Below are 56138 nucleotides of genomic sequence, written 5' to 3'. Positions count from 1 at the left end.
GCCGTCGAACAGCACCTGGCCCTGCGAAGGCACGAGCAGGCCCGACATGATGTTCAGCATGGTGGACTTGCCGCAGCCCGAGGGCCCGAGCAGCGCATAGGCGCCGCCGTCGTCGAAGGTCATCTTCAGCGGCAGCAGCGCGTAGTCGCTGTCCTGCCGCGGGTTGGGCTGGTAGGAATGCGCGAGGTCGAGTTCTATGCGTGCCATGCTCAGCCCCTCCGGTTGCGCGCGGGCGCCAGCGCCAGGGCGCCGTCGGCGCCGAAGACATAGACCTGCGCCGGGTTCAGGTACAGCGTCAGCGCGCTGCCCAGCGCGATGTAGTGCACGCCGGTGACCTGCGCCACCAGCTCGCCCCAGGGCGTGTCGGCATGCACGAAGGTGTCGGAGCCCGAGATCTCGGCCAGTTCGACCCGGCCGGGCACAGCCACATCACCCGGCTGCTCCTGCAGGCGCAGCGCGCTGGCGCGCAGGCCCATGGTGAGCGCGCCGCCCTGCAGCTCGCCCGGCAGGGCCAGCGGCAGCAGTGCGCCGTCGGGCAGACGCAAACCGCCCGCCACGGCCTGCGCGGCCAGCAGGTTCATCGGCGGATCGCTGAAGGCCCGCGCCACGCGCAGCGAGTTCGGCGCGTGGAAGACCTCGGCCGTGGGCCCGTACTGCAGCAGCTCGCCGGCATCGAGCACGGCCGTGTAGCCGCCCAGCAGCAGGGCCTCGCCCGGCTCGGTGGTGGCGTAGACCACGGTGGAGTCGCCCGCCGCGAACAGCTGCGAAAGCTCTTCGCGCAGCTCCTCGCGCAGCTTGTAGTCGAGGTTGACCAGGGGCTCATCGAGCAGCATCAGCGGCGCGCCCTTGGCCAGCGCGCGCGCCAGCGCCACGCGCTGCTGCTGGCCGCCCGACAGCTCGGCCGGGTAGCGGTCGAGGAACATCTCGATGTGCAGCCGCCCGGCGAGTTCGCGCACGCGCTGCTCCAGGTTTTTTTCGCCGCGCAGCTTGAGCGGCGACGCGATGTTGTCGGCCACCGTGAGCGAGGGGTAGTTGATGAACTGCTGGTAGACCATGGCCACGTTGCGCTCGCGCACCGGCATGCCCGTCACGTCCCGGCCGTCGACGCGCACCCGGCCGGTGCTGGGCGCATCGAGCCCCGCCATAATGCGCATCAGGCTGGTCTTGCCGGCCTGCGTGGCGCCCAGCAGCACGGTCACGGCGCCGCTGTGCAGCGCCATGTCCATGCCGTGCAGCCACGTCTCGGCCCCCACCCGCTTGCCAATTCCTTCGAGCACCAGTTCCACTGCAGGCCTTTTCTGCGCGCCGTCCGCAGCGCGCGGCATTCCGGAAAACCGCCCCCACACAGCGCACTCGAAAGGGCGAGATGCTGCATTCTTTGTTCTCTTTTGATCGGAACTAATCGATATATTCCCTAGTTCCTATTCTTTTTTATTCGTTTAGGTGTTTCCGCCTGATGCCCCGGGGGCAAATACGCTATAACCGGGCACAGCCATCTGCCTCTCCCATGGAATTGCTGTGAACACCAATCCCCGCCAACTGCAACTCGTCGAAGAAGTCCGCGCCCGCCAGTCCACCTCGGTCGAGCAATTGGCCGAAAGCCTGGGCGTGACGCTGCAAACGATCCGGCGCGACATCCAGAAGCTGGCCGATGCAGGCTTGCTGGTGCGTTTCCACGGCGGCGTGCGCGTGCCCAGCGCGACCGTGGAAAACCTGGCCCACCCGCAGCGCCAGGTGCTGCATGCCGAAGGCAAGACGCGCATTGCGCGCGCCGTGGCCGAGGCCATTCCCAACGGCTGCTCGCTGATCCTGAACATCGGCACCACCACCGAGGCCGTGGCCCAGGCCCTGCTCAAGCACCGCGGCCTGCGCGTGATCACCAACAACCTCAACGTGGCCGCCATTCTCAGCAGCAATGCCGACTGCGAAGTCATCGTGGCCGGCGGCGTGGTGCGCACGCGCGACCGCGGCATCGTGGGCGAGGCGGCCGTGGACTTCATCCGCCAGTTCAAGGTGGACATCGCGCTGATCGGCATCTCGGCCATCGAGCCCGACGGCACGCTGCGCGACTTCGACCTGCGCGAGGTCAAGGTGGCGCAGACCATCATCGGCCAGTCGCGCGAGGTCTGGCTGGCCGCCGACCACAGCAAGTTCCGCCGCCAGGCCATGGTGGAGCTGGCGCGCCTGAACCAGATCGACCGCCTGTTTACCGATGCGCCACCGCCCGCGCCTTTCGATGCGCTGCTGCGCGACGCCGAGGTGCAGTGCACGATTGCCCAGTAGGGCTCGGCCCCATGAGCGCAAGCGACATGCAGATCCGCGCGGCGCGCACCGGCGATGCCGCCGGCATTGCCGCACTGCTGCAGGCCATGGGCGGGTTCAAGGCCTATGAAAACCGCACGCCCGCGCAGAACACCGAGGCCGTGCGGACCTTGCTGGCCGGCGCCGAGGCAGCGCCCGAACGCAGCCTGCTGCTGGTGGCCGAGGACGCGCAGCAGCGCCTGATCGGCTACTGCGCCGTGCACTGGCTGCCCGTGGCCGTGCTGCAGGCCTGGGAAGGCTATGTCAGCGAGCTGTTCGTGGCCGGGCAGGCACGCGGCGCCGGTGCCGGGAGCCTGCTGCTCAACGCGGCCACCGAAGCCGCGCGCCAGCGTGGCTGCAGCCGCATCTGGCTGGTGAACAACCGCGAGCGCCCGTCCTATGTGCGGGGCTTTTATTCACAGCAGGGCTGGGCCGAGCAAGCCGAGATGGCGCGCTTCGTCCTGCCGCTGAACACCTGACAAGATCCATGACCACCTATCTGCTCGCCCTGGACCAGGGCACTTCCAGTTCCCGCAGCATTGTCTTCGACGCCCAGGGCCGCCTCGTGGCCTCGGCCCAGATGGAGCTGCCGCAGATCTACCCGCGCCCGGGCTGGGTGGAGCACGACCCGCGCGAGATCTGGCGCACCCAGCTGGCCACGGCCAGGCAAGCGCTGGCCAAGGCGGGCCTGGCGGCACGCGACATCCGCGCCGTGGGCATCACCAACCAGCGCGAGACCACCGTGGTCTGGAACCGCAAGACCGGCGCCCCCATCCACCACGCCATCGTCTGGCAGGACCGCCGCGCCGAACCCATCTGCTCGGCGCTGCGCGACGCCGGCATGGCCGACACCATCCAGCAAAAGACCGGCCTGCTGATCGACGCCTATTTCTCGGGCAGCAAGCTGCAATGGATGCTGGACCATGTGGCCGGTGCGCGCGAGGCCGCCGAGCGCGGCGAGCTGGCCTTCGGCACCGTGGACAGCTGGCTGGTCTGGCAGCTCACGGGCGGCAAGCGCCACGTGACGGACGTGTCCAACGCCAGCCGCACCATGCTGTTCAATGTCCACACCAACCAGTGGGACGACGAGCTGCTGGCAGCACTCAACATCCCCCGCAGCCTGCTGCCCGAGGTGCTGCCGTCCGCAGCTGATTTCGGCAGGACCGATGCCGAGGTGCTGGGCGGCGAGATCGCCATCGGCGGCGTGGCCGGAGACCAGCAGGCCGCGCTGTTCGGCCAGGGGTGCTTCGGCGCCGGCATGGCCAAGAACACCTACGGCACGGGCTGCTTCATGCTCATGCACACGGGCGGCCGGTTCCAGACCTCGACCAACGGCCTGCTCACCACGGCGGCGGCACAGCCCGATGCCAGGGCCCGGTACGCACTCGAAGGCAGCGTCTTCGTGGGCGGCGCCGTGGTGCAGTGGCTGCGCGACGGCCTGCGCGCCATCGAGCACAGCGGCCAGGTGCAGCAGTTGGCCGAGAGCGTGCCCGATTCGGGCGGCGTGATGATGGTGCCGGCCTTCACGGGCCTGGGCGCGCCCTACTGGAAGCCCGATGCCCGCGGCACCATCACGGGCCTGACGCGCGGCACCACGCTGGCGCACATCGCGCGGGCCGCGCTGGAATCCATCGCCTACCAGAGCGCCGCGCTGCTGCTGGCCATGAGCCGCGACGCGGTGGCCAGCGGCGGCACGCCGGTCAGCGAGCTGCGCGTGGACGGCGGTGCCTGCGTGAACAACCTGCTCATGCAGTTCCAGGCCGACCTGCTGGGCATTCCCGTGGTGCGCCCCGCCTGCGTGGAAACCACGGCGCTGGGCGCCGCCTATCTGGCCGGCCTGGCCACCGGCATCTATGGCAGTACCGACGAGCTGTCGGCGCTGTGGAAGGCCGAGCGCCGCTTCGTTCCCACGCTGGGCCAGGACCGCGCGCACGCGCTCATGCAGCGCTGGGAACAGGCGGTGCGCCAGACCACGGCCGAATGAAAAGCGGTACCAGACCCACAAAACCATAGCTGCCGGCGCTTGTTGCATGGACGCCAGCGACCAAAAAGACCTTTGGCGGCAGCAAGGCCCGCCATAAAAAAAGCGGGATGCGCCACCAGCACGCATCCCGCTTTGACGTCCCGGCGCTGCCGGGACGGCTGCGCTTATTCCTCGTCGGCCAGCAGCAGCTTGTAGATCACGGCGCCCAGAATGGCACCGGCAATCGGCGCGGCCCAGAACAGCCACAGCTGCTCCAGCGCGATATGCGGGCCGAACAGTGCCGGGCCCGTGCTGCGCGCAGGGTTGACCGAGGTGTTGGTCACGGGAATCGAGATCAGGTGGATCAGCGTCAGGCACAGGCCTATGGCCAGGCCGCCGAAGCCCGCGGCCGCGCGCCTGGCCGTCGCGCCCAGGATCACGATCAGGAACACGGCAGTGAGCACGACTTCCGTCAGCAGCGCCGCGGTCAGCGAATACTTGCCCGGCGAATGCTCGCCATAGCCGTTGGTGGCGAGGTCGGTGATATTGGCGTCGGCCTTGCCCGTGGCGATCAGGTACAGGATCCAGGCCGCCACAATGGCGCCAAAAACCTGGGCAATGATGTAGCCCGGCAGTTCGGAGGCCTTCATGCGCCCGCCCACGGCCAGGCCCACGGACACCGCCGGATTGAAATGCCCTCCGGAGACCGGGCCCAGCGCATAGGCGCCGGTCAGCACGGTCAGGCCGAAGGCCAGCGACACGCCCAGCAGGCCGATGCCCACGTTGGGAAAGGCCGCGGCCAGCACGGCGCTGCCGCAGCCGCCGAAGGTCAGCCAGAAGGTTCCGAGAAATTCCGCCGACCATTTCTTCAGATTGGACGCCATGATGCAGCTCTCCGCAGATGGAACAAAAAACAGGCCGCTCCTGGATACCGGAGCTGGCGGCATCTTAAGAACCGCAGATGTCAGCTCGCAAGGCGCAAATGTGAACAATGTTCGGCGCCCGGGCCTTCGCCGGCTCCTCTGGTCGCTGCCGGCGCTGCTGCTGGCCGCCTGCGCGGCGCCGCCTGCGGACCGGACAGGCGGGAAAGCGCTGGATGCCTGCCTGCAGACGCTGGGCGAGATCCGCTGGCCGCACGACACGCAGTACGCGGGCACCACGGTGGGCGGGCTGTCCTCCATCGACTACGACGCGCGCAGCGGCCTGTACTACCTGGCCAGCGACGACCGCTCGTCCTTCGACCCGGCGCGCCTGTACACGGCGCGCATCCGCTATGACGCGAGCGGCATGCTCGAGGTGGTGCTGCAGGACCGCATCTGGCTGCTTAACGCCCGCCAGCAGCGCTTTGCCGGCATCCGTGCGCCCGAGCCCGGCACGGCCGTACCCGACCCCGAGGTCCTGCGCCTGCTGCCCAATCTGTCAAATGGCCAGGGGCAAACCATGCTGTGGAGCAGCGAAGGCGACTTCAGGCGCGGCTTCGGGCCGCAGCTGGTCGAGGCCGCCACCGACGGCAGCTGGCTGCGCGAATGGCCGCTGCCGCCGCAACTGGCCTTGCCCGCCCCGGCAGACCGCGCCACGCAAGGCCCGCGCAGCAATTTCACGCTCGAAGGCATGAGCCTGAGCGCCGACGGCAAGACCCTGTGGCTGTCCATGGAGGGCGCGCTCAGGCAGGACGGCCCCATGCCGGGCCCGGGCCGCGCCGGCGCGCCGGTACGCATCACCGCCTATGACATGGCAACGCGCCAGCCTCTGCGCCAGCTGGCCTATGTACCCGATGCCCTGCCCGAGCACCTGGGGCTGCTGTCGCGCCATGCGGTCAACGGCGTCAGCGACATCCTGGCCGACGGCCCCGACCACATGCTGGTGCTGGAGCGCTCCTATGCCCCCGCGCGCGGCTTCGGTGCGCGCATCTACCGCATCCGCACGGACCGCGCAGCCGGCACGGACACCTTGCCCCTGCAGCAGTTGACGCCCGACAACCACCGCCCCGTGGACAAGGCGCTGCTGCTGGACCTGAGCCAGGCCGGCCTCAGGAGCGTGGACAACCTCGAAGGCATGAGCTGGGGGCCGCCGCTGCCGGATGGACGCAGGGTGCTGCTGCTGGTCAGCGACAACAACTTCAATCCCGCCGAGGTCACGCAATTCGTCGCGCTGCGCGAACGTGCCGGCGGCTGCGGCCGGGGTTTATAGTCCCCGTCGAACCCTATTCCTGCCTTCGCACGACCATGACCACTTCCAGCACCTCGCCCTCCACCCTTCCTCCTGTTGCCTTCATCGGCGGCGGCAACATGGCCAGCGCCATCATCGGCGGCCTGCTCCGCCAGGGCATGCCGGCCTCGGACATCATCGTGGTCGAACCCTATGAAGCGGCCCGCGAGGCCCTGCAGGCCAATTTCGGCATCGCCGCCCTGACCGAAGCCGGCCCCGCGCTGCAACGCGCCGCGCTGGTGGTCTGGGCCGTCAAGCCCCAGACCTTCAAGGATGCCGCTGCCGCTGCGGCCGCCCACACGCGCCACGCCCTGCACCTGAGCGTGGCGGCGGGCATCACCACCGACAGCATTGCCGCCTGGCTGGGCACGGCCCGCCTGGTGCGCGCCATGCCCAACACCCCGGCCCTCGTGGGCAAGGGCATGACCGGCCTGTATGCGCGCCCCGAGGTCGACGCCGACGGCAAGGCGCTGATCGCCCGCGTCATGGGCAGCACCGGCCAGCTGCTGTGGGTGGACCAGGAACAGAAGCTCGATGCCGTGACCGCCATCTCGGGTTCGGGTCCGGCCTATGTGTTCCTGTTCCTCGAAGCCATGACCCGGGCCGGCGTGGACATGGGCCTGACGGCCGAGCAGGCCCACCAGCTGGCCGTGGCCACCTTCCAGGGCGGCGCGGAACTGGCCGCGCGCTCGGATGAAAGCCCCGAGGTCCTTCGCCAGCGCGTGACCAGCAAGGGGGGCACCACCCATGCAGCCATCACCCATATGCAGGAGCAGCAGGTGCCCGAGCACTTCATCGCCGCCATGCGCAAGGCCGAGGCCCGGGCTCAGGAGCTGGCCGCCGAGTTCGGCCGCTGAGCGGCTCCCCGGAGCGACTAATCGCATCTCCCAGAGGGACGGCATTTTCGCTGCAGGGCGGCGCGGCCGGCGCAGGCCCTTGCTGGATGTCTCCGGTTCAGGCCAGGTGGAGTGGGCGCCGCGCCGAAATTCGGCAAAACGCCATCACCGATGGAGCTTCAGCGCAGCGCAAACCCCAGCGCCACGCCGGCAAAGATGGCAGCGCCTATCCAGTGGCTCTTGCTGAAGGCGACAAAGCAGCCTTCGCGCGTACGGTGACGGATCAGGGTGAAATGCCACAGCATCTGCGCCGCAGCCACCGCCATGCCCGTCCAGAATGGCCAGCCCAGGCGATAGGGCGCCAGCGCCCAGGCCGTGAGCAGCCAGCACAGCGCGAAAAAGCCCATCACGCCGGCCACGTCGAAGCGGCCCAGCGTGATGGCCGAGGTCTTCATGCCGATCTTGAGGTCGTCGTCGCGGTCCACCATCGCGTATTCGGTGTCATAGGCCAGCACCAGGAACATATTGGCCAGCCACAGCGTCCAGGCCGTGGCAGGTACTTCGCCGGTCACGGCCGCGAACGCGATCACGATGCCGAAGTTGAAGGCAATGCCCAGAAAGGCCTGGGGCATGGCAAAAAAGCGCTTGGTGAACGGATAGAGGATGGTGAACAGCACGGCAGGCACCGACCAGGCCACGGCTTCCCAGCGCGTGGACAACACCAGGCCGAACGCGACCAGCGTGAGCACCAGCCCCACCATGGCCGCTTCCCTGACCGAGATCTGGCCGCTGGTGACGGGGCGCTGGGTGGTGCGCTTCACATGCCGGTCGAAATCGCGGTCGGCAATGTCGTTGATGGTGCAGCCGGCGCTGCGCATCAGCACCGTGCCCAGCACGAAGACCGCCAGCAGATGCCAGCCCGGAAAGCCCCGGCCGGCCACCCACAGGGCCGACAGCGTGGGCCAGACCAGCACCAGCCAGCCGGCCGGGCGGTCGAAGCGGATCAGATCCAGGTAGAGCGACAGCTTGGAGCGCTGCGTGGCGGGAAAGGAAGCAGGCATGGCGGAAACAACCGGAACAGGCCGGAGACAGGGCCCCGGCGGCAATCATCAGAAGACGCATCGCAAGCAGGGGGCGGGCGGCAGATGCCGCGCCCTCTGCATGCAGCGTCACACCGGCGATTGTGCCCTGCCCGGCAGCGAACCGCCTGGGCCGCCCCCATGTTCTGCGCGGTCTGCCGCCCATAGAACCAAAGCCGTCCAGCCGCCCCCCAGCGCCAGGCCGGCCAGCACATCGCTGGCATAGTGGGCGGACAGCAATACCCGGCTCAGCGCGGTGCCCAGCGCCAGAACCGCCGCGGCGGCCAGCACCGGGCCCTGCCAGCCCGGCGGCAGGCGGCGTGCCGCCAGCCAGGCCAGCATGCCGAAGATGGCCGCAGTTCCCGCACTATGGCCGCTGGGAAAGCTGAAGCCGCTCTCATGCACCAGCCCGCCCAGCGGGCGTGCCCTCTCCATCCAGCCCTTGGTGCAGCGCACCCACAGTCCGGTGCCGGCCACGGCCGCCACCCAGGCCAGCAGCTGCAGGCCCTGGCGCTGCCATAGCAACCATAGCGCCACGGCCACTCCCAGCAGCCCCATGGCGCGCAGGTCGCCTAGCAGGGTCCAGCCTCTGGCCAAGGACTCCCATGCCGACGGCAGCCCCCCGGTCAACGCGCGCTGCACCGCCAGGTCCAGCGCCGCCAGGCCATGCGGCGCGGACGACGCATGCGACTGATGGATGCCGGCCGCCAGCAGGCCGAAAACCGCTGCAGCCAGCCCTGCCGCCCACAGCAGGCGACCGCCGGGCAGGCGGTACGGGGCCGTCCGGTCATGCCACAGCCATGCCGGCTTTTGGCGCATGCGCAGGTACAGCAGGCCGGCCACGGCCAGCAGCAACAGCAGCTGCAACCAGAGCGCATGCCGGTCCAGCCAGTGGGCCATGGAGACCAAGGGTGCAGCCGCAGCAAGCACGCGTTTTTCCTTTCCGAATCAGGACAAAAAACAAAAGCCCTGGCGGGCTTCATGAAAGATACCTGCCAGGGCTTGAAGAAGGTTGAAGGCGCCGCAGGCGGCGCTTCTCATCAGTCTTCCAGCAGCGAGCGCAGCATCCAGGCCGTCTGCTCGTGCACGGTCAGGCGCTGGGTCAGCAGATCGGCCGTGGGCTCGTCGTTGGCCTTGTCGGCCAGCGGAAAGAGCTGGCGCGCGGTGCGTGCCACGGCTTCATGGCCCTGCACCAGGATGCGCACCATCTCCATGGCCTTGGGCGGCTCGGGCGGCACATCGGGCAGGCTGGTGAGCTTGCCGAATTGCGCATACGAGCCCGGCGCGTGGTGGCCCAGCGCGCGGATACGCTCGGCCACCGGGTCGACCGCATTCCACAGCTCCGTGTACTGCCCCATGAACATGGTGTGCAGCGTGTTGAACATGGGGCCCGTGACGTTCCAGTGGAAGTTGTGCGTGGTCAGGTACAGCGTATAGGTGTCGGCCAGCAGGGCCGACAGGCCCTTGGCGATGGCGGCGCGGTCCTCGTCGCTGATGCCGATATTGATGCCGGCGCCGTGCGGCGCTGCAGCCTCCTGCTTGCGCTTGTCCGATTTGTCCTTGCCTGCTTGCTTGGCCATGGTGTCACCTTTCATGGGTTAACGGGAATCGGGATCCATCCGGTCGGGCTCCGCCCGCGGAGCCGGCCGCGTGCCGCTGCAATCACTCCGAGAGGCGCTGCACGCCCGGCAGCGGGCAGGCATAGACGGCGTTGCGCAGCGCGGCAATCGCTTCGTAGCGCGTGAAGCTGCGGCGCCAGGCCAGCACCACGCGGCGCGAGGGCGGGGCAATGCCGTCTTCGGCATGGATGGGCAGATAGCGGATATGGGGTTCGTCGGTCTTGCGGCGGCGCTCGGTGCTGGCCAGTGCATCCTCGGGCACGGAAAGGCGCGGCACCAGGGTCACGCCCATGCCGGCGGCCACCATGTGCTTGATGGTCTCCAGCGACGAGCCTTCGAAGGTGCGGCGTATGCCTTCGGCGTTGCTCGCATAGCGCGCGAATTCGGGGCAGACCTCCAGCACATGGTCGCGGAAGCAGTGGCCCGCGCCCAGCAGCAGCATGGTCTCGTTCTTGAGGTCGGTGGTGGACAGGCTTTCCTTCTGCGCCAGCGGATGGCCGCTGGGCACGGCGGCCATGAAGGGTTCGTCGTACAGCGGTGCCAGCGCCAGGCCCGTATCGGGGAAGGGCTCGGCCATGATGGCGCAGTCGATCTCGCCCATGCGCAGCATCTCCAGCAGCTTGATGGTGAAGTTCTCCTGCAGCATCAGCGGCATCTGGGGCGTCATGCGGATGGAATTGCGCACCAGCTCCGGCAACAGGTAGGGGCCGATGGTGTAGATCACGCCCAGCGTCAGCACGCCGGACAGCGGGTCCTTGCCGCGCTTGGCGATTTCCTTGATCTCGTTGGCCTGCTCGAGCACGCTTTGCGCCTGGCGCACGATCTCCTCGCCCAGCGAGGTGACGGAAACCTCTCCGGCGCTGCGCTCGAAAAGCTTGACATCCAGTTCTTCTTCCAGCTTCTTGATGGCAACGGACAACGTGGGCTGGGAGACATAGCAGGCTTCGGCGGCACGCCCGAAGTGCTTTTCTCGCGCAACGGCCACGATGTACTTCAGTTCGGTGAGGGTCATGGAGATTGTTGTTTTATCCGTCAGACAGGCCCGCCCTTGCAAATCGGCGAATTGCCAGCTAGCCCGCCTGTAATAGTCAAAAAAATGAACAGATACGCGCTGATTCAATCACAGATTTTTCACGCGTCAACTACGAAAACATGATTAGCGCAAAACGGCCCAGGCGGAAAGCTTATGTCTTGCCGGCCTTCTTGTGCATATGTCCTCAAAAAAATTCCGGCCGATGCACTGCCGCCTCCTGCCCGGACCGCATCCCGGCAGGCTTCAGGCCTTCAGGTATTCCGCCTTTCCGCCCAGCCAGCGGCTCACATGGCGGGCCGCCAGCGCAGGATATCGCTCCAGCATGCGCGGCGCCAGCTCGCGTGCCCAGTCCAGCAGCAGCACATCCTGCTCCAGGTCGGCAAAGCGCAGCATGGGCGCGCCCGACTGGCGCGAACCCAGGAATTCGCCGGGACCGCGGATCTCCAGGTCGCGCCGTGCGATCTCGAAGCCGTCATTGGTCTCCGCCATGGCGCGCAGGCGCTCCTTGCCGGTGTCCGACAACCGGCCGTTGTCGTTGACCGAATACAGCAGCACGCAGGCCGAAGCCGCCGCGCCGCGCCCCACGCGGCCGCGCAACTGGTGCAGCTGGGACAGGCCGAAACGCTCCGAATGCTCGATGACCATGAGCGAGGCATTGGGCACATCCACGCCCACCTCGATCACCGTGGTCGACACCAGCACGCCCATGACGCCGGCGGAGAACAGCTCCATCACGGCCTTTTTCTCGGCCGTGGGCATGCGCGAATGCAGCAGCCCCACCATGACGCCGGGCAGCATCTCGCTCAGGTATTCATGCGTGGCCGTGGCATTGGACAGGTCCAGCGCCTCGCTTTCCTCGATCAGCGGGCAGACCCAGTAGACCTGCCGCCCGCTGGCGACCTGGGCGCCTATGCGCTCGATCACCTCGTCCTTGCGGCTATCCGAAATCAGCTTGGTGACGATGGGCGTGCGCCCGGGCGGCAGCTCGTCGATGGTGGAAACGTCCAGGTCGGCGTAGTAGCTCATGGCCAGCGTGCGCGGAATCGGCGTGGCGCTCATCATCAAGAGATGCGGCTCCATTCCAGTGGCAGCCAGCTTCTGCCGCAAGGCCAGCCGCTGGGCCACGCCGAAGCGGTGCTGCTCGTCGATCACGGCCAGCGCCAGGTTTCTGAACTGCACCTGCTCCTGGATCACGGCGTGGGTGCCCACGACCAGCGCGGCCTCGCCGCTTTCGACCAGGGCCAGCATCTCGGCACGCTCTTTCTTCTTCTGCGCACCCGCCAGCCAGGCCACGCGCTTGCCCAGGGGCGCGAGCAAGGGCTCGAGCCAGCCGACCAGCTTGCCGAAATGCTGCTCGGCCAGGATTTCGGTGGGCGCCATCAGCGCGCACTGCCAGCCTGCCGCGATGCAGGCCACGGCCGACAGCGCCGCCACCACGGTCTTGCCCGAGCCCACATCGCCCTGCAGCAGCCGGTGCATGGGAATGCTGCGCTCCATGTCGGCGCGGATTTCGCCGACCACGCGCTGCTGGGCCCCGGTCAGGCCGAACGGCAGCTGGCCCAGAAACTGTTGCGTGAGTTCGTCATGGGCCGCCCGCAGCACCGGTGCCTTCAGGCGCGCACGCTCGCGCTTGGCTTCGTATTGCGACAGCTGCTGGGCCAACAGCTCCTCGGCCTTGAGCCGCTGCCAGGCCGGGTGGCTATGGTCTTCGAGCGTGGCCAGGGCTACATCGGGCGCAGGGTGATGCAAAAAGGTGAGCGCACTGCGCAGTTCATACAAAGGCTGCAGGCCATTTGAGCCATAGTGCTGTGCCACCGGAGGCAGCTCGCCGGGTGGCAGGGTCTCGGACAGGTCCGCGCGCAGCAGCGCCGTGGCGATGGCCCGGCGCAGATAGGGCTGGGGCAGGCTGGCCACCGTGGGATAGACGGGCGTGAGGGCCGTGGGCAGCTCGCCGCCTGCGGCGCGAAAGGCCGGATGCATCATCTGCCGGCCCCAGAAGCCACCCTTGACCTCGCCGCGGATGCGCAGCCGCGCGCCCACGGCCATGGCCTTCTGCTGCGAGGGGTAGAAGCTGAAGAAGGTCAGCACGCAGCTGCCCGTTCCATCCTCCACCGTCACCTTGAGCATGCGCCGGGGCCGCAGCTGCACCTCGCTGTGCGTGACCGTGGCCTCGATCTGCACGGTATCGCCGTCGCGTGCGTTCTTGAGCGGCGTGATGCGCGTCTCGTCCTCATAGCGCAGCGGCAGATGCAGGGTCAGGTCGATGTCGCGCCGCAAGCCCAGCTTGAGCAAGGCCTGCTGGGCCGGGCTGAGGGCCTTTTTCGCTTCGCCGGGCTTCGGCTTGACTTCATCGGTCTTGGCAGGCTTGCGTGCACTCTTCTTGTCGGAAGCCCTGCCGCCCCTGGCCTTGGCACCGGCAGAAGCGCCTGCCCCCATGCCACCGGCCTCATCCAGAGAAGGAGCCGGTGCGGGAGATGCGGCGAAGGAGTGGTTGGACATGCGTACGGAATTCCTGGCTGGGCCTCTCGGCCGGGCCATCGAGATGGCCGCGGCACACAGGGGCCTCACGGATGCAAGTGCAATAGTGTATGAATATACAGCTCTTGCCATGCCATTGCCTGGATCAAGCTTCCCGCCACGGCGCCAATGCCCATGATGCGCATGGCCAGCCGGCAATGACCGTGGCGATTTGCGACAATGGCGGGCTTGTGTTTATTGAACTTGGAACGGGCCCGGTACGGCCCTCAAGCCCTGCATGTCTTCCAGCACCCGTGTTTTCTCGCTCAGCGATTTCGACTTTGAACTGCCCGAATCCCTGATTGCCCAGCATCCCACCGCCGTGCGCAGCGCCTCGCGCCTGCTCGACGGCCGCCAGCTCCCCCCCACCGACCGCATCTTCCGCGAACTGCCCGACCAGCTGCAGGCCGGCGACCTGCTGGTGTTCAACGACACCAAGGTGCTCAAGGCCCGGATCTTCGGCGAGAAGGCCAGCGGCGGCAAGCTGGAACTGCTGGTGGAGCGCGTGCTCACGGGCAACGAGGTCGTGGCCCATATGCGGGTGAGCAAAAAGCCCCTGCCCGGTGCCAGAATCCATCTGTGCGGCGGCCTCCGGAATGGCGGCTTCGACGCCGAACTGCTGGGCCGCTGGCCGGATGCAGACGGCCCGCTGTTCCATCTGGCACTGACCGGTGCGCATGGCGAGACGCCGTACGCGCTGATGGAGAAGTTCGGCCATCTGCCGCTGCCGCCCTATATCGAGCGCCACCAGGACGGCGAAGTCGACCCCGATGAAAAGGAAGACAGCGAACGCTACCAGACCGTGTTCGCCGCCCAGCCCGGTGCCGTGGCCGCCCCGACGGCCGCCCTGCACTTCGACGAAACCGTGCTCGCGGCCCTGCAGGCCAGGGGCGTGGAGCGTGCCAGCGTCACCCTGCATGTGGGCGCCGGAACTTTCCAGCCCGTGAAGACGGAGAACCTCGCCGAGCATCAGATGCACAGCGAGTGGTACGACATACCGCTGCCCACGCTGGCCGCCCTGGAGCGCTGCCGCCAGCGCGGCGGCCGCGTCGTGGCCGTGGGCACCACCACCGTGCGCACGCTGGAATCCTGGGCCCAATACGGCAACATCACGGGCGACACCAGCATCTTCATCACGCCCGGCTTCGAGTTTCAGGTCGTCGACATGCTGGTGACCAACTTCCACCTGCCCAAGAGCACGCTCATGATGCTGGTCAGCGCCTTCTCGGGCTACGATCACATCATGGCGCTGTACCGCCATGCGATCGCCCAGCACTACCGCTTCTTCAGCTATGGGGATTCGATGCTGCTGGAGCGCAGGCGTTCTACTCTTTAAGTGTCGCTTTTTTGACTTTGTACATTTCCTCCCTCATTGTCCCATACGGTTCTGATGCGATAATTCTTGGTTATTTTATTTGACAAAAGTTACCATGGACCGCAAGTCAGTAACACTCTTGACCCGTCACGGAGTCATCTCCCAAATCAAGAGCGAATGGAGGCTTATTGCTTCTTGCACCATTTTTGCTCTGGCTATATCCGTGGCGTCCCTTTTCATAATAGAGCCACGCTATGAGATAAAAGCCTATATCGATAAACCATATGGCAATGAAATTTCAGAACTGAATATAGGTCGAAGTGCTGCCACTGGATTGCAGCAATACACACCAGAGCAAATTTTCGCATATTTTACACGCCGTCTTACCACAGACGAAGCTGCCCAACGTTTTTTTCTGGAAACGTATTTACCCCAACAAGAGTCTCTCCCAGAGACAGAGGCAGGGAAACAAGCTTTATACAATAGCTTTCGAAAGAGTGTAATATCCATTTCCCCTCCGCCACTCCCTCCAAAGGCAGGATTTCGTGATCTATACAGCATCCAAATCATTGCCCCCACTGGTGAAAAGGCAAAAAAATGGATTCAGGATTTTCTTTCTCAAGTTTCCGATGATGCCCGCCATGCCTTAATCCAAGACATAGAAAAATCTATTTCTCTGCAAATTCAGAATACTGAGCGGGACTTACAAGAAAAGATGAGGACTACGGAGCTGAATCGGCATGACCGGCAGGCTCAGCTTGCAGAAGCTTTGCAGGTTGCGCAAGCAGTCGGACTAAAAGAGCCCCAGATGACCAGCATTCAACCGCCCCGTCAGGACAGTGCCGCCTCTTATATCGATGGCTCGCGCCTCTACGCACGAGGGACGAAGTCACTGCAAGCCGAGCTTGAGGTGTTAAAGCAACGCAAGGATGATGCGCCATTTGTAGAAGGCTTGCGTGCCATACAAGCACAGCTCAATCTTTTGAAAGAGCAAGCTCCTAGCAAAAAGCAGTTCAAGATTTTCCACATTGATGGAGAAATTGTTGAGCCTCTTAAACCCATGTCACCTAAAAAATCATTGATTATTTTCACTGGTTTATTTTTCGGACTCGCTCTGGGTACGCTGGCTGCTTTGATACGCACCGGCATCTTGCAACGTTTCCTATCGGAAGCCGAAAATTCAAATAGATAATTCAAAAAACATAGAATTATCCCATTGCATTATCAATGCAATGGGATAAATTTTTTCGATATCAATTACGGATCTTACGCAAATACCTATTGAGGCAGTACAAAATCAGCAGACGTCGTCACAAAGCCAACAACCGTGACATATAGGCCATCCAGGAATTGCCATAACCAAAGAAGCCTGCGGTCAGTTTGCATATAGCAGCAATTGATGCATCTTTCTACACCTGATTGGTGATAGATTTTAAAGATGCAGACCACAAATAACCTTCTGGATTCCTCAGAACAGGCCATCAGGGGCGAAGAAGCAATTGACCTACTCGACCTGCTCGTCACTCTGGCAGAGCATTGGAAGCTGCTCATCTTAGGGCCTATTGTCGTGGGACTTGGCGCTTTTGCAGCCAGCTTTGCGTTGCCCAAGACTTATGTCAGCACTTCCACGCTGACGGTGGAGCGCCCCGGCTCCGCCCTGTCCGCACCCGTGGTGGCCAGCATGGTTCTGTCTGCAGATGTACTGCAGAAAGTTGCACCGGCGGCGGGCCTGGACAGCGATCTGACAGCTGAAGAAATCCGCAAACGGCTCAGCAAACGCATTTCGGCCACCGTAGGCAAGCAGGACAAGCTGCTCACCTTGGCAACACAAGCCCGAAGCCCTGAAGCCGCCCAGAAGCTCAATACAACGCTGCTGGAAACCCTGTATCCATTAACCCAACCCAAAGGGCTGGAGAAAAAGCAGCTCGAGATACAGCTGACCGGTGAGAAAAAGCGGTTTGCAGAAGCTTCCACCCTGGAACTGCAGACTGCCGCGTTGCTCGCCTCGGGCAAGCCCGTTTCGGAAGCCACCAGCCGCCTTTATGGCGAGTTGCTGGCAGCCAACAGCGCACGCCAAAGAACCATTTCGGAGCTTGAGATGCGCCTGGAAGGCCTGACCTCTGGCGACGTGGTGCAGCAGCCCACCTTGCCCGAGCAGGAAATCAAGCCCAAGAAACCCATGATTGCCATCGGGGCGGCAGTCTTCACAGGCTTTGTGTTGCTGGTCTTTGTCTTTGTGCGCCAGGCCATGCGCAATGCCCAGGAGAGTTCGCCGGAGCAGGCCGAGAAGATCGCCCGCATCCGTCGTGCACTGCCGTTTGGCGCCTGAGCCAGACTGAACCTTAGAAAGCCCGCGCTTGTTGCCGCGAGCTTTTTTATTGCGCGCCAGACTCAACAGCAATCACAGCAACTCAATACCCGTGCTGCTGCCGGAATTCCCTGGCCTTTCCGAAGTGGCCGTTGCCGATGAAGGGCACCGGCGGGCGCAGCGCAGACAGCGGCGAGGGATGGTTGCTCGTCAATACCAGATGGCCCTTGTCGCGGGGAATCAGGGCCCGCTTGGACTGGGCATGCGAGCCCCAGAGCATGAAGACCACGGGTCGCTCGCCTTCGGCCACATGGCGGATCACGGCGTCGGTCAGCACTTCCCAGCCCTTGCCCGAATGGCTGGCGGCCTGGCCCTCTTCCACCGTGAGGCAGGTGTTGAGCAGCAGCACGCCGTTCTTTGCCCATTTAACCAGGCTGCCGCCGGGATTCGGGAAGGGGGGAAAGGGCACGCCCAGGTCACGCTGCATTTCCTTGAAGATGTTCTGCAGCGAAGGCGGCAGGCGCACGCCGGGCGCCACCGAGAATGCCAGGCCTTCGGCCTGTCCGCGCCCATGGTAGGGGTCCTGGCCCAGGATGACCACCCGCACCTCTTCGGGCGGCGTGAGATCCAGCGCGCGCAGCGGCTGGGGCGGAAAGATCACGGCGCCGGCATCCAGGCGCTGCCGCAGAAAGGCCAGCAGACGCTGACCGGCAGGCCCTGCAAAGAATTCATCGATCAACGGTTTCCAGCCCGGCGCCACCGGCCAATCGGCCGGATCGGCCGACATCAGCTGCGTTGCGGCAGGTGTCGAGGAAGGCGAAGGCTGGGAATCGTTGATGGTGTTCATGCGGCAATTTTCGCGCGTTCTGGCAGCAGGATCAGCGAAATAGCCGCGCCAGCGCCTCGCCCGGTTCCTCGGCGCGCATGAAGGCCTCGCCCACGAGGAAGGCGTTGACGCCCGCGTCGCGCAGGGTCTTGACGTCGTCCCGGGTCAGGATGCCCGACTCGGTGACCAGCAGGCGGTCGACGGGCACGCTTTTTTGCAGCTCCAGCGTGGTCTCGATGCGGACCTCGAAGTTGCGAAGATTGCGGTTGTTGATGCCCACCAGCGGCGTCTTGAGCTTCAATGCACGCTCCAGTTCCTGGGCGTCATGCACTTCCACCAGCACGGCCATGTCCAGGCTCATCGCGATCTGCTCCATCTCGGCCATCTGCGCGTCCTCCAGGCAGGCGGCGATCAGCAGCACGCAGTCGGCTCCGATGGCGCGCGACTCGTAGATCTGGTAGGGATCGACCATGAAGTCCTTGCGCAGCACGGGCAGCAGGCAGCTGGCGCGCGCCTGCTTGAGGTAGTCGATGCTGCCCTGGAAGAACTGCTTGTCGGTGAGCACGGATAGGCAAGCGGCGCTGACCTCGCCATCGCCCATGGCATAGCTCTGGGCGATGTCGGCGGGAATGAAGTCGGCGCGGATCACGCCCTTGCTGGGGCTGGCCTTCTTCACCTCGGCGATCACGCCGGCCTGGCCGGCCGCGATCCTGGCGCGCAGCGCGCCCACGAAGTCGCGCGTGAGCACGCGGCTTTCCGCGTCCCGGCGCATGTCCTCCAGGGGCATGCGCTTCTTGGCGGCCGCCACTTCCTGGACCTTGACGTCGCAGATTTTTTTCAGAATGTCAGACATACGGTTTCTTTCTCTTGAATTCTTCAACGGCGTGCAGGCACGCAGCGCTCGCCGCTCTGGCGGATCTCCAGCCGCTGCGCCATCTCGTCCACCAGCGCATCCAGCGCCAGCAGATCCGGCTCGGCACGGCTCATGTGCAGCACCGTGCACAGCACGGCCACGGGCCCCTTGCGCGCATGGCGCAGCTCGATGCGCCAGCCATGCCACTGGCGCGGACGATCCTCGAAGGCCACGCGGCCCAGGCTCCATTCGGCCGCAGGCTCCAGCAGCCACTGTACCGAAGGCTCCAGGCCCGTGCTGCGGATGCGGCGCTGCGCGACCTCGACGACGCAGCCGCGCCCGCCATCCGGGCGCCCCTCGCCCAGGGGCGCGCTGCGCCGCCCGCGCCACCGGCGCAGGCCCAGCCATGCGGCAAGCACGATGGCCGAGGCCACCAAGGCCTCGGCCGGTCCGGCCGACGCCAGGAACGACAGCATGATCACCGTCCCCGTGCCCCAGGCCAGTCCCCGCATTGCATCGCCCCAGGCCGGGCGGCCCAGTTCCACGAATTCGGGCAGCCGCCACTGCGGCTGCGTGCGCACCGCCTGCAGCAGGGGTTCCAGGGCTTGCCGTGCGGGAACCGTCATGGCATCTCGGGGCTGCGACGCCGTGCGCCTTCAGGCACCGGGCTTTTGCAGGTTCTGGGTATACGCCACCAGCTCCTGCAGCTTGGCCAGGGCCGCGCCGCTGTCCAGCGCCTTTTGCGCACGCTCCAGGCCGTCCTCGATGGAGGAGGCCGCATTGGCCGCGTACAGGGCCGCGCCCGCATTCAGGCAGACGATGTCGCGCGCCGGGCCCTGCTCGCCGCCGAGCACGCCCAGCAGCATGGCCTTGGATTCCTCGGGGTTCTCGACCTTGAAGGCACGCGTGCCCACCATGCGCAGGCCGAAGTCCTCGGGATGGATTTCGTATTCGCGCACCACGCCGTCCTTGAGCTCGCCCACCAGCGTGCCCGCGCCCAGGCTGATCTCGTCCAGGCCGTCGCGGCCGTAGACCACGATGGCATGCTCGGCGCCCAGGCGCTGCAGCGCACGCACCTGGATGCCGACCAGGTCCTCGTGGAACACGCCCATGAGGATGTTGGGCGCGCCGGCCGGATTGGTCAGCGGGCCCAGGATGTTGAAGATGGTGCGCACGCCCAGTTCCTTGCGCACGGGCGCCACGTTCTTCATGGCCGGATGGTGGTTGGGCGCGAACATGAAGCCTATGCCCACGTCGCGTATGCAGTCGGCGATGTGGGCGGGGCCGAGGTTGATATTCACGCCCAGCGCCTCCATGGCGTCGGCGCTGCCGCTCTTGCTGCTGACGCTGCGCCCGCCGTGCTTGCTGACCTTGCCGCCCGCCGCCGCGATCACGAAGGTGGAGCAGGTGGAGATGTTGAAGGTGTTGGCGCCGTCGCCGCCCGTGCCCACGATGTCCACCAGATGGGATTTGTCGTGCACGTTGACCTTGTTGGAGAACTCGCGCATCACCTGGGCCGCGGCCGAGATCTCGCCGATGGTCTCCTTCTTCACGCGCAGGCCCGTGAGAATGGCCGCCGTCATCACGGGCGAGAGCTCGCCGCGCATGATCATGCGCATCAGGTGCAGCATCTCGTCGTGGAAGATTTCGCGGTGCTCGATGGTGCGTTGCAGCGCTTCCTGGGGAGTGATCTGGGTCATGGCAATCTCTCTTTATTCAGGAGCAGCTTGCGCGTGAATCTTCTTGGTTTCAGCATGAATCGATGCTGAAGATCAGAAGTATCCAGCGCCAGCCGCTATGTATTCATGAGTATCGGCACCAGGCCTTTCAGGCCTTCTGCTCCAGGAAGTTCCGGAGCATGGCATGGCCGTGCTCGGTCAGGATGCTCTCGGGGTGGAACTGCACGCCCTCGATGGCCAGTTCACGATGGCGCACGCCCTGGATCTCGCCGTCCTCGCTGGTGGCCGTGACTGCAAGGCACTCGGGCAAGGTATGGCGGTCGATCACCAGCGAGTGGTAGCGGTTGACCGTGAATTCCTTGGGCAGCCCGGCGAACACGCCGCGCTGGTCGGTGCTGATCACGCTGGTCTTGCCATGCATCTGCTGGCCCGCGCGGATGATGTCGCCGCCAAAGGCCGCGCCGATGCTCTGGTGGCCCAGGCAGACACCCAGGATGGGCAGCTTGCCCGCGAAGTGCCGGATCGCGGCCACCGAGATGCCGGCCTCGGCCGGCGAGCACGGGCCCGGAGAGATCACCAGGCGCTCCATGCCTTCGCGCGCGATCAGCGCCTGCACCTCGGCCACCGTGGTCTCGTCGTTGAGCACCACGGTCACGTCGGCGCCCAGTTCGCCGAAGTACTGGACGATGTTGTAGGTAAAGCTGTCGTAGTTGTCGATCATCAGGAGCTTCATGCTTGCTCTCCGGCGAGTTGATCGGAGCCCGGCCCGCGCGAACCTGCGCGCAGGCGGACAAATTCGCGGTGCTCGTAGGCGATGCAGGCCTCCATCAGCTGGCGGTAGACGGCCTCCATCACATCGGGCTGGCCGCCCTCCTGCTCGGTGCGCTCGCGCACGCGCTGCACGATGGCCTCGATGCGCGCCTCGTCGCGCACCTGGTTCACATCGCCCTTGATACGCGCGGCCTGCGTCATGTAGCCGATGCGCGTGACCAGCAGCGGCACCAGCACGTCGTCCAGCGCGTTCACCTGGCGGCGCACGTCTTCCATGGTGGTGCAGCGCTGCACCAGATCGATAGCCTTGCTCATTCCAATCCCTCTTCCACCAGTTCCGCGGCGCGCAGCAGGGCGCGGGCCTTGTGCTCGGTTTCCTTCCATTCCAGCTCCGGCACGGAGTCGGCCACCACGCCGGCCGAGGCCTGCACGTAGAGCGTGCCGTCCTTGATCACGCCGGTGCGGATGGCAATCGCCAGATCCATGTCGCCCGCGAAGCTCAGATACCCGCAGGCGCCGCCGTAGATGCCGCGCTTGGTGGGCTCGAGCCGGTCGATGATCTCCATGGCATGCACCTTGGGCGCACCGGTCAGCGTGCCCGCGGGGAAGGTGGCCTTGAACACGTCCATGCTGTCCATGCCGTCCTGCAGGATGCCTTCCACGTTGCTCACGATGTGCATGACGTGGCTGTAGCGCTCCACGGCGAAGGCCTCGGTCACTTTGACCGAGCCGGTCTTCGCGATGCGGCCGATGTCGTTGCGCGCTAGGTCGATCAGCATCACGTGCTCGGCGCGCTCCTTGGGGTCGGCCACCAGTTCCTGCTCGGTGGCCTTGTCGGCCTCGGGCGTGGCGCCGCGCGCCCGCGTTCCGGCCAGCGGGCGGATGGTGATCTTCCGCCCCTCGGGCGTGTTTTCCTGGCGCACCAGGATCTCGGGGCTGGCGCCCACCACATGGAAGTCGCCCAGGTGGTAGAAGTACATGTAGGGGCTGGGATTGAGCGAGCGCAGCGCGCGGTACAGCGACAGCGGCGAGGCCGTGAAGCGCTTGTGGATGCGCTGGCCCACCTGCACCTGCATGAAGTCGCCCGCGGCGATCAGCTCCTTGGCCTGCTGCACGGCGGCCAGATAGTCCTGCTTGTCGAAGCTGCGCTGGGCCGGATGGCTTTCGCCGGCACGGATCTGCGGCGCGCTCACCGAATAGCGCAGCTGGTCCTTGAGCTGGCGCAGCCGCTTCTTGGCGCGCGTATAGGCCTCGGGCTCGCCGGGGTTGGCGTAGACGATGAGGTAGAGCTTGCCCGACAGGTTGTCGATGACGGCCACCTCCTCGCACTGCAGCAGCATGATGTCCGGCGTGCCCAGCGAGTCCGGCGGGCAGGACTTTTCGAGCTTCTTCTCGATGTAGCGCACCGCGTCATAGCCGAAATAGCCGGCCAGGCCGCCGCAAAAGCGCGGCAGCCCGGGGGTGAGCGCGACCTTGAAGCGCTTCTGGTAGGCGGCGATGAAGTCCAGCGGGTTGCCGCCGGCCGTCTCCACCACCTGGCCGTCGGTCACGACCTCGGTGCGGGCCTCGTCGCCGAAGCCGCTGGCACGCACGAAGCTGCGCGCCGGCAGGCCGATGAAGCTGTAGCGGCCGAAGCGCTCGCCGCCCACGACGGATTCCAGCAGGAAGCTGTACTTGCCGTCGCCGTTGGCATGGGCGAGCTTGAGGTAGAGGGAAAGCGGTGTTTCGAGGTCGGCAAAGGCCTCGATCAGCAGCGGGATGCGGTTATAGCCTTGGGCCGCGAGAGATTTGAATTCCAGTTCCGTGATCACGGGACAGCTCCGGGATACATGGCGCATCACTCACCTGCACGAATGCTTTCGGAAAACGCAGGTGACGCTTGCTGTGCTGGTAATGCGCCGGTTCATTCCAATTGGCCCGGGACGGGCCTCGGGTGCACGCCGGGCTCGTGCCGGAGTGCGTTCAGCGGTTCATGTGGGCAGGCTTGCGCCAGGGCCAGGCTCCCCGGTCTCCACAACCTGTAATGAACGTACGGTGAATGAACATGATGCGCGCAAGTGTAGCGCATCCCTGTGGCACCACCCAAGGACCCGCAGCCCCGCTCCCCGGAACAACCCGTATTGCTGCGTGCCGGCCCCGACGCCATCATGCGCCGCACGCAAAACAGCCACGGCCTGCGCAAAACAGTTTCACCGGTCACGCACCGGATGCGGCGCAGGTCCGGCACAAGAATGGAGGAGACAGCATGCCCATCCCCCCCCCCTGCCGCGCTGCCTGGGCGGCCGCCACGCTGGCCGGGCTCCTGGCCGCCGCGGCACCGGCCATGGTCCGGGCCGCCGACAACGCCAACGCGGCCGTGCAGACGCTGCATGGCGTGCGCTACGAGCCGCACGCCGAGGTCGGTGGCCAGAAGCTGCGGCTCAACGGCGCGGGCACCCGCTACAAGGCCGTCTTCAAGGTCTATACCGCCGGCCTGTACCTGGAAAAGCCGGCCCGCAGCCTGCAGGAGATCGCAGCCCTGCCCGGCCCCAAGCGCATGAGCGTGACCATGCTGCGCGACATCGACTCGTCCGAACTGGGCAAGCTGTTTTCGCGCGGCATGGAGGACAACATGGAGCGCGCGGCCTTTTCCAAGCTGGTGCCGGGCGTGCTGCGCATGAGCCAGATCTTCACCGATCACAAGAAGCTGCTGGCCGGCGAGACCTTCACCGTCGACTGGATTCCCCGCCACGGCACGCAGGTCACCGTCAAGGGCCAGCCTCAAGGCGAGCCGTTCAAGGAGCCGGAGTTCTTCCAGGCCCTGCTGGGCATCTGGCTGGGCCCGCATCCGGCCGACGAGCAGCTCAAGAAGGCATTGCTCGGCGAGGCCTCCTGACACGGCAGCGCAGGCCGCCGCGGATCACTCCGCGTTCAGCAGATCGCGGTAATAGCCGGGCAGGGCGAACAGCGCGCCATGCACTTGCGCGTTGTAGTACTGCAGATCGCCCACCCGGCGCTGCTGGAGCCGATCGGCCGCCTGCTGCGCCGTCAGCGCCGTGGGGTCCAGGCTGTCCGAAGCCACGGCCAGCCCCCAGTAGGCCCCATACAAGGGGATGTACAGGCCGTAGCAGCGCACCACCGCAAACTGCGTGCGCAGGCGGCGCGTCAGAGCGGCCACCTGCGGGCCGTGGAATACCGGGCTGCCCAGGTGCAGCACCAGCGCGCCATCCGGCTCCAGCACACGCTTCATGCGCTGCAGCGCGGCCGGCGCATAAAGGCTTTCGGCCGGCGTATCGGGATCGGTCAGGTCCATGAGCACCAGATCAAAGCGCTCCTCGGTACGGTCGACCAGTGCCATGCCGTCGCCGATGCAGATCTGCACGCGCGCATCGTCGAGGGCGCCGCGGTGCACGGCCTGCAGGTGCTGGCGCGCGCACTGCACCACGGCCTCGTCGAGCTCGGCCAGCACCACCCGCTCCAGCCCGTGCTTGAGCAGCTCCTCGGCCGCACCGCCGTCGCCGCCGCCGAGGATCAACGCCTTGCGCGGCGCGGCATGCGCCGTGGCGGCCGGGTGCACCAGCGCCTCGTGATAGAAGAACTCCTCGCCTTCCGAGGTCATGAAGCGCCGGTCCAGGCGCAGCACCTTGCCGAACTGCGGCGTGTGCAGGAGCTCCAGCTGCTGGTAGGCCGTCTGCCGGGTTTCGCAGGCCACGGCCTCGTAGCCGAAGCGCGCATGCGGCGCCAGCTGCTCCATGGCCCATTGCGGCGCAGCATCTGCCGCGGCAGCGGGCACGCATGCCGCCATTTCAGGCGGGCGGGCCGCGGCCAGGCCGATATCGCCGCGCATCAGTTGCTGACGCACCGCGCGGGCCGGCGCGTAGGAGGCAATAACGCCCTCCATCAGGGCCCGGGCCTTGCTGGAGTTGTCGGCCGAGAAGTTGCACACATAGACGTCGATGGTGACGCTGCCGGTCTCGGGCCAGGTATGGATGGCCAGATGCGACTCGGCCAGCAGCACCGTGCCGGTCACGCCTCCGGGCTGCCCGTCATAGGGCGGGAACTTGACCCACTTGTCATCCACCAAGGTCAGGCCCGAAGCCTGCGTCTGCTCGCGGCACAGCCGGGCGATGGCGTCGGCATCGAGCATGTAGCGCTCGTGGCCCGAGCATTGGTAAAGATCGGCGGTCAGGTGCAGTCCGTGCATGTCGCGTGAGTCCTCCTTTGTTCCACGCCGGACCCGGGTCCGGCGCTGACGACACAAAGCCGACGACTCTAGCAAACAGGCCTATCCGCACCTTTTCCTGCCAGAAATGCGGACAAAAATCCCTATCACCCCGCAAGCTGCGCCAGGCTGTCCAGATGCGCCTGCGCCGCCACGGCCGTGATGGGCTGGCCATGGTTGTAGCCGTAGGTCATGAGCACCACGGGGCAGCCTGCGGCCTGGGCGGCCTGGGCATCGTTGCTCGAATCCCCGACCATCAGCGTACGTGCCGGCTGGCTGCCCAGGGCCTCGCAGGTCTTGAGCAAAGGCATGGGATCGGGCTTCTTGCGCTCGAAGGAGTCGCCGCCGAACACCTGATCGAAGAAACCGTCCAGGCCCTTGGCCGCCAGCAGCGGCCGGGTGAAGGACAGCGGCTTGTTGGTCAGGCAGGCCAGGCGCAGCCCGCGTGCCTTGAGCGCCTCCAGGCCTTCGCGCACGCCCGGGTAAACGTCTGCGAACTGGCCGTTGATGGCCAGGTAGTGGTGCTCGTAGCGCTGCCAGGCCCGCGGATACGCACCTTCCACGTCCTGGGCGCCCACATGCGCGAGCACGGAGCGGATCAGGTGTTCTGAGCCCTTGCCCACCATGTGTTCGATGGCCTGTGGTGCGATCGGCGGCAGCTGCAGGTCGGCCAGCATGCGGTTGAGCGCCTCGGCGAAATCGCCCAGCGTGTTCACCATGGTGCCGTCCAGGTCCACCATCACGGCGTCGAGTTCCAGAGCCTGGCTGGAAGCGGGCAGGTTCAGTTGCATGACTATCAATTCAATAGCTATCAGCGCTTGATGGCAGAGCGCCAAGCGCCAAAAACACTAGAAATCCTGCAAGCTCCTGGCCTGCAGGCTCCCGCGCGCAAGGCCCGGTCAACCGGCCAGGTTGGCGCGCATGGCGTTGATCACGGCCTTGTAGTCGGGCCTGCCGAAGATGGCGCTGCCGGCCACGAAGGTGTCGGCGCCGGCATCGGCCACGGCGCGGATATTGCTCTCCTTGATGCCGCCGTCCACTTCCAGGCGGATGTCCTTGCCGCAGGCCTCGATGCGCTTGCGCACGGCCTCGATCTTGCGCAGCGTGCTGTCGATGAAGCTCTGGCCGCCGAAGCCCGGGTTCACGCTCATCAGCAGGATCAGGTCGAGGTCCTCGATCACCCAGTCCAGCACGTCCAGCGGCATGGCGGGATTGAAGGTCAGGCCGGCCTTGCAGCCGTGGGCCTTGATGTTCTGGATGCTGCGGTGCACGTGGGCCGAGGCATCGGGGTGGAAGCTGATGTAGTCGGCCCCCGCCTTGGCGAATGCCGTGGCCAGTTCGTCCACAGGCTGGATCATCAGATGCACGTCGATGGGCACGGGCCGGCCGTCGGGCGTCACGGCATGGGGCTTCAGGGCCTGGCAGACCATGGGGCCGAAGGTCAGGTTCGGCACGTAGTGGTTGTCCATCACGTCGAAGTGGATCCAGTCGGCGCCGGCGGCGATGACATTGCGCACCTCTTCACCCAAACGGGCGAAGTCGGCTGACAGGATGGAGGGGGCAATACGGTAGGTGGGGCTCATGGGGCAGGATTGTCGCAGTTACCATTGCACCATGCCGATGAACGAGTTTCTGGTCCAAGTCCAGCCCGCCTACCTGCCCGAGCAATCGGCGCCGGCCGCTGGCGTCTATGTGTTTTCCTACACCATCACCGTCACCAATGCGGGGGACGTGCCTGCGCAGCTGATCGCGCGGCACTGGATCATCACCAACGAACTGGGCCATGTGGAAGAGGTCAAGGGCCTGGGTGTGGTGGGGCGCCAGCCGCTGCTGCAGCCGGGCGAATCGTTCGAGTACACCAGCGGCTGCCAGCTGCGCACGCCCACCGGCACCATGCAGGGCACGTACCTGTGCGTGAATCATGAAGGTGAAATCTTCAGCTGCGAGATTCCGCTGTTCGTGCTGCAGATGGACGGCTCCGGCGACCTCATGCCCACACCCGAAAAGCGCGTGCTGCATTGATGAGCACCGCCTCCCACCCGATCTTTTCCTTTTCCGGCGGCCGCCACGGCGCACCCCTTACTCACCGCGCATGAAGCGAACCACTCTCGACCTGGAAGGCCTGATCGCCCAGCTCAACCCCGAAGCGGACCTGGCCCAGCGGCATCTGTGGCTCATCCACCTGTTCGAATGGATACGCGCGCCCAAGCCGTCGACCGACCTGGCCGTGGAGCGCGTGCGCACCGTGGTCGAGGCCTTCGAGGCGCGCCCCGAGGCGCGCGCACGGCTGCAGGCCTGGTGGCTCAAGCTGATCTCCACGGTGGACATCACGGCGCTGCTGGCCGACTTCGGTTTTGCGCCGCGCACGGCCATGATGAGCGAGGTGGCCGAGCGCATGCGCTACAAGCTGCTGCCCAGCACGCCCGAGACGGTGGACGCCTCGGAACTCTTCATGCTCGCCCTGCCCGATGAATTCGACGCGCGCTGGCTGCATGCCGTGGACGCCGAGCTGATGCAGCGCATCGCCGCGCTGATCGCGCCCCATGAGGAAAACACCGTCAGCTTCTGGGAAACCAGCCTGCTGGATGCCATCACCTATTGCGCAGGGCAGATCCTGTCCAGCGGCTTTGCGCCCGAGCTGCGCCTGCGCATGAGCGAGAAGGACCGCGAGGAAAAGCCCTTTCATGCGCTGATCCACGATGTGGAGAATCTGCGCGTGGAGGTGCTGCTGCCGCTGCGCACCAACGACCGGCGCGACGCCGCCGCGGCCCGGCTGCGCGAGCGGCTGGATGCGTGCCGCGCTGCCGTGGCCTCGGTCTATTCCTACTTCGAGGCCGAGGGCATTTCCGTGGGTCTGGTGTTCCGCCTGCGCCAGCTGCGCGCGCGCATTCTGCGCGTGAGGCGCCTGCTCGACTGCCTGCTGGCCGCCAACCGAGCCTACGAGACTTCGGAGCTGCTGGCCAACCTGGTCTCCGTGGGCATAGAGCGGCGCAGCGTGCGCGCCCTGCTGTCCACCAATACCTCGCTGCTGGCCGCCAAGGTGGCCGAGCGCAGCGCCGAGACCGGCGAGCACTACATCACGCGCGACGGCTCCGAATACCGCCGCATGCTGGCCAAGGCAGCAGGCGGCGGCCTGGTGATGGCCTTCACCACGCTGGCCAAGTTCGCGCTGTATGCGCTGGGCCTGTCGGTGTTCTGGTCGGGCCTGGCGGCGGGCCTGAACTACGCCATCAGCTTCGTGCTGATCCAGATGCTGCACTTCACGGTGGCCACCAAGCAGCCGGCCATGACGGCGCCCGCCATGGCGGCCAAGCTCAAGGACCTGCAGAACGAGGAATCAATCACCGCGTTCGTGGACGAGGTTGCCCACCTCGTGCGCTCGCAAGTGGCGGCCATCTTCGGCAACGTGCTGGTGGTGGGCCCCGCCGCCCTGCTGCTGTCGCTGGGCTTTGCCCGGCTCGCCGGCCATGCGCCGCTGGACGGGCCCCATGCCGTGGGCGTGCTCAGCTCGCTGAGCCTGCTCGGTCCCTCGGTGCTGTTTGCGGCCTTCACGGGCGTGCTGCTGTTCGTCAGCAGCCTGATCGCCGGCGGCGTGGAAAACTGGTTCGTGCTGCGGCGCATCGATTCCGTGATCCGCTTCAACCCCGCCATCACGCGCGCCCTGGGCAGCACGCGCGCCAACCGCTGGGCGCTGTTCCTGCGCAAGAACATCTCGGGCCTGGCCTCCAATATCTCCCTGGGCCTGATGCTGGGGCTGGTGCCCGCATTCGCCGGCTTTTTCGGCCTCGGCCTGGAGGTGCGCCACGTCACACTGTCCACCGGGCAGATCGGCGTGGCCGCGGCCACGCTGGGCTGGGAGGCGCTGCATACCCACATTTTCTGGTGGGCCGTGGCCATGCTACCCTTTAACGCAGCACTGAATGTTGGCGTGAGCTTCTACCTCGCATTCCGCGTGGCGCTGCGCGCGCACAACGTCAGCGGCGTGGACCGGTCGCGCATTTATGCGGCCATCCGACGGCGCATGTGGCGTTCGCCACTGAGTTTCTTCTGGCCATAGGGCCTGCGCCACACAGCCAGACTTCACGATCCGGGAGCGGTACTTGCCTCCGCCCCCTGGCCCCGATCCCAGGCCTTCCCCCGGCCTGCCGCCGGGCCCGCCCTCAGCGGGATCTGCGCGGCAAACGCCAGGCGTTGCCAGGGACGGGGCAATCTTTGCGGCGGAGCGCCTGCGCGCCGCCGCGCCACGACAGAGCAAAGGAGAGCCTATGAACGACATCCTGAATCTCTGGTCACAGTGGCTGCGCCCCTCGGCGGGGCTCGCAGCCGTGCACTGGGCCATCTTGCTGGCACTGGCCTCGATCGCGGGCTACCTGTGCCAGCGGCACATGGGCATGCCCAAGGTCGTCGGCTATTCGCTCGTGGGCGCGCTGGCCGGCTTCCTGGGCTTTTCGGGCGTGCAATGGCCGCTGCAGGGCGCCGTGCTGTTCCTCGTGGAGCTGGGCGCCTCGGTGGTGCTGTTCGAATGCGGCGGCCGCATCACGCTGCGCTGGTTCCGCCACAACCCCATGGTGCTGGTGCAGAGCATTCTGGAGTCCGCACTCAGCTTCACGGCGGTCTATCTGCTGCTGCGCCTGATCCAGCTGGATGCCAAGATCGCTGCCCCCCTGGCCATCATCGCGATGGCCTCCTCGCCCGTGCTGCTGCGCCGCGTGGCCGAGGACATGCATGCGGCCGGCCCCGTGACCGACCGGGCCATGGTGCTGGCCACCCTGTCCACGCTGTACATGCTGACGCTGGGCAGCGCACAGGCGCAATCGGTGGCGCGGCCCGAGGCATCGCTGCTGGGCACGCTGGCCTCGATCATGGTGGTGCTCGGCGTCTCCGCGGCCATGGCCGTGCTGCTGGGCCTGCTGATGCGCCTGTCGCTGCGCATCATGAGCCCGACCAGCGAGAACACGTCCATTCTGATGCTGGCACTGATCGCGGCCACCACGGCTGTCTCGTCCCACCTCGGCGGCTCTGCCCCGCTGTCCGCCCTGCTCGGCGGGCTGCTGCTCAAGCACCTGCACCCGCGCCCCTGGGCCTGGCCGCGCCAGATGGGCACGGCCTCGACGTTGCTGACCATGCTGATGTTCGTGCTGGTCTCGGGCGTGGCAGCCACGGCATCCTGGGGCGGCACCGTGGTGCTGGCCGTGCTGGCCCTGGTGGGCGCGCGCCTGCTGGCCAAGACCGTGGGCGTGACGCTGGGCAACCTGGGCTCGGGTACGAGCTGGCGCCAGTCGATCTGGGTAGCCTGCGCGATGACGCCCATGTCGGCCGTGGCCCTGCTGATCACCTCGCAGTATGTGCTGGCCATGCCCCAGGCCGGCCCCCTGATCGCGGGCATTGCCCTGCCCGTCATCCTGCTGCTGGAGCTGGCCGGATCGGCCGTTGCCACCTGGGCGCTGCACCGCGCCGGCGAAGGCGCCGGCTGGCGCGAGATACGCCACGAAACCGGCACGCCCAGCCAGACCGCGCCCGCACCGCTGATGCCCGACACCTCGGAGGACCGCCATGCCGCTTGAGCCATTCCACGATTCTTCGCCGCTGACGCTGGGTGTGGAGCTGGAGCTGCAATTGCTCAGCAGCCACGACTACAACCTGGCCCCTTACGCGCCCGACATGCTGCGCCTGATGCACAAGGAATCCGTGCCCGGCAGCGTGGTGCCCGAGATGACCAGCAGCATGATCGAGATCTCGACCGATGTCTGCCACAGCGCCTCCGAGGTCCATGCCCAGCTCGCGCAGACGCGCGACGCCCTGGTGCGCAGCGCGGACAAGCTCAACATCGCCGTGGCCGGCGGCGGCACGCATCCGTTCCAGCTGTGGCACCAGCAGCGCATCTACGACAAGCCGCGCTTCCAGGAGCTGTCGGCGCTGTACGGCTATCTGAGCAAGCAGTTCACCATCTTCGGCCAGCATGTGCACATCGGCTGCCCGAGCGCCGATGCGGCACTGGTCATGCTGCACCGCATGTCGCGCTACATCCCGCACTTCATCGCGCTGTCGGCTTCCAGCCCCTTCGTGCAGTCGCAGGACACGGCCTTCGACTCGGCGCGGCTGAATTCAGTGTTCGCCTTCCCGCTGTCGGGCCGCGCGCCCTGCGTGCTGCGCTGGTCCGAGTTCGAGCAGTACTTCGAGAAGATGACGGCCACGGGCGTGGTCAAGAGCATGAAGGACTTCTATTGGGACATCCGCCCCAAGCCCGAGTTCGGCACCATCGAGGTCCGCGTCTTCGACACGCCGCTGACCATCGAGCGCGCCGCGGCCCTGGCCGGCTATGTGCAGGCGCTGGCAGCCTGGTTCCTGGATACGGAGCCCTTCACGCCGCAGGAGGACGACTACCTGGTCTACACCTACAACCGCTTCCAGGCCTGCCGCTTCGGCCTGCAGGCCGTCTATGTGGACCCGGCCACGGGCCAGCACATGCCGCTGGCCGAGCACATCGCGCGCACCATGGATGCCATCGCGCCGCAGGCCGAGCGCCTGGGCGCGGCCAAGGTGCTGCAGACGCTGCGCAGCGACGTGCAGGCCGGCAGCAACGACGCGCGCTGGCTGCGCGACCGCCAGCGCGAGGAGCAGTTGCTGGCCGAGGTTTCGCGCCAGGCATCGCTGCGCTTTCGCGGCACGGCGGCCTGAGGCGGGCGCGGGACAGCAGCCTATTCGGGCTGTATGCCCGCCGCCTGGATCACCTGGCCCCACTTGCGGGTTTCGGCCGCCTGGAAGGCCGCCAGCTCCCGGGGCGACGCGCTCCAGCCCTCGGAGCCCGACATCTCGAAGAAGGATTGGGCGCCCGGGCTGTGCACGGCGTCGGACAGCAGGCGGTTGAGCTTGGCCACCACGGCCTGGGGCGTGCCGGCCGGCGCATAGGCGGCAAACCAGTAGCCCATGTCATAGCCCTTTACGCCGGCCTCTTCCAGCGTGGGCACATCGGGCAGCTGCGGGCTGCGCCTGGTGGTCGAATAGGCCAGCGCGCGCAGCTTGCCGGACTTGATCTGGGGCACGCCGGTCGAGGTGTCGGTGATCATCAGATCGATCTGGCCGCCCAGCAGATCGGTGATGGCCAGCGGATTGCTCTTGTAGGGCACGTGCATCAGGTCCACGCCGGCCAGCTGCTTGAGCATTTCGCCGGCCACGCGGCTCGACGAGCTGCCGCTGCCGAACGACAGCTTGCCGGGCTGCTTCTTCGCCGCCGCCAGCAGGTCTGCCACGCTCCTGTACGGCGCATCGGCGCGCACCACCAGCACCTGGCCGCCCTTGCCCAGGCCGGCCACGGGCGCGAAATCCCTGACCGCGTCATACGGCAGCTTCTTGTACAGGTGCTGGTTGGCCGCATGCGTGGTGTTGGTGGTGATCAGCACCGTGTAGCCGTCAGGCGCGGAGCGCGCCACCTGCTGGGCCGCGATCATGCCGCTGGCGCCGCCCTTGTTCTCGACCACCACGGGCTGCCGGCTGGCCGTGCTCACGGCCTGGCCCAGTGCCCGCGCCAGCTGGTCCGTGGCACTGCCGGCCGCAAACGGCACGACAAAGGTGATGGGCTTGGACGGATAGTCCTGCGCCAGGGCGGGCGCCGTGGCCGCCACGGTGCAGGCGGCCAGCGCCAGCAGGTTGCGGCGCGAGAAATGGCGGGAAATGTTCATGTCTGTCTCCTTTGTTGTGGTGAATGGTCCGAGGGGGCTATTCAGGCGCCAGATGCGGCAGCAGCGCGGCCGGCACGTCGACCGGCATCTGCAGCAGCCAGTACGACAGCGCCTTGCCATGGCTGTCGAGGTTGAGCGCGTCGTTGACGCCGCCGTCCAGCACCTCGTCCAGCACCCAGTTCATGGCCTGCAGGCGCTCCAGCACGAAGCGCTGCACGCGCGCAGGCTGCCGCGCCGCGAAATGCGCGGCCACCCGCTGCTCGGTGACCTGCTCCACCAGCACCTGCCAGCAGGCGGTATTCCAGGCGATCAGGCTGATGTTGGAGCGGTTGCCCTTGTCGCCCGTGCGTCCGTGGGCCAGGCGGTACAGCGGCACCGTGCTTGGCTGTGGCGTGCTGTTCATGCAGTGTCCTCCCCGGCCCAGTTCCAGCCCGTGGCAATGCGGTGCTGCGGCAGCAGGCAGGACACCGTGCCCAGCCGCGCGCGCAGCGCCGTGCGCACCCCCCCGCCGCCAGCCGGCCCGCAGGTGTAGAGCGCATTGACCTCGCGCGGCAGGCGCTGCGCCTCGGCCCGGGTGGGGCGCAACCAGGCGGCGCGCAGGCGCACGTCCTGGGGCGTGCCAACCGACGGGGACAGCGCTTCGCGCCAGCGGCCGGCGTCATCGCCCAGCACGCTGGCCACGCCTATCCAGTCCAGGCGCAGGCCGCCTGCGGCCTCGCCGCCCAGGCGTTCGCGCAGCACGTCACCGGCCAGCCGGACACGCTCCAGTGCCCGCGGGCCGGCATAGGAGATTTCGCCCTCGGCCAGCCAGCCCGAGGCATGGCAGACATTGACCTTGTAGTGGCCGTTGTGCGCATGGCCGCGCACGCCGCTCAGGCGCACGGCGTCGGGCCCCGCCTGGCGCACCTCGGCGTCACGGAGATCGGCCACCACATCGGGCGTGAGGTAGGCGGCCGGATCGTGCACCTCGTACAGCAGCTGTTCCTTGACCGTGCGCTCGCTGACCAGGCCACCCGTGCCCTCGGGCTTGGTGATGGTGCAGTCGCCCGAGCTGTCGATGATGGCAATGGGATAGCCGAGCCGCGCCAGGCCCTGCACGTCCTTGAAGCCGGGATCGGCGAAATAGCCGCCCGTGACCTGGGCCCCGCATTCGAGCAGATGGCCAGCCATGGTTGCGCGCGCCAGACGGTCCCAGTCGTCCCAGGCCCAGCCGAAATGCGCCACGGCAGGCCCCAGGGTCAGAGAAGGGTCGGACACGCGCCCGGCCACCACGATCTCGGCGCCGGCTTGCAGGGCCTCGGCGATCGCCCGCGCACCGATATAGGCATTGGCGCTGACCAGCGCTTCCTCGGGGAAGTCCTTGCCCAGCGCGGACCGCAGCGCCTCGCGGTGCGCCGGGCCGCTGACATCGTCGCCATGCACGACGGCGATGCGCGGCGCGCGCAGGCCCAGGCGCCTGGCCAGCCCGGCGATGCAGCGCGCCGCCCCCTGCGGGTTGGCTGCGCCGAAATTGCTCACGATGCGTATGCCGTGCGCCAGGCAGTCGGCCAGCACGGGCTGCAGCAATTCTTCGAGCAGCGGCTCGTAGCCGGCATCGGGTTGCTCGCGGCGCGCAAGCTGGGCCAGGGCCAGCGTGCGCTCGGCCAGGGTCTCGAAAATCAGGCAGGCGGGCTGGCCGCTGGCCGCCAGGGCCCGTACCACGGGCGCGGCCGCGTCGGTGCGGTCGCCCGAGAAGCCGGCCGCGCATCCCACCCGCAATGGAGGTTTTTCCAGGTTCTGCATGGGAGCCAATGTAGGCAACGCCTGTTAATCTGTGAAATCGATTGTTCATATCGACTCATCCAAATTCCAGATGAATATTTCTTCGCGGCAGCTCGACGCCTTCATCACTTTGGCGCGGCTCAGCAATTTCACGCTGGCAGCCCGGCGCTGCCATCTGTCGCAGCCGGCTTTCAGCGCCTTGATCAAGGGCCTGGAGGACGGCGTGGGCGTGCGCCTGTTCGACCGCAGCACGCGCCATGTGGCGCTGACTCCGGAAGGAGCGCAGTTCCTGGAGGCCGCGCAGCGCATACGCACCGATCTGGGCGACGCCGTGCAGAGCCTGCGTGAGGCGGCGGCCCTGCAGCGCGGGCGCGTGTCCATCGCCCTGCTGCCTTCGCTGGCTGCGGCCTGGCTGCCGCCCGTGCTGGCGCTGTTCCATGCACGCCATCCGGGCATACAGCTGCAGGTGTCGGACCTGCTGTCCGAGCCCTGCATCGCCCAGGTGGCCTCGGGCCAGGCGGACCTGGCGCTGGCCGCCATACGCGCCGACACCGAGGAACTGCAGGCCGAGTGGTTCTGCGCCGACCAGTTGCACCTAGTGTGCCGTGCCGGCCATCCGCTGGCCGCGCTGGCGGCGCCGCGCATGGCCGATCTGCAGCCCTACCCCTTCATCCAGCTGGCGCGCCACAGCAGCGTGCGCCAGTACCTCGAATCCCAGGCCGCAGCGCCCGCGCTCGACACCCTGCTCGAAGTCGAACATCTGGCCACGGTGATGGGCATGGTGCGCGCGGGCCTGGGCATCAGCGTGGTGCCGGCACTGGCCCTGTTCCACTTCGGCCAGCCCGATCTCGTGACCCGGCCGCTGGCCGATGCCCACCGCCGACGCGACCTGTATCTGGTGCGCAGGCGCCACCGCAGCCTGTCGCCGGCCGCCCAGGCCTTTCATGCGCTGGCACTGGAGCACCGGCCCCGCACCACCGGCGGGGCGCCAGCGGATGCCGCACAATAGCCTGTACGACTTGCGCAAGTCCCGGCCCGGTTACTGCATATGACTTCCTCTCCTACCGATCTTCCCGCCCCCGCACGCATTGCCATCATGGGCGCCGGTGCCGTGGGCTGCTACTACGGCGGCATGCTGGCGCGCGCGGGGCACTCCGTGGTGCTCATCGGCCGGCCCGCGCATGTGCAGGCCGTGCAGCGTGACGGTCTGCGGCTGCAGACCCAGAGCTTCGACGAGCGCATACGCCTCGAAGCCAGCTGCGACGCGGCTGCCGTGGCCGGTGCGCAACTGGTGCTGATGAGCGTCAAATCCACCGATACCGAGGCGGCCGCCGAGCAGTTGCGTCCCCACCTCGCTCCGGACGCCCTGATCGTCACGCTGCAAAACGGCGTGGACAACGCGCGCCGCCTGCGCGCGGCCCTGCCCGGCCAGGCCGTGGCCGCCGCCGTGGTCTATGTGGCGGTGGAAATGGCGGGCCCCGGCCATGTGCGACACCATGGGCGCGGCGAGCTGCTGCTGGAACCGGCGCCGGCCAGCGCGGCAGCGGCCGACCTGCTCAACAGGTCCGGCGTGCCCACGCAGATTTCGGCCGATGCAGAGGCCGCGCTCTGGACCAAGCTCGTCATCAACTGCGCCTACAACGCGCTCTCGGCCATTGCGCGCCAGCCCTACGGCCCGCTCGTGCAGCAGGCTGGCGTGGCGCAGGTGATGGACGACGTGGTCGGCGAATGCCTGGCCGTGGCGCGCGCCGAGAACGTGGTGCTTTCGGAGCCGAAGATACGCGAGGCCGTGCACGGCCTGGCGCGCAGCATGCCCGCACAATACTCGTCCACCGCCCAGGACCTGATGCGCGGCCGCGGCACGGAGATCGACCACCTCAACGGCCACATCGTGCGCCGCGGCGCCGCTCACGGCATTCCCACGCCGGCCAACCGCGTGCTGCATACGCTGGTCCACCTGGTGCAGCACCAGCCCTCACACGACTGAAAAGAACCTACCGTGGGTGAATTCGACCTGATCCGCCGCTTTTTCCAGCGCCCCGTGCACCATGCCGCCCTGGGCGTGGGCGACGATTGCGCGCTGCTCGCGCCCCGGCCCGGCATGCAGCTGGCCATCTCCAGCGACATGCTGGTCGAAGGCCGCCACTTCTTTGCCGATGTCGACCCCGCCGCGCTGGGCCACAAGGCGCTGGCAGTGAACCTCAGCGACCTGGCCGCCTGTGGCGCCAGGCCGCTGGCCTTCACGCTGGCCCTGGCCCTGCCCAGGGCCGACGAGGCCTGGGTCGGCGGCTTTGCCCAGGGCCTGCTGGCGCTGGCCGATGCGCATGGCTGCGAGCTGATAGGCGGCGACACCACGCAAGGCCCGCTCAACATCTGCATCACCGTGTTCGGCGAAGTGCCTGCGGGCCAGGCCCTGCTGCGCAGCGGCGCCCGGCCGGGCGACGACATCTATGCCAGCGGCACGCTGGGCGATGCGCGCCTGGCGCTGGAAGCCATGCTGGGCCATGTGGCCCTGCCCCTGGAAGCGCTGCAGGCCGCGCGCCGGCGGCTGGAACGCCCCACGCCCCGCGTGGCCCTGGGCCTTGCGCTGCGCGGCATTGCCAGCAGCGCACTGGACGTGAGCGACGGCCTGACCGGCGACCTGGGCCATATCCTGCGGGCCAGCGGCGTGGGCGCCACGCTGGATGCGCAAGCCACTTCGCAATTGATAGCTGCCCGCGCACTGTTTACAAGCCCCGACAGCTCTTTGCCGCCAGATCTCCTGCACCAGTGCACGCTGGCGGGCGGCGACGATTACGAGCTGGCGTTTACGGCACCGGCATCCCGCCGCGAAGCCGTGCAGGAGGCCGCCCGGCGTGCCGGCGTGCCGGTCACGCGCATCGGCACGGTGGAGGGCACGCCCGGCCTGCGCGTGGTGGACGGCAACGGACAGCCGCTGGCCGCGCGCTACGCCTCGTTCGACCATTTCGGGAGCATCTGAGTGATCGTCCGCGACCGCCCCTCCCTGCTGCGCCTGTTCCTCATCGTGCGCGGCTCGGTGATCGTGAGGATCTACCCTCAGCTCCTGCTGCTGTTTGCGCTGTCCTGCCTCGTGATCACACTGCACCGCGCCTACCCAGGCTCGGTGCCGGCCATGCCCAGCGCACCGTTCTCGCTGCTGGGCATCACGCTGTCGATCTTCCTGGGTTTTCGCAACAACGCCAGCTACGACCGCTGGTGGGAGGCACGCAAGGACTGGGGCCAGCTGCTCTACACCATGCGCGACTTCGCCCGCCAGACCCAGCTGCTGGAAGATCTGCCGGACGGCGCGCAGCCGCGGCGCGAACTGCTGCAGCTGGGCGTGGGCTTCACGCACCTGCTCGTCGATCACCTGCGCTCTGCCAATCCGCGCGGCAACGCCGCGGCCTGGCTGCCGCCCGCGCTGCAGCAGCAATTACCGGACAGCCGCAACGCGCCCGATCTGGTGCTGCGCCACATCGGGGCCCGGCTGGCGCAGCTGCGCCGGCAAGGCCGCATCAGCGACATCGAATACAGCCTGCTGGACGCCACCGTGGGCCGCATGTCGCTGGTGCTGGCGGCCTGCGAGCGCATCCGCAACACGCCCGTGCCCTTCGGCTACACGCTGCTGATGCACCGCACGGCCTATCTGTTCTGCTTTCTGCTGCCCTTCGGCTTTGTCGATTCGCTGGGCTGGGCCACGCCGTTCGCCACCACGCTGATCGCCTATACCTTCTTCGGGCTCGACGCGCTGGGCGAGGAACTCGAAGAGCCCTTCCACCTGCACCCCAACGGCCTGGCGATCGCGGCCATGGCCGACGTGATCGAGATCAATCTGCGCGAGGCGCTGGGCGAGACGGACCTGCCGCCGCTGCCCATGCCCGTCGCCGACCTGCTGACCTGACGCCATGACCGACAACATATCGCAAGACCTGCCGCAAGCGCCCATGCATGCCGCGCCAGACGCTATCCATATAAAAGCGCCACAGGACGCACCCATCGCGCATCCCTCGGTGGCCTTCATGCTGCGCCACCCGGCCCATCTGATCGCCATCGGTTTCGGCTCGGGCCTGCCGCGCATCGCACCCGGCACCGTGGGCACGCTATGGGCCTGGGTGGCCTACCTGGTGCTGCAACTGTGGCTGGACAAGGCGCAGATCGGCTGGCTCATCGCCGCCGGCATCCCCGTGGGCTGGTGGGCCTGCACGGTCACGGCACGGCACATGCGCGTGGCCGACCCCGGCCATGTGGTGTGGGATGAGATCGTGGCCTTCTGGATCGTGCTGTGGCTGGCCATGCCCATGGGTTTCTGGGGCCAGTGCGCGGCGTTTGCGCTGTTTCGCTTCTTCGACGCGGTCAAGCCGCAGCCCGTCCAATGGGCCGACCGGCTGTTCAAGGGCTTCGGCCCGCGCGGCGGCTGGGGCATCATGTTCGACGACCTGGTAGCCGCCTTCTGCGCCCTGCTGGTCATGGCGCTCTGGAAGCACTTCACCCACTGACCCGGAAAACTGCATCCATGTCCACGACCACTCCCCAATTGGTAGAACAGCTGGCCGAACGCCTGATGGAAAAAGGCTGGATGCTGGCCACGGCCGAAAGCTGCACAGGCGGCATGATTGCCGCGGCCTGCACCGACCTGGCCGGCTCCAGCAACTGGTTCGACCGCGGCTTCGTGACCTACTCCAACGAGGCCAAGCAGGACATGCTGGGCGTGCCCCAGGCACTGATCGCCGCGCACGGCGCCGTCAGCGAGCCCGTGGCCCGTGCCATGGCCAGCGGCGCCGTGGCGCATTCGGGCGCACGCTGCGGCGTGGCCGTGACCGGCGTGGCCGGCCCTGGCGGCGGCAGCGAGGCCAAGCCCGTGGGCACGGTCTGGTTCGGCTGGCATCTAGAGGGGGACAGTCCGCAAACGCATGCCGAGTGCCTGCGCTTCGACGGCGACCGAGCCCAGGTACGGCAAGCCACCGTGCGGCATGCGCTGCACAGACTGCTGCAGCTGATGGCGTGACTAGGACTTCAAGGCCCTGACGAGCTTGAGCGCAATGTCCTTGAGCGGCGCATCGAGCTGGCGGTAGCTTTCCAGCAGCCGCAGTTCATCTGCGGGCAAGGCCGCCGACTCGCTCTCCAGCCCTGCCGTCAGCTCCAGCGCCGTGGTCTGCAGCGCCAGCGCCACACGCGCCAGGGTGTCGTTCCTGAGCGTGCGGATGGCGCCCGATTCGATCTGCGACACGGCCGAGGCCGTGATGCCCGCCGCCTCGGCCAGCCGCGCCTGGCTCATGGCCAGCGCATGGCGGCGCGCGCGTATGCGCTCACCAATATGCTTCATGGTCTGCGTATCTGCCAACAGAAATGGAACCGAGCTGGGCGCCCGAACTCGCGCGCACCAGGCCAGAGACATCGAGCAGGGGCCGCCTGGCAGCGAGGAGGTCGTCCCGTTGCACGCCGCCCCTTCCAGGGGGAGCGGCGCAGCCGCTCAGGGGGTGGCTATATCATCCTCCGTGGCACTTCTTGAACTTCTTGCCGCTGCCGCAGGGGCAGGGGTCGTTGCGGCCGGGCTGCTCGCCCTTGACGATGGTTTCCTGGCGCGGGCCCATGCTCTTCCAGATGCGGCGCAGGTCGTACAGTGCCCAGATGGCTTCGCCGAAGGCGTTGACGCGCTCTTCGCTGGTCGAGGCGGGGCCGTCCTCGTCGTACATGCAGATCGTGGGCGTGCCGGTATCGTCCTCGGTCAGGGCCACGATGGCGTCCAGCGCTTCGTCCAGCCACTGGGCGGCCTCCTTGTCGCGCGGCGCAGCCCACTCCTCGGCCCAGTTCTCCACGACGAACATGAAGCCCAGCGCCCAGATCTGGCCGAACGAGGGGATCTCGCCATCCTCGACCTCGGCGCGCTCTTCTTCGGGCAGGCTCAGGATGGCGCCCCGCGTGTCCATGGCTTCGGGGTGGAAGGCGCGCTCGTCCTCCAGCGACTTCACGTCGGCGTCCAGCTGGGCTCGGGCCTCGGCCATGCGCAGCTCGAACAGCTCCAGGAAGCGCGCCTGCTGGGCTTCGTCCTTGAAGACTTCCAGCTTGGGCAGGGCCGCACCGGGCGCGACTTCGAGCGAGGCGCCATCGCCCAGCAGCATGGGCAGGTATTCCTCCGGACCAATGGGACGGCGCGTGCAGACCAGGGCGGTCAGGAAACCGTCGCAGAACTCCCACTGGGGGATTTCCTCGCCGCGCGTGCGCAGGTCGTCGAGCAGATCGTCCAGCTCTTCGAGGCGGTCGGCGTTAAGCGCGGGTTCCAGGCCGGCTTGCAGTTCGGTATCGGGGGTGGCTTTGTCTTGCATAGGAAGGCTTTTATGATGGTCCGGCGTCCGTCTCCAACAACAGAGCAGGCGCAGGGCCGAAGATGGGGCGCTGCATCGCGCAGTGGATGCAGGTGTCGAGGCTGGCAGTTTAGCGGCCGATCATCAACATGCCCCGCCACAGGAATATCGCAGGAGTTTGCCGGTGCGTCTCAGAGACAGCTTTCCCATGCGCTACAGCGCGTTCTTCATCTGTGCAGCGGTATGCGCGATATCGCTGTACACGACGGCGGTACACGGTCGGGGCCTGTGGTGGCTGCTGGCCTCGGCCATCCTGGTGCTGCTCGGCCTGTGGGACCTGCGCCAGAGGCAGCACGCCGTGCTGCGCAACTATCCCCTGCTCGGGCATTTGCGCTTTCTCTTCGAGTACATCCGGCCCGAAATCCGCCAGTACTTCATCGAGGGCGACACCGAAGCCCAGCCTTTCTCGCGCTCGCAGCGCTCCCTGGTCTACCAGCGCGCCAAGAGCCAGGTGGACAACCGCCCGTTCGGCACGCAACTCGATGTCGGCGCGCACGGCTACGAATGGGTCAACCACTCCATGCTGCCGACCAAGCTGGCTTCGCACGACTTCCGGCTCTGGATCGGCGGCTCGCCCGACAGCCCGTCGCCCTCGGTGGAGCCCTGCACCCAGCCCTACCATGCCAGCGTATTCAACATCTCGGCCATGAGCTTCGGCGCGCTGTCGGCCAATGCCATCCTGGCGCTGAACCAGGGCGCCCGGATGGGCGGCTTCATCCACGACACGGGCGAGGGTTCGATTTCCGAGCACCACCGCGTGCACGGCGGCGACCTGATCTGGGAAGTGGCATCGGGCTATTTCGGCTGCCGCAATGCGGACGGCACGTTCAGCGAGGAGAAATTCGTCGCCAACGCCACCAGCCCCCAGGTCAAGATGATCGAGATCAAGCTCAGCCAGGGCGCCAAGCCCGGCCACGGCGGCGTGCTGCCCGGAGCCAAGGTCACTCCTGAAATCGCAGCTGCCCGGGGTGTGCCTGTGGGCGTGGACTGCATTTCGCCTTCCAGCCACAGCGCCTTTGCCACGCCCGTGGAACTCATGCATTTCATCGCGCGGCTGCGGCGCCTGTCGGGCGGCAAGCCCACGGGCTTCAAGTTCTGCGTGGGCCATCCGTGGGAATGGTTCGCCATGGTCAAGGCCATGCTGGAGACCGGCATCACGCCGGACTTCATCGTCGTCGACGGAGCCGAAGGCGGCACGGGCGCAGCACCCGTCGAGTTCGTCGACCATGTAGGCGTGCCGCTGCAGGAGGGCCTGCTGCTGGTGCACAACACGCTGATCGGCGTCAACCTGCGCGAGCGCATCAAGATCGGCGCGGCCGGCAAGGTGATCACGGCCTTCGACATCGCGCGCATGATGGCCTTGGGCGCCGACTGGTGCAATTCGGGCCGAGGCTTCATGATGGCCCTGGGCTGCATCCAGGCCCAGACCTGCCATACCGGCACCTGCCCCACGGGCGTGACCACGCAGGACCCGGTGCGCCAGCAGGCACTGGTCGTGCCCGACAAGGCCACGCGCGTAGCCAACTTCCACCGCAACACCCTGCATGCGCTGCTGGAGCTGGTCCAGGCCGCAGGCCTCACGCATCCCAACGAGATCACGGCCCACCATATCGTGCGCCGCATGAACGATACCCAGGTCAGCCTGCTGTCCAACCTGGTGCTGCGCGTGGAGCCCGGCTCGCTGCTGGGGCCGCTGGACCGGCAGCACAAGGTGTTCCAGAACTACTGGCCGCTGGCCGACGCCCACAGTTTCCAGCCACTGCAACCGCCCATGCTGCGCCCTTCGGCGCCAGGCCATCCGGCGGAGGCACAATCGCAGGTTTCGCCTTCGCGTGAGGGCATCTGGACCTGAGGGCGCATCGTAGCCCTCGCCGCCCAGCCACCTCGCGCTTTTTCCAGTCTCCAGCTTTCGCCGTGCCAGCCGCCTCCACACCCCCGCTTTCCGAACACCAGCTCCAGCCCGTGGTGGACTACGACGCCTTTCTGGCCGCGCACATGGCGCAGCCGCACGGCATCATGCGCTACGACCTGGAAAGCGAGACGCTGTGGGTCAAGCGGGCCAACGCGGGCAACCCCGGCTGGCATTACCGTCTGCTCGATGTGCTGGCCGGCCTGCTGCGCCTGCCGGTGCTGGAGCCCGTGCCCAATCCCGGCGGAGCAGAAACCATACGCACCGAAGTCCGGCGCCTGCGCAATTTCGCCGCTGCGGGCCTGCGCGTGCCCCAGGTGCTGGCAGTCGCGGAGACGGCTTTCGTGATGCGCCACCTGGGCCGTCCCGGCCAGGAGGCGCCTTCGCTGAGCAATGCCATCGAACACGCCATCGCCCAGGGCAGCGAGGCCGTGCTGGCGCTGTGGCGCCAGGGCCTGCTGGCCATTGCCGAAGTCCATGCCAGGGGCGAGGTGCTGAGCCAGGCCGCAGCGCGCAACATGGTGTGCTGCGCCGATGGCGTGATCGGCTTCATCGACTTCGAGGACGACCCGGCCGCCCACCTGCCGCGCGCCGTCTGCATGGCGCGCGATGCGCTCAACTATGCCCAGTCCACCGCACTGTTTCTGCAGCAGGCTGGCGCCATGAAACAGGCACAAACGCACTGGGCCGCTTTCGTGCAACAACTGCCGGACGACGCGCAGCAGGTACTGGTCCGCACCGTCAGAAAGCTGAGCTGCGTGCGCTTTCTGCCACGCAGCAGGCGACTGGGCCGCGATACGCTGCGCGTACTGGCCGCCCACGATTTGCTGGCCGCAGCGCCTGTGCAATTGCTTGCAAAGCCGTAGCATCCGTCGCCCGGCAATATGCGACCCCATCAAGAAAGCCCCGCATTGCGGGGCTTTCTTGATGGGAGTCATGATGGCAAGGCTTCAGATCTTCAACGCCAGATCATTCGCATCCTCGACCTGGCCATCCAGCGCCGCATTGAGCTGCTCGTAGTCCAGCGCATTCTCCCAGCGCGACACCACCACGGTGGCCACGGCATTGCCGATGAAGTTGGTCAGCGAGCGGCATTCGGACATGAAGCGGTCCACGCCCAGGATCAGCGCCATGCCCGCCACGGGCACCTCGGGCACCACGGCCAGCGTGGCCGCCAGAGTAATGAAGCCTGCTCCCGTCACGCCGGCAGCGCCCTTGGAAGACAGCATGGCCACCAGCAACAGCGCGACCTGGTGCCCCAGCGTCAGATGCGTGTCGGTTGCCTGGGCGATGAACAGCGCTGCCAGCGTCATGTAGATGTTGGTGCCGTCCAGGTTGAAGGAATAGCCGGTGGGAACCACCAGGCCCACGACGGACTTGCTGCAGCCGGCACGCTCCATCTTCTGCATCAGCGAAGGCAGGGCCGATTCGGAGGAGGACGTGCCCAGCACCAGCAGCAGCTCATCCTTCAGGTAGCGGATCAGCTTGAGCACCGAGAAGCCGCAGGCGCGGGCCACGGCGCCCAGAACTACCAGCACGAACAGTGCCGAGGTGATGTAGAAGGTCATCACCAGCTCGGCCAGGTTGACCAGCGATCCGAGGCCGAACTTGCCGATGGTGAAGGCCATGGCCCCGAATGCGCCGATGGGGGCCGCCTTCATCACGATGTTCACCAGCTTGAACACGGGCTTGGTCAGCGCTTCGAAGAAGTTCAGCACGGGTTTGCCGGTTTCGCCCGCCAGCGCCAGGGAAACGCCGAACAGCACGGCCACCAGCAGCACCTGCAGGATGTTGTCGCCGACGAACGGGCTGATCAGGGTCTTGGGAATGATGTCCATCACAAAACCGGTCAGCGTCATCTCGTGGGACTTGGCCACGTAGCCCTTGACGGCGGTCTGGTCCAGATCGGCCACATTGATGTGCATGCCGGAGCCCGGCTGCATCACATTGGCGACGATCAGGCCCACGACCAGCGCCAGGGTGGAGAAGGTCAGAAAATAGGCCATGGCCTTGCCGAAGACACGGCCCACCGTGCTCAGATGGCTCATGCCGGCAATACCGGTCACGATGGTCAGAAAGATCACCGGCGCGATGATCATCTTGATCAGCTTGATGAAGGCATCGCCAAACGGTTTCATGGCCTCGCCATAGGCGGGCTCGAAGTGGCCCAGCAGCACGCCGGCGACGATGGCGAGCACCACCTGGAAATACAGGTGGCGGTAGAACGGCAGCCGCTCGTGCGGGGCGGCCTGGGGGGAGATGGCTTGCATGATGCGCCTCGATGGAAACAGATGGCGAAAACAAATCGCAGATTCGCACCACGGTGGTGCTGGGTTGTTTCGGTTTGTACTGCGCAAGCCTTTGCCAGCCGATAACCTATTGGTATTAGAGAGGCGTCCTCCCTAGGCAAAACACCCCTCGACCAAGGGTAATCACCTACCCTCTCAATCCTCTTTCCACCTGTCTCTGACCATGCCTGCACCACGCCGACGCCTGTACTGGACCCTGCTGATCGTGACCGCGGGCATGCTGGCGTGCATGCTGCTGGCCAGCCAGGTGGCGCGCCAGCGCTCGCTGCACGGAGAAAGCCAGAACGTGCAGCGCCAGCTCATGCTCTATGCCCAGGCCCTGGGTCAGCGCATAGACCGCTACCGCACCCTGCCCGAAGTGCTGGCGCTGGACCCCGAACTGCGCGCCGCCCTGACCCATGCGCTGACACCGGCCGAGGTGGACAGGCTCAATCGCAAGCTCGAGCAGGCCAACGGGGCCAGCCAGTCGTCCACGCTGACGCTGCTCGACCTCAGCGGCCGCGCGCTGGCGGCCAGCAACTGGCGCGATGCGCACAGCAACGTCGGCGTCGATTACAGCTTCCGCCCCTATGTGCAGCAGGCGCTGGCCCAGGGCAGCGGGCGTTTTTACGGCATCGGCATGACCACGGGCCTGCCCGGCTACTTTCTGTCCGAAGCCATACGCGACGAACGCAACCGCATCACGGGGCTGATCGCGATCAAGATCGCCCTGCAGGAACTGGAACGCGAGTGGCGCCAGTCGCCCGACATCGTGCTGGCCTCGGACCGCCATGGCGTGACCTTTCTCGCCAGCCGCGACGAATGGCGCTACCGCCTGCTGCATCCGCTGACCCGCCAGGACGAGCAGGAGCTGGAGGCCACGCGCCAGTACGCCGACCAGCCGCTGCAACCCTCTCGCTACCGCATCACGGCGCAGGCCGGCGAGGGCGGCGTGCTGGTGCAGCTGGACGAACCGGCGGAGCCAGGACCTTTTCTCTGGCGGAGCCAGCCCTTGGCCGAGACCGACTGGCAGCTGCATCTGCTGCACAACACGCAAGCCACCACGGTGGCGGGCCGCTGGGCCGCGGCTGCTGCGGCCGGCCTGTGGCTGGCCCTGGCCCTGCTGGTGCTGTTCGTGCGGCAGCGCCAGCGCCTGGCAGCCCTGCGCCAGCGCAGCCGCCAGGAACTGGAAACCGTGCTGCACCAGCATGCGCAGGAGCTGCGCACCGCGCAGGACGGCATCGTTCAGGCCGCCAAGCAGGCGGACACGGGGCTGTCGCGCAGCCTGCAGCATCTGCCACAAGGTGTGGTGGTGATAGACAGCGAGCTGCGGCTCGTGGCATGGAACTCGCGCTATGTGGAGCTGTTCCGCTTTCCGCCCGAACTCATGCGCGTGGGCCAGCCCATCGAGGACCTGATACGCCACAACGCCAGGCGCGGGCTGCTGGGCCCGGGTCCCACGGAGGACGCGATCGCGCGCCGGCTCGCGCATCTGCGCAAAGGCACGCCCCACTTGCATGAAAGCGCCAAGAGCGACGGCACGGTGCTCGAGATCCGTGGCAACCCGCTGCCCGAAGGCGGCTTCGTGACCAGCTATGCCGACATCACCAGCTACAAGAACGCCGCGCGCGAACTGCGCTCGCTGGCCGACGCGCTGGAGCTGCGCATCGCCGAGCGGACCCGCGACCTGGACCAGGCCCGGCACGAGGCCGAGGAAGCCAACCGCTACAAGACCCGCTTCGTGGCTGCAGCCGTGCACGACCTGCTGCAGCCGCTGAACGCCGCGCGCATGTTCAGCTCGCTGCTGCGCAGCCATCTGCACGACGATGCCGGCCGCCGCGTGGCCGAGAGCATAGACGGCGCCCTGGCCGCGCAGGACGGCATTCTCAACAGCCTGCTCGACATCTCGCGCATGGAGTCGGGCCAGCTCGAAGTGCATGTGCGGGACTTCGCCCTGGGGCCGCTGCTGCAGGTCATGCACCACAACTTCGGCATCATTGCGCAAAGCCGCGGCCTGCGCCTGACCGCTGTGGACTCGCGCTACGCCATCCGCAGCGACGAAGCGCTGCTGCGCCGCATCCTGCAGAACCTGCTGTCCAACGCCATACGCTATACGCCCAAAGGCCGCGTGCTCATCGGCTGCCGGCGCCAGGGCGACCAATTGCGCATCGAGGTACACGACCAGGGCCCGGGCATTCCCGAAAGCCTGCAGCGCGAGATCTTCGAGGAATTCCGCCGCCTCGGCGAAGGCCATGACGAGGACCGCGGCGCCGGCCTGGGCCTGGCCATCGTGGAGCGCCTGGGCAGGCTGCTGGGCCATGAGATCGGGCTGCGCTCGCAGCTGGGCCGCGGCAGCGTGTTCTGGGTCTGCGTGCCGCTGGCCCCGGCCGCGCCGCAGGCGGCGCCAAGCGCTCCGGACGCCATCGCCCGCGAACCCGACCAGGATGCGCCTTTGCTCGGTGCCACTGCCTGGTATGTCGACGACGATGCCCCCAGCTGCGAGGCCGCGGCCGCCCTGCTTCGGCGCTGGGGCTGCAAGGTACTGTTCGCCGGTGGCCCGCAGGCTGCCCTGGACGCAGCCGCGCCGCAAACGGCTCCGCAGCTCGTGCTGCTGGATGTGCGCATGGGGAACTTCCATGGTCCCGACCTGTATCCGCAGCTGTGCGAGCGCTGGCAGCAGTCGCCCCAGGTCATCCTCGTCACGGCCGAGCACAACATCGCGCTGCGCCGCCAGGCCGCCGAGAAATCCTGGGGCTTTCTGCTCAAGCCGGTGCGGCCTGCGGCCCTGAGGGCGCTGATCAGCCAGATGCTGCTGAGGACTATGACGCATTGAAAGCCATCGCATGCACTCTACGGTGACATACGCAAACCAACGGCGTTTTCGCAGAAAACGCCAAGCGACGGCATGCAAAACCCCGCTGGCACTTTTTGGCGCCAGCGGGGTATCCGGAGCTGCACTGGCCGATCAGCAATCTTCGCCGCTGGGCAGCTTCAGGCAAACGGCACCGAATACAACGGCATTTCCGACGTTGGATTGGTCAAAGTTGTACATCCAGTTCCCATCGGGATCGCTGGCTTTGACACGCACCAGATAGTTGCCGCTCAGACCCGAGGTCAGGGCACTCAGGTCGATGGACGTCTTGTCTGCAGCCGAAACGTCTTTCACCACAGGAGCACCGACCTTGAAGGCATCGGCCGTCACGGCAGCGATCTGCACTCGATACGTTAAAGGCTTGCCCTCCGGATGGAACGGCGCAGGCCAGTCCCAGCTCAACTTTTGATCCGAGGTGACGCCGACCCAGAAAGGCACTGGACGCTTCAGGCTATCCAGGAATTTTTGGTAATTCACGCCTATGACACTTTGTAGACGCCAGAACTCCTTTTCCCATTGCTGCACCTTGGGATCGCCACCGTAGCTCGCCAGCCCGGACATGTCAGGCTCCCGGCCAATGAAAGGCTTGACCACGGGGTAATAGCTGTCCAGCAATTTCTTGACATTCGCATCTGTCAGGTACTTGTTTCGGATTTCCTCGACAGCCGCCTTGAGGTCCGCAAGATTCTTGCGATTGGAGAGGAAACGCTGATGCAAGGGCACATTCCACCAGTTCCCGATGCCCGTCATGATTTCCGTATCGATGTAACTCACTCCCGGCTGGTCATAAGAGCCCAGCGCTCCATCGTAGTCCCAGGGCAGGAAGTAGAACTTCTCCGTTCCCTTGGGTTGATAGAGACCGAAGTTCTGGTTGACCGTGTCGTGGTTGCCCAGCAGGATGGTCGTCGCGAACCAGGCCAGATAGTTGTTACGGTTGAAGTAATGGGCAAAGGTATCGGCAAAAGGAGCCTGCTCCTCATCCTTTCCCAATGCCTTCACAACATCGATGATCGCGTGGTGGTCTCCTGAATCCGACTCCAGGGAAAGCAGCTTCTCAAACCCGGTGACATCCGTATCGGGAGTCGTGGTCGCCAGCAGCCCGTCGGTTCTGTCAAAGCTGAAATCCTCTGCCTTGTAGACATTGGATCCGGCGACCCAGCCACGCCGCGCCAGATAGCTGTCACCCATTTTTTCCACGTGGGTGAACAGGCCCATATCGCCTTGGTTGCCGTAGGGCACAGCAGTGACGGCTTCGCTGTATTTGATCTGGGTGAACTGGGTGCGCAGACTCTCGTGATACGGAACCAGCCGCATGAGGTCGAAGGCCAGCTTGTTGCGAACCCGGGTGAGATCCCAGGGGTGCTTGTTGAACTGCAAGGTCTGTTCACCGAACCAGGGCGGCGCCGCCTTGTCGAGTTTGATGCGATAAGACTTCTGTTCGGCCTCCCGCGTGCTGCTGCCGCGCACACGCATCTTTGCGTCTGCTGCGACGATATTGCCGTCGTTGCTGGTGATCTTGACCTTGATTTCAGGCACGCAGCCGTCATTTCCATCTTCGTCAAGATTGACCGTACTCAACAGGACCTTTCCGCCCGGATAGCTGTCGGCCGGCGGCGTGGTCAGCGTGCTGTCGCAGCTCTTGTCGGACTTCAGATAAGGCCCTTTCTTGGGTGCGGCGGTGTCCTGGTATTCCACATTCAGTGTCAGCAGCGAGGGCGGCAGCGCGGAGTTGCCATCGACCGGATTACCGTATTCAAGGTACATGGCCGCGAGACGCTCATGGGGCAGGTCTTCGGCGCTGGGTACAAAAGGCGATGCAGTGACAGGCGTTTCCCCCCCGGTATTGCCTCCTCCGGGACTGCCGCCCCCGGGGTTGCCGCCGATAGGAGTGCCATTCCCTCCGGTGCCGCCGCCATTTCCGGCCGAGGGGGAGCTGTCGCCCCCGCCCCCACATGACGCCAGAAGGAGAGAAGCACCCAGCACGGAAGCCTGAAACCAATGAGCGTGCGCGATTTTGTACACGATAGTTTCTCCCTTTTAAAAATTGATTTTTATTAGCTTTAATCAATTTATTGCACCAAACTGTTTTTTGTGCATCAGGGTTTACATGAGAGAAACCGAACTCGTGCCGTGCTTTCCACTCGAAGCACATCCCTCCCTGCCCATTGACCAGGAGCAATCAACACAGGCAGGGTTTGGATTTCCCGCTTCGCAAGCCGGCTTGTTCCGCGTCAAGATGGATGGCCCGAAGCGGGCGGAAACGGGGATGGGCGCCCGGCGCATGCGATGGCCTGGGATGCATGCATGGATGCCCAGGCGAGCAGGCCTCGCGGAACCCTTAAGCCGTGCTTTCCGGCTCCAGGCTCTTGACCAGCACCGCGGCCTGGGTGCGGCTGTAGCACTCGAGCTTTTTTAGAATCGCCGTCACATGCACCTTGACTGTGTTTTCGGCCAGGCCCAGCTCGTGGGCGATCTGCTTGTTGAGCAGGCCGTCGGCAATGCACAGCAGCACGCGGAACTGCTGCGGCGTGAGCTGGGCCAGCTTGGCCGCCAGCGCCGCGTCGGCCTCGGAGCGTTCGGCGGCCATGGGCGGGAACCAGCTGCCGCCGTCGAGCACCGTCTCTATCGCCAGCGCCATGTCCTCGGCCGGCGCCGACTTGGGGATGAAGCCGGCCGCGCCGAACTGCTGGGCACGGCGGATCACGCGCGGGTGCTCGTTGGACGAAACCACCACCACCGGTATCTCGGGGTATTCGCCGCGCACATGCAGCAGCGAGGAAAAGCCGCGCGCGCCCGGCATGGCCAGGTCCAGCAGCACCAGCTCCAGCTCGGGATGCTCCTGCAGTGCGGTGCCCAGGGTGGCCGCGCTCGCGGCCTCCACCGTGCGCATCTGTGCAAAGCGCTCGCGCAGCACCTGTATCAGCGCTGTGCGGAACAGCGGATGGTCGTCGGCAACGAGAAAGGTGGGCGCGGGCATGGCCGCAGTCTGCCATGCCCGGGGCCTGCCTGCATGTCGGGAAACGATATCCCGTACCCCGTTGCGCCGCCCGCCTGCAGGATCACCGTTCCCCGGGCTCGGCAGCCTTCAATCCAGCTTGATGTGGTTGGCCGCGATCACGCGGCCCCACTTGCCGCGCTCGCCGCGCACGAACTCGCCCATCTGCTGCGCGCTGCCGGGCATGGGCTCCACGCCCATGGCCGCAAGCCGCGCCTTGGTGCGGGTGTCGGCCAGGGCATGCTGCAGCGACTGGCTGAATCGCTTCACCACCTCGTCGGAGCTGCCCACAGGCACGACGACACCCTGCCAGGCATAGCCTTCGAAGCCCTTGAGGCCTTGCTCCTGCAGCGTGGCGACCTGGGGCAGCACGGAGACGCGCGCGGGACTGGCCACGCCGATGGCTTTCACCTTCTTTTCGCCGAGGAAGGGAATGATGGTGGCGCTGTCGACCCACATGGCCGGAATCTGGCCGCCGATCACGTCCTGCACGGCCGGCGCCGCGCCGCGATAGGGCACATGGGTCATGTTGGCAAGGCCTGCCTGTTCGCGGAACAGCTCTCCGACCAGGTGGTGGGGGCTGCCCAGTCCGGCCGACCCCCAGCTCACGCCTGCTTTCTGCTGCCGGGCCCAGGCGACGAACTCCGTCAGGCTGGAAGCCGGCACGTCGTTGTTGACCACCAGCAGCATGGGAAAGCGCACCAGCATGCCCACGGGCTTGAAGTCGCGCTCGGCGTTGTAGTTGAGCTTGCTGAACAGAAAGGGATTGGCCGCCAGCGTCGCGAAATCGGCCGTGAACATCAGGTTGCCGTAATCGCGCGAGCGGGCGCTGTATTCGGCCGCGATATTGGTGCCGGCGCCAGGCTTGTTGTTGATGACGATGACGCGGCCCAGGTGCTGCCCCATGGACTCGGCGATCACGCGCGCGACCACGTCCGAGCCGCCGCCGGCCGCATAGCCGACCACCCATTCGAGCGGCTTGTCCTGGGCCCAGGCAGCGGGCATGCCGGCGGGTATGACGGCACTAAAGGCCGAGCAGGCCAGAGTGGCCAGAAACTGCTTGCGTTGCATCCTTGTCTCCGTTTTGTATGCGGCGCCCTTGGCTTGGGCGTGGGCGCCTTTGTGGGGATGGCAGGCCGCCGCACGGGCAGCGGCGCGCGGGTTCAGGCGGCCGCGTGCACCGGGGCCACCGGCGTCACGGCGCCGCGCTCGGCCGGGTCCGCGCAGGCAGGCGCGAGTCCTGCACTGGCGCGGGCCAGTTCGAGCGCATGCAGCAAGGTGCCCTGATGGCCGATATGGTTGGCCAGCAGCAGCACGAGGCGGGCATTAAGGGCATGGCTCTGCGCGGTTTCAAGCCCCTGGTGGGTGGCGATCAGGGCTTCGTAGAAATCGTCGCAGGCCTGCAGATTCGGATGGGTGGACAGCAGCATGGCGGTCTCCTGTAGATGATGCCGGAGCGGGTCAGGCGGTGGCGAGGATGGCGCCCCCGGCGCGCTCCAGTGCGACGCGCACGCCGGCCTCGTCGGGGCGGCGCCAGCGCGCGCAGACATGCTGGTCGGGCCGCAGCAGATAGCTGGTGCCGGGCCGTGCATCGAGGCGCCGGGCGGCCAGCCCCTGTGCGTCGATCAGGTCGGCCTGCGCGGCATGGGCTTCGCCCTCGGCCGCGATCGAGAGATTGCGCACGCCGTCCAGCTGCCGCGCCCAGGGCGGCGTGGGGCCGAAATGCAGCAGCGTGAAATCGGGACCCAGCGCGCGCAGCAGCCAGGCCGTGCCCTCCTTGCCGGGCCGGCGCATGGGCGCATCGGCCAGCACGGCGCCGGGCAGCTGCGTGCCCTCGAAGGCATCGCTATCGGGCGTGTTGAGCGCCGAGCCGTGCAGCGTGGCGGGCACCGAGAGCCGGCCGCTGTTGACGATGCGCCGCGCGAATTCATGCTCGCGCGCCAGGTCCAGCACGGCATCGCGGAACAGGCGGCTGATCTCGCTCTTGGGCGTGATGAAGTCGGTGGCCCGCGTGGAGTTGCGGATGTTTTCGTCGGCCGCGTACTCGCGCTCGGCGCCATAGGTCTCGATCAGCGCGGCCGGGGCCTGGCCGCGCAGCACGCGGTCCAGCTTCCAGGCCAGGTTCTCGGCATCCTGCACGCCGCTGTTGGCGCCGCGTGCACCGAAGGGCGAGACGCCATGGGCGCTGTCGCCCGCGAAGACCACGCGGCCGTGGACGAAGCGGTCCATGCGCAGGCAGGCAAAGGTGTAGACGCTGGCCCATTCGAGCTCGAAATCCGCCTCCTTGCCCAGCAGCGCACGGATGCGCGGCAGGATGTTCTCGGGCTTTTTCTCTTCTTCGGGATCGGCGTCCCAGCCCAGCTGGAAGTCGATGCGCCAGACATCGTCGGGCTGGCGGTGCAGCAGCACGCTCTGGCCCGGGTGGAAAGGGGGATCGAACCAGAACCAGCGCTCGGTGGGAAAGTCGGCGCGCATCTTCACGTCGGCGATCAGGAAACGGTCGCGGAAGATGCGCCCATGGCTTTCCTGGCCCAGCATGGCGCGCAGCGGCGAGCGCGAGCCGTCGCAGGCCAGCACCCACTGCGCGTCGATCGCGTAGGTGCCGTCGGGCGTTTCCACCGTGAGCAGCGCCCCGTCCTCGCGCGGCGCCAGCGCCGTGACCTTGCTGTGCCAGCGCAGGTCGATCAGCGGCAGCTGCAGCGCGCGCTCGACCAGATAGGCCTCGGCGTAGTACTGCTGCAGGTTGATGAAGGCCGGGCGCTCGTGGCCGTCTTCGGGCAGCAGGTTGAACGGGTACAGCGGCTGGTCCCTGAAGAAGACCTTGCCCAGGTTCCAGGACACGCCCTTGTCCACCATGGCCTGGCCCACGCCCAGGCGGTCCCAGATCTCCAGCGTGCGCTTGGAAAAGCAGATGGCGCGCGAGCCCGTGGACAGCTTGCAATCGTTGTCCAGCAGCACCACGCGCTGGCCGCGCTGGGCCAGGTCGATGGCCAGCGACAGGCCCACCGGACCGGCGCCGACGATGACCACCGGATGCCGTACCGGCGCCTGCGCGTCCTGGTCCGGATGGCGCACATAGGGAATCTGGATGGCCTGTATGTCTGCGCCGCTGCCGCGCAGGGCATCCAGCGGAATGGCTGTAGTGGACATGGCTTGTGATGCTTTAAATTCAATAGCTTCCAGCGCTTGAAGGACCACGATTTCAGCCACTTATCCGGCTGAAACCATTGAAACAAAGTCGCAAGCAGCTCCTGTTTTCTACCCCGGTGCATGCACCGCCCCTTTAGCCAGGGACGGCCAGCAAGGGCCGCCCCGCAGCAGGGGCTGCCCCAGCAAAGGCCGTCGTCCCCCTTCCTGGGGAAGGCGCGCAGCGCCCCAGGGGGTCAGCCTTCTAATTCCTGCCACATCTCGCGGTCGCGCTCGGCCGTCCAGATGCGCGGGTCGGCATGGCCCGAGGCCTCGTCGTAGGCGCGCGTCACGTCGAAGGGCATGCAGTGGTTGAAGATGACCCAGTGGCCGTATCGGGGCTGCAGCTTGGCGAAGGCGGCTTCATAGACCTTGCGCAAGTCCTGCCGGGCATCGGCTCCGGCCTTGACCTCGTTCCAGAGATCGCTGATGAAGGCGCGCGTGCCGGCCAGGCCGGCCTGCACGTCGGCCGGCGTCTGCAGCGCCGCGCCGCGGCCGGGCACCAGCTTTTCGGGCTTCAGGGCCGCGATGGCGTCCAGCGTCTGCGGCCAGTCCTGGAAGTAGGCGTCGCCGGCATAGGGCGTGGCATCGAACTCGACCAGGTCGCCGCTGAACAGCACCTTGTCCTGGGGCAGCCAGACCACGGTATCGCCCTTGGTGTGGCCGCGGCCCAGCTGCAGGATCTGCACTTCGAGCCTGCCCAGCCACAGCGTCATCTTGCCGGTGAAGGTGATGGTGGGCCAGGTCATGCCCTCGGGCACGCTCTCCACGCTCTGGAACAGGCGCGGGAAGCGGCCGATCTCGCTGGCCTTGTCCTGCTCGCCGCGCTCGACGATGAGGTCGTAGGTGTCCTGGCTGGCGATGATGTGCTCGCAGCCCTCGGCCTTGTAGGCCGAGGCGCCCAGCACGCGCACCGCATGGTAGTGGGACAGCGTCACGTACTTGATGGGCTTGTCCGTCACGGTCCGGATGCGGCGGATCACGTCCTCGGCCATGACCGGCGTGGCCTGGGTGTCGATGACCATCACCGCGTCGTCGCCGATGATGATGCCGGTATTGGGGTCGCCCTCGGCGGTATAGGCATAGGCGTGCTCCGAGAGTTGGTCGAAGCTCACTTGCTTGACGTCGAGGTCGGCGGCGGAGGCAAAGGTCTTGGTCGTCATGGGCTGTCCGTTTTTGAATTGAACAAATGCATTTGTTTTTATTGAATGACCGAATGCTAGGCAAAAATTCACCATAGGACAATTCATTCAACCTAATGAAAAACCCCAAGACCACTGCCCGCTGCCGGCCAGCGGCGACAATCGGGCCATGCGCGATGCCGACACCTCTCCGAACGTCTCCAGCCCTTCCTTCGACGCCGCCGAGGACGAGCCTGCGCGCGGCTCGCGCGGCATCCAGAGCGTGGAAGTAGGCGGCCAGCTGCTCAAGGTGCTGGCGCGCACGGGCCGTCGCATGGCCTTGAAGGACCTGGCCCGCGAAGCCGAGATGACGGCGGCCAAGGCCCATCCCTATCTGGTGAGCTTCTGTAAGCTGGGCCTGATGGAGCAGGACCGCAGCAGCGGCCACTACGGCCT

Annotated in this window: 53 protein-coding genes (2 of these 53 only partly in view); 23 read left to right on the top strand and 30 right to left on the bottom strand. The window is 66.6% G+C overall.

The annotated features are described in order from the left end of the window. Positions 1-207, bottom strand: the 5' portion of a protein-coding gene (locus tag Cte04_RS08955; RefSeq protein WP_066475612.1) for an ABC transporter ATP-binding protein. The gene continues 864 nt to the left of window position 1, outside the view; 207 of the gene's 1071 nt are visible here — the first part of the coding sequence; it begins with the start codon at positions 205-207; the stop codon falls past the left edge of the window. Between the two features lie 2 nt (positions 208-209). Beyond that, on the bottom strand, positions 210-1286 hold the full coding sequence (locus Cte04_RS08950) for an ABC transporter ATP-binding protein (protein ID WP_066476164.1): 1077 nt from the start codon (positions 1284-1286) through the stop codon (positions 210-212). A 232-nt stretch (positions 1287-1518) separates the two neighbouring features. On the opposite strand from Cte04_RS08950, the gene Cte04_RS08945 reads away from it, so the two are divergent. From Cte04_RS08945 to glpK, 3 genes are read left to right on the top strand one after another with little or no spacing between them, the layout of a single operon-like run. After that, on the top strand, positions 1519-2283 hold the full coding sequence (locus tag Cte04_RS08945; RefSeq protein WP_066475610.1) for a DeoR/GlpR family DNA-binding transcription regulator: 765 nt from the start codon (positions 1519-1521) through the stop codon (positions 2281-2283). Between the two features lie 11 nt (positions 2284-2294). Beyond that, positions 2295-2780, top strand: coding sequence for a GNAT family N-acetyltransferase (locus Cte04_RS08940; RefSeq protein WP_066475609.1), 486 nt, complete (start codon positions 2295-2297; stop codon positions 2778-2780). A gap of 8 nt (positions 2781-2788) precedes the next feature. Next, positions 2789-4285 (top strand): glycerol kinase GlpK, encoded by a 1497-nt coding sequence (glpK, locus tag Cte04_RS08935; RefSeq protein ID WP_066475607.1) that lies wholly within the window; start codon positions 2789-2791, stop codon positions 4283-4285. Positions 4286-4449: 164 nt separating this feature from the next. Here glpK and aqpZ read toward each other — a convergent pair whose 3' ends face one another. Further along, positions 4450-5148 carry an aquaporin Z gene (gene aqpZ / locus Cte04_RS08930; protein ID WP_066475603.1) on the bottom strand — a complete coding sequence of 233 codons (699 nt, stop codon included), beginning with the start codon at positions 5146-5148 and terminating at the stop codon, positions 4450-4452. 100 nt (positions 5149-5248) lie between these two features. Here aqpZ and Cte04_RS08925 point away from each other — a divergent pair, with 100 nt between their 5' ends. Continuing rightward, entirely contained in the window at positions 5249-6454 is a 1206-nt protein-coding gene (locus Cte04_RS08925; RefSeq protein ID WP_245633330.1) for an esterase-like activity of phytase family protein, read from the top strand. Between the two features lie 35 nt (positions 6455-6489). Then, complete coding sequence (gene proC / locus Cte04_RS08920; protein WP_066475600.1) at positions 6490-7329, top strand: pyrroline-5-carboxylate reductase; 840 nt, start codon at positions 6490-6492, stop codon at positions 7327-7329. 158 nt (positions 7330-7487) lie between these two features. On the opposite strand, the gene ubiA is transcribed toward proC, so the two are convergent. From ubiA to recG, 5 genes are all read right to left on the bottom strand, one after another. After that, positions 7488-8369: a 4-hydroxybenzoate octaprenyltransferase gene (ubiA, locus tag Cte04_RS08915; RefSeq protein ID WP_066475597.1), complete on the bottom strand. Its 882-nt coding sequence runs from the start codon at positions 8367-8369 to the stop codon at positions 7488-7490. A 108-nt stretch (positions 8370-8477) separates the two neighbouring features. Further along, entirely contained in the window at positions 8478-9317 is an 840-nt protein-coding gene (locus Cte04_RS08910; RefSeq protein ID WP_066475596.1) for a phosphatase PAP2 family protein, read from the bottom strand. 110 nt (positions 9318-9427) lie between these two features. Further along, complete coding sequence (locus Cte04_RS08905) at positions 9428-9967, bottom strand: Dps family protein (protein WP_066476160.1); 540 nt, start codon at positions 9965-9967, stop codon at positions 9428-9430. 82 nt (positions 9968-10049) lie between these two features. Next, complete coding sequence (locus tag Cte04_RS08900) at positions 10050-11018, bottom strand: LysR substrate-binding domain-containing protein (RefSeq protein ID WP_066475594.1); 969 nt, start codon at positions 11016-11018, stop codon at positions 10050-10052. Between the two features lie 264 nt (positions 11019-11282). Beyond that, complete coding sequence (gene recG, locus Cte04_RS08895) at positions 11283-13475, bottom strand: ATP-dependent DNA helicase RecG (protein ID WP_066475592.1); 2193 nt, start codon at positions 13473-13475, stop codon at positions 11283-11285. Positions 13476-13794: 319 nt separating this feature from the next. Here recG and queA point away from each other — a divergent pair, with 319 nt between their 5' ends. The 3 genes from queA (at position 13795) to Cte04_RS08880 (ending at position 17200) form a co-directional block, all read left to right on the top strand. Next, positions 13795-14892, top strand: coding sequence for a tRNA preQ1(34) S-adenosylmethionine ribosyltransferase-isomerase QueA (gene queA, locus Cte04_RS08890; protein WP_066475590.1), 1098 nt, complete (start codon positions 13795-13797; stop codon positions 14890-14892). A 94-nt stretch (positions 14893-14986) separates the two neighbouring features. Further along, positions 14987-16063: an LPS O-antigen chain length determinant protein WzzB gene (locus Cte04_RS08885; RefSeq protein ID WP_083526579.1), complete on the top strand. Its 1077-nt coding sequence runs from the start codon at positions 14987-14989 to the stop codon at positions 16061-16063. Positions 16064-16309: 246 nt separating this feature from the next. Further along, positions 16310-17200: a Wzz/FepE/Etk N-terminal domain-containing protein gene (locus Cte04_RS08880; protein ID WP_066475588.1), complete on the top strand. Its 891-nt coding sequence runs from the start codon at positions 16310-16312 to the stop codon at positions 17198-17200. 82 nt (positions 17201-17282) lie between these two features. Here Cte04_RS08880 and Cte04_RS08875 read toward each other — a convergent pair whose 3' ends face one another. The 7 genes from Cte04_RS08875 to trpE form a co-directional block, all read right to left on the bottom strand. Further along, positions 17283-18026 carry a uracil-DNA glycosylase gene (locus tag Cte04_RS08875; RefSeq protein ID WP_066475585.1) on the bottom strand — a complete coding sequence of 248 codons (744 nt, stop codon included), beginning with the start codon at positions 18024-18026 and terminating at the stop codon, positions 17283-17285. Positions 18027-18057: 31 nt separating this feature from the next. Next, complete coding sequence (gene trpC / locus Cte04_RS08870) at positions 18058-18858, bottom strand: indole-3-glycerol phosphate synthase TrpC (RefSeq protein ID WP_066475583.1); 801 nt, start codon at positions 18856-18858, stop codon at positions 18058-18060. Positions 18859-18881: 23 nt separating this feature from the next. Further along, entirely contained in the window at positions 18882-19484 is a 603-nt protein-coding gene (locus Cte04_RS08865) for a hypothetical protein (RefSeq protein ID WP_066475581.1), read from the bottom strand. A gap of 30 nt (positions 19485-19514) precedes the next feature. Continuing rightward, positions 19515-20558 (bottom strand): anthranilate phosphoribosyltransferase, encoded by a 1044-nt coding sequence (gene trpD / locus Cte04_RS08860; protein WP_066475580.1) that lies wholly within the window; start codon positions 20556-20558, stop codon positions 19515-19517. A gap of 127 nt (positions 20559-20685) precedes the next feature. Continuing rightward, a complete protein-coding gene (locus tag Cte04_RS08855; protein WP_066475579.1) occupies positions 20686-21270 on the bottom strand; it encodes an aminodeoxychorismate/anthranilate synthase component II in 585 nt (194 codons plus the stop codon). Next, positions 21267-21623, bottom strand: coding sequence for a chorismate mutase (locus tag Cte04_RS08850; protein WP_066475577.1), 357 nt, complete (start codon positions 21621-21623; stop codon positions 21267-21269). The genes Cte04_RS08855 and Cte04_RS08850 overlap by 4 nt, the downstream gene beginning before the upstream one ends. Then, positions 21620-23119, bottom strand: a complete 1500-nt coding sequence (gene trpE, locus Cte04_RS08845; RefSeq protein ID WP_066475574.1) for an anthranilate synthase component I — start codon at positions 23117-23119, stop codon at positions 21620-21622. The genes Cte04_RS08850 and trpE overlap by 4 nt, the downstream gene beginning before the upstream one ends. Before the next feature lie 434 nt (positions 23120-23553). On the opposite strand from trpE, the gene Cte04_RS08840 reads away from it, so the two are divergent. Then, positions 23554-24183: a chalcone isomerase family protein gene (locus tag Cte04_RS08840; RefSeq protein WP_370671023.1), complete on the top strand. Its 630-nt coding sequence runs from the start codon at positions 23554-23556 to the stop codon at positions 24181-24183. Positions 24184-24207: 24 nt separating this feature from the next. Here Cte04_RS08840 and speE read toward each other — a convergent pair whose 3' ends face one another. The 3 genes from speE to rpe all read right to left on the bottom strand — a co-directional run bounded on the left by speE (position 24208) and on the right by rpe (position 27092). Next, the gene (gene speE / locus Cte04_RS08835; RefSeq protein WP_066475573.1) at positions 24208-25491 is read right to left on the bottom strand and encodes a polyamine aminopropyltransferase; all 1284 of its coding nucleotides are present in this window, start codon (positions 25489-25491) and stop codon (positions 24208-24210) included. A 125-nt stretch (positions 25492-25616) separates the two neighbouring features. Next, the gene (locus Cte04_RS08830) at positions 25617-26300 is read right to left on the bottom strand and encodes a phosphoglycolate phosphatase (protein ID WP_066475572.1); all 684 of its coding nucleotides are present in this window, start codon (positions 26298-26300) and stop codon (positions 25617-25619) included. Positions 26301-26408: 108 nt separating this feature from the next. After that, the gene (rpe, locus tag Cte04_RS08825; RefSeq protein ID WP_066475571.1) at positions 26409-27092 is read right to left on the bottom strand and encodes a ribulose-phosphate 3-epimerase; all 684 of its coding nucleotides are present in this window, start codon (positions 27090-27092) and stop codon (positions 26409-26411) included. A 31-nt stretch (positions 27093-27123) separates the two neighbouring features. Here rpe and apaG point away from each other — a divergent pair, with 31 nt between their 5' ends. From apaG to Cte04_RS08805, 4 genes are all read left to right on the top strand, one after another. Continuing rightward, complete coding sequence (gene apaG, locus Cte04_RS08820) at positions 27124-27531, top strand: Co2+/Mg2+ efflux facilitator ApaG/CorD (RefSeq protein WP_066475569.1); 408 nt, start codon at positions 27124-27126, stop codon at positions 27529-27531. A gap of 70 nt (positions 27532-27601) precedes the next feature. Beyond that, complete coding sequence (gene tlpB / locus Cte04_RS08815; RefSeq protein WP_066475566.1) at positions 27602-29566, top strand: transporter-like protein TlpB; 1965 nt, start codon at positions 27602-27604, stop codon at positions 29564-29566. A 208-nt stretch (positions 29567-29774) separates the two neighbouring features. Further along, the gene (locus tag Cte04_RS08810) at positions 29775-31073 is read left to right on the top strand and encodes a cation:proton antiporter (RefSeq protein ID WP_066475564.1); all 1299 of its coding nucleotides are present in this window, start codon (positions 29775-29777) and stop codon (positions 31071-31073) included. Further along, positions 31063-32187 carry a YbdK family carboxylate-amine ligase gene (locus tag Cte04_RS08805; RefSeq protein WP_066475563.1) on the top strand — a complete coding sequence of 375 codons (1125 nt, stop codon included), beginning with the start codon at positions 31063-31065 and terminating at the stop codon, positions 32185-32187. The genes Cte04_RS08810 and Cte04_RS08805 overlap by 11 nt, the downstream gene beginning before the upstream one ends. 20 nt (positions 32188-32207) lie before the next feature. Here the strand turns inward: Cte04_RS08805 and Cte04_RS08800 are convergent, their stop codons facing one another. Genes Cte04_RS08800 through Cte04_RS08790 form a run of 3 tightly spaced genes read right to left on the bottom strand, consistent with a single transcriptional unit; the run spans position 32208 to position 34970 of the window. After that, a complete protein-coding gene (locus Cte04_RS08800) occupies positions 32208-33188 on the bottom strand; it encodes a Bug family tripartite tricarboxylate transporter substrate binding protein (protein WP_066475562.1) in 981 nt (326 codons plus the stop codon). A gap of 37 nt (positions 33189-33225) precedes the next feature. Beyond that, entirely contained in the window at positions 33226-33591 is a 366-nt protein-coding gene (locus tag Cte04_RS08795) for an AtuA-related protein (RefSeq protein WP_066475560.1), read from the bottom strand. Continuing rightward, the gene (locus Cte04_RS08790) at positions 33588-34970 is read right to left on the bottom strand and encodes an acyclic terpene utilization AtuA family protein (protein ID WP_066475558.1); all 1383 of its coding nucleotides are present in this window, start codon (positions 34968-34970) and stop codon (positions 33588-33590) included. The genes Cte04_RS08795 and Cte04_RS08790 overlap by 4 nt, the downstream gene beginning before the upstream one ends. A gap of 70 nt (positions 34971-35040) precedes the next feature. Here Cte04_RS08790 and Cte04_RS08785 point away from each other — a divergent pair, with 70 nt between their 5' ends. The 6 genes from Cte04_RS08785 to Cte04_RS08760 all read left to right on the top strand — a co-directional run bounded on the left by Cte04_RS08785 (position 35041) and on the right by Cte04_RS08760 (position 39954). Next, the gene (locus tag Cte04_RS08785; protein ID WP_066475556.1) at positions 35041-35958 is read left to right on the top strand and encodes a LysR family transcriptional regulator; all 918 of its coding nucleotides are present in this window, start codon (positions 35041-35043) and stop codon (positions 35956-35958) included. Between the two features lie 39 nt (positions 35959-35997). After that, positions 35998-36936 (top strand): ketopantoate reductase family protein, encoded by a 939-nt coding sequence (locus Cte04_RS08780; RefSeq protein WP_066475554.1) that lies wholly within the window; start codon positions 35998-36000, stop codon positions 36934-36936. A gap of 12 nt (positions 36937-36948) precedes the next feature. After that, complete coding sequence (gene thiL, locus Cte04_RS08775) at positions 36949-37929, top strand: thiamine-phosphate kinase (protein ID WP_066475552.1); 981 nt, start codon at positions 36949-36951, stop codon at positions 37927-37929. Next, positions 37930-38850, top strand: coding sequence for a bestrophin family protein (locus Cte04_RS08770; protein ID WP_066475549.1), 921 nt, complete (start codon positions 37930-37932; stop codon positions 38848-38850). 118 nt (positions 38851-38968) lie between these two features. Continuing rightward, on the top strand, positions 38969-39445 hold the full coding sequence (locus Cte04_RS08765; protein ID WP_370671027.1) for a phosphatidylglycerophosphatase A family protein: 477 nt from the start codon (positions 38969-38971) through the stop codon (positions 39443-39445). 17 nt (positions 39446-39462) lie between these two features. Further along, the gene (locus Cte04_RS08760; RefSeq protein ID WP_066475543.1) at positions 39463-39954 is read left to right on the top strand and encodes a CinA family protein; all 492 of its coding nucleotides are present in this window, start codon (positions 39463-39465) and stop codon (positions 39952-39954) included. Here Cte04_RS08760 and Cte04_RS08755 read toward each other — a convergent pair whose 3' ends face one another. Both Cte04_RS08755 and Cte04_RS08750 read right to left on the bottom strand, forming a co-directional pair. After that, positions 39955-40272 (bottom strand): type II toxin-antitoxin system RelB family anti-toxin, encoded by a 318-nt coding sequence (locus Cte04_RS08755; protein ID WP_066476156.1) that lies wholly within the window; start codon positions 40270-40272, stop codon positions 39955-39957. Positions 40273-40435: 163 nt separating this feature from the next. Next, complete coding sequence (locus Cte04_RS08750; protein ID WP_066475536.1) at positions 40436-41272, bottom strand: YecA/YgfB family protein; 837 nt, start codon at positions 41270-41272, stop codon at positions 40436-40438. 187 nt (positions 41273-41459) lie between these two features. Here Cte04_RS08750 and Cte04_RS08745 point away from each other — a divergent pair, with 187 nt between their 5' ends. Together Cte04_RS08745 and Cte04_RS08740 are read left to right on the top strand one after the other, a co-directional pair. After that, on the top strand, positions 41460-43163 hold the full coding sequence (locus Cte04_RS08745; protein WP_066475534.1) for an FMN-binding glutamate synthase family protein: 1704 nt from the start codon (positions 41460-41462) through the stop codon (positions 43161-43163). Positions 43164-43306: 143 nt separating this feature from the next. Then, the gene (locus Cte04_RS08740; RefSeq protein WP_066476155.1) at positions 43307-44086 is read left to right on the top strand and encodes an RIO1 family regulatory kinase/ATPase domain-containing protein; all 780 of its coding nucleotides are present in this window, start codon (positions 43307-43309) and stop codon (positions 44084-44086) included. An 84-nt stretch (positions 44087-44170) separates the two neighbouring features. On the opposite strand, the gene Cte04_RS08735 is transcribed toward Cte04_RS08740, so the two are convergent. Beyond that, positions 44171-45490, bottom strand: coding sequence for a dicarboxylate/amino acid:cation symporter (locus Cte04_RS08735; RefSeq protein ID WP_066475532.1), 1320 nt, complete (start codon positions 45488-45490; stop codon positions 44171-44173). A gap of 202 nt (positions 45491-45692) precedes the next feature. Between Cte04_RS08735 and Cte04_RS08730 the strand changes: the two genes are divergently transcribed. Next, positions 45693-48341, top strand: a complete 2649-nt coding sequence (locus Cte04_RS08730) for a hybrid sensor histidine kinase/response regulator (protein ID WP_066475526.1) — start codon at positions 45693-45695, stop codon at positions 48339-48341. Between the two features lie 132 nt (positions 48342-48473). Here Cte04_RS08730 and Cte04_RS08725 read toward each other — a convergent pair whose 3' ends face one another. From Cte04_RS08725 to Cte04_RS08700, 6 genes are all read right to left on the bottom strand, one after another. Next, positions 48474-50402 (bottom strand): CotH kinase family protein, encoded by a 1929-nt coding sequence (locus tag Cte04_RS08725; protein ID WP_157081902.1) that lies wholly within the window; start codon positions 50400-50402, stop codon positions 48474-48476. A gap of 316 nt (positions 50403-50718) precedes the next feature. Then, positions 50719-51357 (bottom strand): LuxR C-terminal-related transcriptional regulator, encoded by a 639-nt coding sequence (locus Cte04_RS08720; RefSeq protein WP_066475525.1) that lies wholly within the window; start codon positions 51355-51357, stop codon positions 50719-50721. 108 nt (positions 51358-51465) lie between these two features. Next, a complete protein-coding gene (locus tag Cte04_RS08715) occupies positions 51466-52446 on the bottom strand; it encodes a Bug family tripartite tricarboxylate transporter substrate binding protein (RefSeq protein ID WP_066475519.1) in 981 nt (326 codons plus the stop codon). Positions 52447-52538: 92 nt separating this feature from the next. Next, entirely contained in the window at positions 52539-52805 is a 267-nt protein-coding gene (locus Cte04_RS08710) for a DUF2783 domain-containing protein (RefSeq protein WP_066475518.1), read from the bottom strand. Between the two features lie 31 nt (positions 52806-52836). Continuing rightward, complete coding sequence (locus Cte04_RS08705) at positions 52837-54525, bottom strand: FAD-dependent oxidoreductase (RefSeq protein ID WP_066475517.1); 1689 nt, start codon at positions 54523-54525, stop codon at positions 52837-52839. A 233-nt stretch (positions 54526-54758) separates the two neighbouring features. Further along, positions 54759-55724 (bottom strand): MBL fold metallo-hydrolase, encoded by a 966-nt coding sequence (locus Cte04_RS08700; RefSeq protein WP_066475514.1) that lies wholly within the window; start codon positions 55722-55724, stop codon positions 54759-54761. Between the two features lie 148 nt (positions 55725-55872). On the opposite strand from Cte04_RS08700, the gene Cte04_RS08695 reads away from it, so the two are divergent. After that, a protein-coding gene (locus tag Cte04_RS08695; RefSeq protein WP_066475512.1) for an IclR family transcriptional regulator crosses the window boundary here: on the top strand, positions 55873-56138 show its 5' end (the start). Its footprint extends 562 nt past the window's final position; the window shows 266 of its 828 coding nt (coding positions 1-266); its start codon is at positions 55873-55875; the stop codon falls past the right edge of the window.

The organism is Comamonas terrae (assembly GCF_001544075.1).
GTDB classification, from domain to species: domain Bacteria; phylum Pseudomonadota; class Gammaproteobacteria; order Burkholderiales; family Burkholderiaceae_C; genus Comamonas; species Comamonas terrae.
Note: the sequence above shows the minus strand (reverse complement) of the source record. Positions and strands in the feature narration are given on the sequence as shown.

Excerpts from the sequence above, each read along its gene's own strand:
- Cte04_RS08940 (WP_066475609.1), top strand. The coding sequence starts at position 2,295 with ATGAGCGCAAGCGACATGCAGATCCGCGCGGCGCGCACCGGCGATGCC.
- glpK (WP_066475607.1), top strand. The coding sequence starts at position 2,789 with ATGACCACCTATCTGCTCGCCCTGGACCAGGGCACTTCCAGTTCCCGC.
- aqpZ (WP_066475603.1), bottom strand. The coding sequence starts at position 5,148 with ATGGCGTCCAATCTGAAGAAATGGTCGGCGGAATTTCTCGGAACCTTC.
- proC (WP_066475600.1), top strand. The coding sequence starts at position 6,490 with ATGACCACTTCCAGCACCTCGCCCTCCACCCTTCCTCCTGTTGCCTTC.
- ubiA (WP_066475597.1), bottom strand. The coding sequence starts at position 8,369 with ATGCCTGCTTCCTTTCCCGCCACGCAGCGCTCCAAGCTGTCGCTCTAC.
- Cte04_RS08905 (WP_066476160.1), bottom strand. The coding sequence starts at position 9,967 with ATGGCCAAGCAAGCAGGCAAGGACAAATCGGACAAGCGCAAGCAGGAG.
- Cte04_RS08900 (WP_066475594.1), bottom strand. The coding sequence starts at position 11,018 with ATGACCCTCACCGAACTGAAGTACATCGTGGCCGTTGCGCGAGAAAAG.
- recG (WP_066475592.1), bottom strand. The coding sequence starts at position 13,475 with ATGGGGGCAGGCGCTTCTGCCGGTGCCAAGGCCAGGGGCGGCAGGGCT.
- queA (WP_066475590.1), top strand. The coding sequence starts at position 13,795 with ATGTCTTCCAGCACCCGTGTTTTCTCGCTCAGCGATTTCGACTTTGAA.
- Cte04_RS08885 (WP_083526579.1), top strand. The coding sequence starts at position 14,987 with ATGGACCGCAAGTCAGTAACACTCTTGACCCGTCACGGAGTCATCTCC.
- Cte04_RS08880 (WP_066475588.1), top strand. The coding sequence starts at position 16,310 with ATGCAGACCACAAATAACCTTCTGGATTCCTCAGAACAGGCCATCAGG.
- Cte04_RS08875 (WP_066475585.1), bottom strand. The coding sequence starts at position 18,026 with ATGAACACCATCAACGATTCCCAGCCTTCGCCTTCCTCGACACCTGCC.
- trpC (WP_066475583.1), bottom strand. The coding sequence starts at position 18,858 with ATGTCTGACATTCTGAAAAAAATCTGCGACGTCAAGGTCCAGGAAGTG.
- Cte04_RS08865 (WP_066475581.1), bottom strand. The coding sequence starts at position 19,484 with ATGACGGTTCCCGCACGGCAAGCCCTGGAACCCCTGCTGCAGGCGGTG.
- trpD (WP_066475580.1), bottom strand. The coding sequence starts at position 20,558 with ATGACCCAGATCACTCCCCAGGAAGCGCTGCAACGCACCATCGAGCAC.
- Cte04_RS08855 (WP_066475579.1), bottom strand. The coding sequence starts at position 21,270 with ATGAAGCTCCTGATGATCGACAACTACGACAGCTTTACCTACAACATC.
- Cte04_RS08850 (WP_066475577.1), bottom strand. The coding sequence starts at position 21,623 with ATGAGCAAGGCTATCGATCTGGTGCAGCGCTGCACCACCATGGAAGAC.
- Cte04_RS08840 (WP_370671023.1), top strand. The coding sequence starts at position 23,554 with ATGCCCATCCCCCCCCCCTGCCGCGCTGCCTGGGCGGCCGCCACGCTG.
- speE (WP_066475573.1), bottom strand. The coding sequence starts at position 25,491 with ATGCACGGACTGCACCTGACCGCCGATCTTTACCAATGCTCGGGCCAC.
- Cte04_RS08830 (WP_066475572.1), bottom strand. The coding sequence starts at position 26,300 with ATGCAACTGAACCTGCCCGCTTCCAGCCAGGCTCTGGAACTCGACGCC.
- rpe (WP_066475571.1), bottom strand. The coding sequence starts at position 27,092 with ATGAGCCCCACCTACCGTATTGCCCCCTCCATCCTGTCAGCCGACTTC.
- apaG (WP_066475569.1), top strand. The coding sequence starts at position 27,124 with ATGCCGATGAACGAGTTTCTGGTCCAAGTCCAGCCCGCCTACCTGCCC.
- tlpB (WP_066475566.1), top strand. The coding sequence starts at position 27,602 with ATGAAGCGAACCACTCTCGACCTGGAAGGCCTGATCGCCCAGCTCAAC.
- Cte04_RS08810 (WP_066475564.1), top strand. The coding sequence starts at position 29,775 with ATGAACGACATCCTGAATCTCTGGTCACAGTGGCTGCGCCCCTCGGCG.
- Cte04_RS08805 (WP_066475563.1), top strand. The coding sequence starts at position 31,063 with ATGCCGCTTGAGCCATTCCACGATTCTTCGCCGCTGACGCTGGGTGTG.
- Cte04_RS08800 (WP_066475562.1), bottom strand. The coding sequence starts at position 33,188 with ATGAACATTTCCCGCCATTTCTCGCGCCGCAACCTGCTGGCGCTGGCC.
- Cte04_RS08795 (WP_066475560.1), bottom strand. The coding sequence starts at position 33,591 with ATGAACAGCACGCCACAGCCAAGCACGGTGCCGCTGTACCGCCTGGCC.
- Cte04_RS08790 (WP_066475558.1), bottom strand. The coding sequence starts at position 34,970 with ATGCAGAACCTGGAAAAACCTCCATTGCGGGTGGGATGCGCGGCCGGC.
- Cte04_RS08785 (WP_066475556.1), top strand. The coding sequence starts at position 35,041 with ATGAATATTTCTTCGCGGCAGCTCGACGCCTTCATCACTTTGGCGCGG.
- Cte04_RS08780 (WP_066475554.1), top strand. The coding sequence starts at position 35,998 with ATGACTTCCTCTCCTACCGATCTTCCCGCCCCCGCACGCATTGCCATC.
- Cte04_RS08765 (WP_370671027.1), top strand. The coding sequence starts at position 38,969 with ATGCTGCGCCACCCGGCCCATCTGATCGCCATCGGTTTCGGCTCGGGC.
- Cte04_RS08760 (WP_066475543.1), top strand. The coding sequence starts at position 39,463 with ATGTCCACGACCACTCCCCAATTGGTAGAACAGCTGGCCGAACGCCTG.
- Cte04_RS08755 (WP_066476156.1), bottom strand. The coding sequence starts at position 40,272 with ATGAAGCATATTGGTGAGCGCATACGCGCGCGCCGCCATGCGCTGGCC.
- Cte04_RS08750 (WP_066475536.1), bottom strand. The coding sequence starts at position 41,272 with ATGCAAGACAAAGCCACCCCCGATACCGAACTGCAAGCCGGCCTGGAA.
- Cte04_RS08745 (WP_066475534.1), top strand. The coding sequence starts at position 41,460 with ATGCGCTACAGCGCGTTCTTCATCTGTGCAGCGGTATGCGCGATATCG.
- Cte04_RS08740 (WP_066476155.1), top strand. The coding sequence starts at position 43,307 with ATGGCGCAGCCGCACGGCATCATGCGCTACGACCTGGAAAGCGAGACG.
- Cte04_RS08735 (WP_066475532.1), bottom strand. The coding sequence starts at position 45,490 with ATGCAAGCCATCTCCCCCCAGGCCGCCCCGCACGAGCGGCTGCCGTTC.
- Cte04_RS08730 (WP_066475526.1), top strand. The coding sequence starts at position 45,693 with ATGCCTGCACCACGCCGACGCCTGTACTGGACCCTGCTGATCGTGACC.
- Cte04_RS08720 (WP_066475525.1), bottom strand. The coding sequence starts at position 51,357 with ATGCCCGCGCCCACCTTTCTCGTTGCCGACGACCATCCGCTGTTCCGC.
- Cte04_RS08715 (WP_066475519.1), bottom strand. The coding sequence starts at position 52,446 with ATGCAACGCAAGCAGTTTCTGGCCACTCTGGCCTGCTCGGCCTTTAGT.
- Cte04_RS08710 (WP_066475518.1), bottom strand. The coding sequence starts at position 52,805 with ATGCTGCTGTCCACCCATCCGAATCTGCAGGCCTGCGACGATTTCTAC.
- Cte04_RS08705 (WP_066475517.1), bottom strand. The coding sequence starts at position 54,525 with ATGTCCACTACAGCCATTCCGCTGGATGCCCTGCGCGGCAGCGGCGCA.
- Cte04_RS08700 (WP_066475514.1), bottom strand. The coding sequence starts at position 55,724 with ATGACGACCAAGACCTTTGCCTCCGCCGCCGACCTCGACGTCAAGCAA.